General features: G+C 38.7%; 47 protein-coding genes and 6 pseudogenes (1 of these 53 running past the window's edge). 11 read left to right on the forward strand and 42 right to left on the reverse strand.

What is annotated here, in order from left to right; all coding sequences use genetic code 11:
- On the forward strand, positions 1-131 hold the final stretch of the coding sequence (locus tag O2S85_RS16140; RefSeq protein WP_269410323.1) for a plasmid pRiA4b ORF-3 family protein. It extends 1,051 nt beyond the left edge of the window; the window shows 131 of its 1,182 coding nt (coding positions 1,052-1,182); the start codon falls outside the window, past its left edge; its stop codon occupies positions 129-131.
- A 289-nt stretch (positions 132-420) separates the two neighbouring features.
- Here the strand turns inward: O2S85_RS16140 and O2S85_RS16145 are convergent, their stop codons facing one another.
- The 7 genes and pseudogenes from O2S85_RS16145 to O2S85_RS16170 form a co-directional block, all read right to left on the reverse strand.
- Positions 421-1,173, reverse strand: a complete 753-nt coding sequence (locus tag O2S85_RS16145) for an Abi family protein (RefSeq protein WP_369420111.1) — start codon at positions 1,171-1,173, stop codon at positions 421-423.
- A 15-nt stretch (positions 1,174-1,188) separates the two neighbouring features.
- Entirely contained in the window at positions 1,189-2,541 is a 1,353-nt protein-coding gene (locus tag O2S85_RS16150) for an IS1182 family transposase (protein ID WP_269410324.1), read from the reverse strand.
- A gap of 123 nt (positions 2,542-2,664) precedes the next feature.
- Positions 2,665-2,859, reverse strand: coding sequence for a hypothetical protein (locus O2S85_RS16155; RefSeq protein ID WP_269410325.1), 195 nt, complete (start codon positions 2,857-2,859; stop codon positions 2,665-2,667).
- A gap of 271 nt (positions 2,860-3,130) precedes the next feature.
- Positions 3,131-4,618, reverse strand: coding sequence for a serine hydrolase domain-containing protein (locus O2S85_RS16160; protein ID WP_269410326.1), 1,488 nt, complete (start codon positions 4,616-4,618; stop codon positions 3,131-3,133).
- A gap of 123 nt (positions 4,619-4,741) precedes the next feature.
- On the reverse strand, positions 4,742-5,026 hold the full coding sequence (locus tag O2S85_RS18940; protein ID WP_439649463.1) for an FIMAH domain-containing protein: 285 nt from the start codon (positions 5,024-5,026) through the stop codon (positions 4,742-4,744).
- Positions 5,003-6,271 (reverse strand): annotated as a pseudogene (locus O2S85_RS16165) (exo-beta-N-acetylmuramidase NamZ family protein); the annotation flags it as partial. The gene O2S85_RS18940 and the pseudogene O2S85_RS16165, both read right to left, overlap by 24 nt.
- Before the next feature lie 95 nt (positions 6,272-6,366).
- The gene (locus tag O2S85_RS16170; protein ID WP_269410327.1) at positions 6,367-8,424 is read right to left on the reverse strand and encodes a glycoside hydrolase family 3 protein; all 2,058 of its coding nucleotides are present in this window, start codon (positions 8,422-8,424) and stop codon (positions 6,367-6,369) included.
- A gap of 372 nt (positions 8,425-8,796) precedes the next feature.
- Here O2S85_RS16170 and O2S85_RS16175 point away from each other — a divergent pair, with 372 nt between their 5' ends.
- Positions 8,797-12,183: a 5'-nucleotidase, lipoprotein e(P4) family gene (locus tag O2S85_RS16175; protein WP_269410328.1), complete on the forward strand. Its 3,387-nt coding sequence runs from the start codon at positions 8,797-8,799 to the stop codon at positions 12,181-12,183.
- A gap of 470 nt (positions 12,184-12,653) precedes the next feature.
- On the opposite strand, the gene O2S85_RS16180 is transcribed toward O2S85_RS16175, so the two are convergent.
- The 3 genes from O2S85_RS16180 to O2S85_RS16190 all read right to left on the reverse strand — a co-directional run bounded on the left by O2S85_RS16180 (position 12,654) and on the right by O2S85_RS16190 (position 15,657).
- Complete coding sequence (locus O2S85_RS16180; protein ID WP_269410329.1) at positions 12,654-13,757, reverse strand: DnaD domain-containing protein; 1,104 nt, start codon at positions 13,755-13,757, stop codon at positions 12,654-12,656.
- Between the two features lie 250 nt (positions 13,758-14,007).
- Entirely contained in the window at positions 14,008-14,601 is a 594-nt protein-coding gene (locus O2S85_RS16185) for a sigma-70 family RNA polymerase sigma factor (protein ID WP_269410330.1), read from the reverse strand.
- 498 nt (positions 14,602-15,099) lie between these two features.
- Positions 15,100-15,657 (reverse strand): RNA polymerase sigma factor, encoded by a 558-nt coding sequence (locus tag O2S85_RS16190; protein WP_269410331.1) that lies wholly within the window; start codon positions 15,655-15,657, stop codon positions 15,100-15,102.
- A gap of 372 nt (positions 15,658-16,029) precedes the next feature.
- Between O2S85_RS16190 and O2S85_RS16195 the strand changes: the two genes are divergently transcribed.
- Positions 16,030-16,251, forward strand: a complete 222-nt coding sequence (locus O2S85_RS16195; RefSeq protein ID WP_269410332.1) for a PLP-dependent transferase — start codon at positions 16,030-16,032, stop codon at positions 16,249-16,251.
- 67 nt (positions 16,252-16,318) lie between these two features.
- Here the strand turns inward: O2S85_RS16195 and O2S85_RS16200 are convergent, their stop codons facing one another.
- The 22 genes and pseudogenes from O2S85_RS16200 to O2S85_RS16310 all read right to left on the reverse strand — a co-directional run bounded on the left by O2S85_RS16200 (position 16,319) and on the right by O2S85_RS16310 (position 38,687).
- On the reverse strand, positions 16,319-16,633 hold the full coding sequence (locus O2S85_RS16200) for an HAD family hydrolase (protein ID WP_269410333.1): 315 nt from the start codon (positions 16,631-16,633) through the stop codon (positions 16,319-16,321).
- Positions 16,623-17,030: an HAD family hydrolase gene (locus O2S85_RS16205; RefSeq protein ID WP_269410334.1), complete on the reverse strand. Its 408-nt coding sequence runs from the start codon at positions 17,028-17,030 to the stop codon at positions 16,623-16,625. The genes O2S85_RS16200 and O2S85_RS16205 overlap by 11 nt, the downstream gene beginning before the upstream one ends.
- Positions 17,031-17,392: 362 nt before the next feature.
- Positions 17,393-18,691 carry an MFS transporter gene (locus O2S85_RS16210; RefSeq protein ID WP_269410335.1) on the reverse strand — a complete coding sequence of 433 codons (1,299 nt, stop codon included), beginning with the start codon at positions 18,689-18,691 and terminating at the stop codon, positions 17,393-17,395.
- A gap of 12 nt (positions 18,692-18,703) precedes the next feature.
- Positions 18,704-19,501 carry a carbon-nitrogen family hydrolase gene (locus O2S85_RS16215; RefSeq protein WP_269410336.1) on the reverse strand — a complete coding sequence of 266 codons (798 nt, stop codon included), beginning with the start codon at positions 19,499-19,501 and terminating at the stop codon, positions 18,704-18,706.
- Positions 19,501-20,205 carry a DUF2848 family protein gene (locus tag O2S85_RS16220; protein WP_269410337.1) on the reverse strand — a complete coding sequence of 235 codons (705 nt, stop codon included), beginning with the start codon at positions 20,203-20,205 and terminating at the stop codon, positions 19,501-19,503. Before O2S85_RS16220 ends, O2S85_RS16215 begins: the two co-directional genes overlap by 1 nt.
- A gap of 47 nt (positions 20,206-20,252) precedes the next feature.
- Positions 20,253-20,921 (reverse strand): GntR family transcriptional regulator, encoded by a 669-nt coding sequence (locus tag O2S85_RS16225; protein WP_269410338.1) that lies wholly within the window; start codon positions 20,919-20,921, stop codon positions 20,253-20,255.
- A gap of 206 nt (positions 20,922-21,127) precedes the next feature.
- A pseudogene (locus tag O2S85_RS18665) lies at positions 21,128-21,792 on the reverse strand (HAD family hydrolase).
- Between the two features lie 101 nt (positions 21,793-21,893).
- A complete protein-coding gene (locus O2S85_RS16240) occupies positions 21,894-22,904 on the reverse strand; it encodes an SIS domain-containing protein (protein ID WP_269410341.1) in 1,011 nt (336 codons plus the stop codon).
- Between the two features lie 29 nt (positions 22,905-22,933).
- Positions 22,934-24,007 carry an SIS domain-containing protein gene (locus O2S85_RS16245; protein ID WP_269410342.1) on the reverse strand — a complete coding sequence of 358 codons (1,074 nt, stop codon included), beginning with the start codon at positions 24,005-24,007 and terminating at the stop codon, positions 22,934-22,936.
- Between the two features lie 77 nt (positions 24,008-24,084).
- A complete protein-coding gene (locus O2S85_RS16250; RefSeq protein WP_269410343.1) occupies positions 24,085-24,948 on the reverse strand; it encodes a PTS system mannose/fructose/sorbose family transporter subunit IID in 864 nt (287 codons plus the stop codon).
- Positions 24,929-25,705, reverse strand: coding sequence for a PTS mannose/fructose/sorbose/N-acetylgalactosamine transporter subunit IIC (locus O2S85_RS16255; RefSeq protein ID WP_269410344.1), 777 nt, complete (start codon positions 25,703-25,705; stop codon positions 24,929-24,931). The genes O2S85_RS16250 and O2S85_RS16255 overlap by 20 nt, the downstream gene beginning before the upstream one ends.
- 27 nt (positions 25,706-25,732) lie before the next feature.
- Positions 25,733-26,203 (reverse strand): PTS sugar transporter subunit IIB, encoded by a 471-nt coding sequence (locus tag O2S85_RS16260; RefSeq protein ID WP_269410345.1) that lies wholly within the window; start codon positions 26,201-26,203, stop codon positions 25,733-25,735.
- A 17-nt stretch (positions 26,204-26,220) separates the two neighbouring features.
- Positions 26,221-26,640, reverse strand: a complete 420-nt coding sequence (locus O2S85_RS16265) for a PTS sugar transporter subunit IIA (RefSeq protein ID WP_269410346.1) — start codon at positions 26,638-26,640, stop codon at positions 26,221-26,223.
- A gap of 93 nt (positions 26,641-26,733) precedes the next feature.
- On the reverse strand, positions 26,734-29,511 hold the full coding sequence (locus O2S85_RS16270) for a sigma-54-dependent transcriptional regulator (protein ID WP_269410347.1): 2,778 nt from the start codon (positions 29,509-29,511) through the stop codon (positions 26,734-26,736).
- A gap of 184 nt (positions 29,512-29,695) precedes the next feature.
- Positions 29,696-30,241, reverse strand: coding sequence for an HAD family hydrolase (locus O2S85_RS16275; protein WP_269410348.1), 546 nt, complete (start codon positions 30,239-30,241; stop codon positions 29,696-29,698).
- 855 nt (positions 30,242-31,096) lie between these two features.
- A pseudogene (locus O2S85_RS16280) lies at positions 31,097-32,017 on the reverse strand (MFS transporter).
- Positions 31,993-33,165 (reverse strand): NAD(P)/FAD-dependent oxidoreductase, encoded by a 1,173-nt coding sequence (locus O2S85_RS16285; RefSeq protein WP_269410349.1) that lies wholly within the window; start codon positions 33,163-33,165, stop codon positions 31,993-31,995. The pseudogene O2S85_RS16280 and the gene O2S85_RS16285 overlap by 25 nt, the downstream one beginning before the upstream one ends.
- A gap of 128 nt (positions 33,166-33,293) precedes the next feature.
- Positions 33,294-34,739, reverse strand: a complete 1,446-nt coding sequence (locus O2S85_RS16290) for a sodium:solute symporter family protein (protein WP_269410350.1) — start codon at positions 34,737-34,739, stop codon at positions 33,294-33,296.
- 481 nt (positions 34,740-35,220) lie between these two features.
- The gene (locus tag O2S85_RS16295) at positions 35,221-35,967 is read right to left on the reverse strand and encodes an amino acid ABC transporter ATP-binding protein (protein ID WP_269410351.1); all 747 of its coding nucleotides are present in this window, start codon (positions 35,965-35,967) and stop codon (positions 35,221-35,223) included.
- Positions 35,968-36,000: 33 nt separating this feature from the next.
- Positions 36,001-36,654, reverse strand: coding sequence for an amino acid ABC transporter permease (locus O2S85_RS16300; protein ID WP_269410352.1), 654 nt, complete (start codon positions 36,652-36,654; stop codon positions 36,001-36,003).
- Positions 36,655-36,706: 52 nt separating this feature from the next.
- Positions 36,707-37,858: a saccharopine dehydrogenase family protein gene (locus O2S85_RS16305; protein ID WP_269410353.1), complete on the reverse strand. Its 1,152-nt coding sequence runs from the start codon at positions 37,856-37,858 to the stop codon at positions 36,707-36,709.
- Between the two features lie 37 nt (positions 37,859-37,895).
- Positions 37,896-38,687, reverse strand: a complete 792-nt coding sequence (locus O2S85_RS16310; RefSeq protein WP_269410354.1) for an ABC transporter substrate-binding protein — start codon at positions 38,685-38,687, stop codon at positions 37,896-37,898.
- Positions 38,688-38,898: 211 nt separating this feature from the next.
- Between O2S85_RS16310 and O2S85_RS16315 the strand changes: the two genes are divergently transcribed.
- Positions 38,899-39,585, forward strand: a complete 687-nt coding sequence (locus tag O2S85_RS16315) for a GntR family transcriptional regulator (RefSeq protein WP_269410355.1) — start codon at positions 38,899-38,901, stop codon at positions 39,583-39,585.
- Between the two features lie 189 nt (positions 39,586-39,774).
- Here the strand turns inward: O2S85_RS16315 and O2S85_RS16320 are convergent, their stop codons facing one another.
- The 6 genes from O2S85_RS16320 to O2S85_RS16345 form a co-directional block, all read right to left on the reverse strand.
- Positions 39,775-40,860 (reverse strand): glycerophosphodiester phosphodiesterase, encoded by a 1,086-nt coding sequence (locus tag O2S85_RS16320; RefSeq protein ID WP_269410356.1) that lies wholly within the window; start codon positions 40,858-40,860, stop codon positions 39,775-39,777.
- A 234-nt stretch (positions 40,861-41,094) separates the two neighbouring features.
- On the reverse strand, positions 41,095-41,856 hold the full coding sequence (locus O2S85_RS16325; protein WP_269410357.1) for a DeoR/GlpR family DNA-binding transcription regulator: 762 nt from the start codon (positions 41,854-41,856) through the stop codon (positions 41,095-41,097).
- Between the two features lie 46 nt (positions 41,857-41,902).
- A complete protein-coding gene (locus O2S85_RS16330; RefSeq protein ID WP_269410358.1) occupies positions 41,903-43,018 on the reverse strand; it encodes an ABC transporter ATP-binding protein in 1,116 nt (371 codons plus the stop codon).
- A complete protein-coding gene (locus tag O2S85_RS16335) occupies positions 43,019-44,692 on the reverse strand; it encodes an ABC transporter permease (RefSeq protein ID WP_269410359.1) in 1,674 nt (557 codons plus the stop codon). It abuts the gene before it with no gap.
- 145 nt (positions 44,693-44,837) lie between these two features.
- Positions 44,838-45,887: an ABC transporter substrate-binding protein gene (locus tag O2S85_RS16340; protein WP_269410360.1), complete on the reverse strand. Its 1,050-nt coding sequence runs from the start codon at positions 45,885-45,887 to the stop codon at positions 44,838-44,840.
- A gap of 83 nt (positions 45,888-45,970) precedes the next feature.
- Positions 45,971-47,062 carry an alcohol dehydrogenase catalytic domain-containing protein gene (locus tag O2S85_RS16345; RefSeq protein ID WP_269410361.1) on the reverse strand — a complete coding sequence of 364 codons (1,092 nt, stop codon included), beginning with the start codon at positions 47,060-47,062 and terminating at the stop codon, positions 45,971-45,973.
- Positions 47,063-47,605: 543 nt separating this feature from the next.
- Here O2S85_RS16345 and O2S85_RS16350 point away from each other — a divergent pair.
- The 7 genes and pseudogenes from O2S85_RS16350 to O2S85_RS16380 form a co-directional block, all read left to right on the forward strand.
- Entirely contained in the window at positions 47,606-48,289 is a 684-nt protein-coding gene (locus tag O2S85_RS16350; protein WP_269410362.1) for a M15 family metallopeptidase, read from the forward strand.
- 77 nt (positions 48,290-48,366) lie between these two features.
- Entirely contained in the window at positions 48,367-49,329 is a 963-nt protein-coding gene (locus tag O2S85_RS16355) for a helix-turn-helix domain-containing protein (RefSeq protein WP_269410363.1), read from the forward strand.
- 99 nt (positions 49,330-49,428) lie between these two features.
- A pseudogene (locus O2S85_RS16360) lies at positions 49,429-50,295 on the forward strand (DUF819 family protein); the annotation flags it as partial.
- 83 nt (positions 50,296-50,378) lie between these two features.
- Positions 50,379-50,708 (forward strand): IS66 family insertion sequence element accessory protein TnpA, encoded by a 330-nt coding sequence (gene tnpA / locus O2S85_RS16365; RefSeq protein WP_269410364.1) that lies wholly within the window; start codon positions 50,379-50,381, stop codon positions 50,706-50,708.
- Positions 50,702-51,058 carry an IS66 family insertion sequence element accessory protein TnpB gene (gene tnpB, locus O2S85_RS16370; protein ID WP_269410365.1) on the forward strand — a complete coding sequence of 119 codons (357 nt, stop codon included), beginning with the start codon at positions 50,702-50,704 and terminating at the stop codon, positions 51,056-51,058. The genes tnpA and tnpB overlap by 7 nt, the downstream gene beginning before the upstream one ends.
- Before the next feature lie 67 nt (positions 51,059-51,125).
- Positions 51,126-52,697 (forward strand): IS66 family transposase, encoded by a 1,572-nt coding sequence (gene tnpC / locus O2S85_RS16375; RefSeq protein ID WP_439649413.1) that lies wholly within the window; start codon positions 51,126-51,128, stop codon positions 52,695-52,697.
- Between the two features lie 60 nt (positions 52,698-52,757).
- A pseudogene (locus tag O2S85_RS16380) lies at positions 52,758-53,147 on the forward strand (DUF819 family protein); the annotation flags it as partial.
- Between the two features lie 431 nt (positions 53,148-53,578).
- Here O2S85_RS16380 and O2S85_RS18845 read toward each other — a convergent pair.
- The 4 genes and pseudogenes from O2S85_RS18845 to O2S85_RS16405 all read right to left on the reverse strand — a co-directional run bounded on the left by O2S85_RS18845 (position 53,579) and on the right by O2S85_RS16405 (position 57,570).
- A pseudogene (locus tag O2S85_RS18845) lies at positions 53,579-54,876 on the reverse strand (IS91 family transposase).
- A gap of 529 nt (positions 54,877-55,405) precedes the next feature.
- Positions 55,406-56,155 carry a hypothetical protein gene (locus O2S85_RS16395; protein ID WP_269410368.1) on the reverse strand — a complete coding sequence of 250 codons (750 nt, stop codon included), beginning with the start codon at positions 56,153-56,155 and terminating at the stop codon, positions 55,406-55,408.
- 468 nt (positions 56,156-56,623) lie between these two features.
- Positions 56,624-56,986: a hypothetical protein gene (locus O2S85_RS16400; RefSeq protein WP_269410369.1), complete on the reverse strand. Its 363-nt coding sequence runs from the start codon at positions 56,984-56,986 to the stop codon at positions 56,624-56,626.
- A gap of 110 nt (positions 56,987-57,096) precedes the next feature.
- The gene (locus O2S85_RS16405; RefSeq protein WP_269410370.1) at positions 57,097-57,570 is read right to left on the reverse strand and encodes a hypothetical protein; all 474 of its coding nucleotides are present in this window, start codon (positions 57,568-57,570) and stop codon (positions 57,097-57,099) included.
- Positions 57,571-57,671 lie beyond the last annotated feature (101 nt).

Raw genomic sequence — 57,671 nt, forward strand, 5'->3', positions numbered from 1 at the left:
ATTATGGCGATGAATGGATATTTACCGTAACCCTTGAAAACATTGCACCATTAGAGGGGGAACCGACAGCTCCAGTAATTATTGCCGAAAAAGGAAGCGCTCCGGAGCAATATTGGGACGAGGAATATTGAATCATAAGGATAACGACAGCGAAGGACGCAAAACCCGATTTTAGTGGGCATCCCTTCATCAAGGAACCGATGTTGGTAAATCGTAGGTAGAAATCTGGAGTTTGAGCCGCCGGGCACTGGGCCATATAAAGTCTTTCCAGTTAAAGACTTTATATGGCTCTATATTTTAATTTCCAAAAACATTCGGTTTTAACGACTAAAATACTCCCAAAACCCAAAGCCAAACAGCTTATTCGGCAATATACGACATAATTGAGGAAGTGACAGAGGTCCCAAAAGGCATCCTAGACTATCTCAGAAGTAAAGATTCCCATTTCTCTGGAAACCCCAAATCTCCATAGGTAATATACGTTTCATATTGTTCAAGCAAGGCATTTAAAGACGTAATAAAGTTGGTCAATTCCTCAATATGTAGTAATCTGGATAGAATATAGATTGCCGCAAAGACAGTTTTATTGTTAAAGCTTCGTTCTGACCCTGGGAGCATTGGTGCAATAACCAGCCTTTTTCCATACAATCTACCATAATGAGCACACACATTTCTAATATAAGATAAGGTATGAAGCCAACTTTCTATATAATAACTCGAAATCTTATATGACTTAACTATCTCTTTTTTATCGTTTTTTAATAGATTTCGAAAGACTTTTGACAATTCCCCGAAAGATATTACTTCAATTGCCACCCAAAAAGGAAATTCGCCTTTATATTTGCGTTTGTGATGCATAACAAACAACTCAGATCTACTTCTGTCAATTTGTTGTTGTAATTGTTTCAAAAAAATTTCATGTTTCGATTCGGATAAAAAATTGGCACTTTCTTTATAACCAAGCGAGCCATATTTGTGCGAGTGGTAATACGCTATCCTAGAGCGGAATTCAATTTCAATGTACTCCAAATAATTCATCAGAAGACTACGCAGCTTCTGGTCAAATATATAAATCATTTTTATTCGACGGAAGGTTATTCCTTTTTGAAATGAGTCAATTTCATAATTGCTCTTTTTAAAAATACACAGACCTGCAGAATTTTTAAAACAAATTTTTTAAAAATTTAATTAAGCAGTTTGTTGCTGGTTTAACAGTACATTGATACGATCTGCAGCTAATTTTGAAGCATTATAAATAAGCGTTACAATGTCAAAGTGAACTTTTGCGCGTTTTCCAGTACGATAACGAACATTGTTAAGTTGAAAAAATTCTTTGAGATAGGCATTTACACGTTCAACAGCAGAGCGACGTTTGAATAGTGTTTTCCAAGCCTTTGATCCACGAGCGGGCGCAGTATATCTCCTAAGATCCGTTGTTATTTTTACCTTGTAAACCTTTTGACAGATGTCTTCGTTCGCCAAAGGACAGTCACTACACTCTTTTGGTCTTGTGTATTTCAATGTTTCATATTTGGCATCAAAACTATCATAACGGTAGGAATGCTCCCGAAAACAGGTCGGGGCGAAGTGTTTATCAAAACCGATTGGCTCGCTTTCATTTTTCTTATTATAAGCAATGACGGACTGATTCCCCATTCGGTGCACTTGTTCATAAATTGCATGATAATCATAACCAGCATCCATTGTCTGATGGTTCAATGATGGAAGGGGAAGTTCATTAACCCCTTTTAATAACGGGATTGCAGCCTTCCCGTCATTCAAACTGCCTGAAGAAAAAAGGGCCTGTAGAATATATTGACTGGATGTCCCAACAGCCAAATGTCCCTTATATCCGTACCAAAAGACATTCTTTCCTTCTGAGTTCTTTTTTACGCCCCACTTAGGGTCTTGAGGAACCTCGGCGCGTAATTCGGCTAAAGGTGCATCCAACTGTGCTTCTATTTTCTTTTCGAAAAGTGGTAAATTGGCTTCTTTCTCTGCCTGTTCAATAAGCCATTGTTCACGTTCTTCCTTGGATTTGCGCCCGCGTTTTTTGGGCTCAGCTTTTTGTTTTTCTTCCTTTGACGGCGCTTGATCACGTGCTTCAAAATGGGTTGCATCAATGGCGACAGTGTCATCCATAATAAAGCCTTCAGCAATTGCTTGAAGCACAACTTTTTCTTGAACTTTCTCCAAAACGTTAGATGCTTTTAGTTTTGTTAAAAGCCGAGAATAGGCGGCTTCAGACGGGGTGTGGTCAGACACAAGAAATCCACAATTCAGTTTAAAAACAAAGTCGTCCTTTAGGCGTTTAATTAGGTCCTTAACCGTTGGAATACGTTCAACATATCGAATAAAAACGGAAATAATCATCGCCGCATAATTCAAATCTACAGGTGCGCCAAGGTGGGATTTTTTGTTCACTTCATAATAAATCGCATCCAAATCTATCACTGAAATAATCGATTCATAACGATGGGTAGGTTCCATCTCGTATAATTCTTGGATGCTAAATAGACTTTCTTGTCGTATAATGGTCATAGGGAGTACTCCTCCAGTCTTTTTTTGGTTGTCGGTTCAACTACCATTATACAAGATTTGGGGAGGTACTTCCTTTTTTATGTCTCAAATTCGTTGGGGCACAAGGGCTAGGAATTATGAAATTCACTCAAATAAATCTTTATTATCTTTTTGTTTTAATGTGAGGCCATATGCAGAAAACCTGTAGTAGTTTACTTTTTTCAAGAACCCCAAAGCATCCTCAACATCGTCAATGATAAGATTTCGACTCCTTAAAATATCCAATTGTTCTTCATATGTTTTTGGTTCTTTGATATGTATATGATCTGAAGGAGCCATTTTGATTTCACCCTTGATAAAACAGCATAAGTAATATTAAACTAAAAGTTTTGTTGATTCGTTGAATGGATAAATTAGCACTAGGGGGGCTCTGGGTAAGCAGCATACTTTTTAAGTTTTCAGTTTCGTTAGCCTAAAAAAATGACCCACCCTGGTCCGCATTGTTAAGAGGCGTGGTGAGTTCAGTTATTATTATTGTAACCTTTTGCATTCCATTTGTAAAGAAAAAAATGATAAATCGGTATATTCGCATGGCAGAACCCGCACATGCTCAATCTCGCCATTTCCCCATCAAATACGCTACACCATCGACAAGCGAATCATAGGCATCATCCGAAATAAGCCCCTCATTTCGCTGGTGTTCCAGGAGATTTTGCAAGCCACCCAAATGCTTGAGAACTTTTTCCGTCTGCTCTGTCTCTTCAAAGCGCTTTACTGCAGCCAGGTGAACGTCCAAAGATCTTGCCGTATTTTCATTAGAAAAAGCTCCCTTGTCCTGCAAACTTTCCACTAATGCTTGCATGCTCTCTGCATTCCAAGCATAAATGGAACTACCCGTTTTTGCTGCCACCTCTTTCCGTATACCATTTGTTGAAACTGTATCACGGGTCGGGTGTACGCGATTTGTCAATAAAATCGCAATCGTATTCAGCTTGGGACTGACCACAATGGAGGTTCCCGTATAGCCCGTATGCCCCAGGGTGTCTTCCTCTGCTAGTATATCCATATACCAATCCTGGTTCAAATCCCAGCCAAGTCCATGATTCTGCCCCGGAAATGCTTCATTCCAATTGGTATTCATCAAATCAAAGGCCTCTTTCGAAACAATCGATTCACCCTGGTAACTTCCTTTATTTAATAGCATTTGTGAAAACGTTGCTAAATCCTCGGCGGAACTAAACACACCGGCATGTCCAGCTACACCGTCCAGTGCCCACGCCTTTTCATCGTGTACACTGCCCCATACCATCCCCCGATCTGTCCATGGCTGAAATTCGGTCGCAGCTATCCGTGGTTTTAAATTTTCCGGTGGGTTATACATGGTGTCTGACAATGCAAGGGGTTCCAGGATATGCGTTTGTACATAAGCATCCTCCCGCTCACCACTTAGACGTTCTACCAAGACGCCCAGTGTTATATAATTGATGTCACTATACATATATGCTTCACCAGGCTCATTCTCCAACGGTTCTTCCATGACATACTCCAACAGTTCTTCACGATCACCATCCATTTCATACAATTCCTTGGATGGGCCCGCTTTTTCCCCGGATGTATGTGTTAGCAATTGCTGAATGGTAATATCCCGTTTTTCCTTCGTATCGTATTCCGGAAGATAATCGGATACCGGATCATCCAATCCAAAGTAGTCCTGATCCCACAACTGCATGACCGATATCGCGGTAAATAGCTTGGAAATAGACGCCATATCAAAAATCGTATCTTCCTGCATCTTCACTGGATCGTCTACTTCGGTAAAATTATCATCCGCATACTGTAAAGCATACCCGTACGCATCCCATTTGACGATACTTCCATTACGGGCAACAAGTACGACAGCTCCGGGCATCACGTTGTCTTTGATTGCATCGTGAATGGCATCATCGATATCTTCAAGTGGCTGTGCTAGCATCGATTCCTGTTCCGGAGTTCCCGGTTGAAGTCCGGTTTGAGCGGCGTAACTGGTTTGTGGCAGCGTGGTCAACATCCCGCATACCATAACCAGCGCCACAAACATAGATATCATGCGTTTTTTCATCTTTATTGTCCTCCCCCAAATAGCATATCCTTTCTATTCAAACAGATGGCAGGCAATCAACAAGCCAAACAGCTTATTCATTCGATAAAACATGGGCATAGTTCAGGGAGTGACAGGCACCCCCTAAAACTGTGCCAATAATGCATCGGCTTTTTGCTGTAGCGTTTGCTGTGCTTTACTGGTGATAAGATTGTTTCCTTTCTGGTAATCAATCATTTTTTTAAAGCTTTTCATATGTTTGACTACCTTATCAAATGCTTCCTTTTTCTCGTACTGGCCAACAGCTGTTAAGTGTAATTCCAAATCATGTGCAGCATCATCCGTAATATCACCACTATCCCTCAGATCAGCGACAACATCTTGAATATCTTTCGCACTAGTGGTATAAAGCAGATACTCCCGCCGCAAATCTTTGAAATCGTCTAAATCCGCCTCCCATTCATTTACAATTTCCTCTACCGAAGCTCCTTCTTCAATTTTTTTCCGTACCCAGCCGTTACCAATTAATTGGTCAAAAAACGATACACCGGAATCATCTTCTTTACGGAATTCAAAGTCGTCAGGATACATGTCGTGAATTGTTTTTACAATCGTTAGACCTGTTTCCACGGATTCATAGGAATTACGATCCGTTACATAGATTTCAATCCCGCCAGACAATTCACCCTCATGTTTGGAAAATTGTGGTGTGAAGTAGGCTGCTCGAAAACGTACACCAGGAAGATCCGCTTTAGACAATTGTTCGGCTAAATCTTCCCCATTAATAAACGGAGCTCCAATCAATTCGAACGGTTTGGTTGTACCTCTTCCTTCAGAAATATTCGTTCCCTCGATTAATGCTGTACCTGGGTAAACAATTGCCGAATCAAGCGTTGGCATATTCGGTGATGGCATAACCCATGGAAGCGTCGTGTCATCATAATACATAGACCGTTCCCAACCATGCATCTTCATGACTTCCAGATTCGCATGAATATCGAATTCTTCATTAAATAGTTCCGCCAATTCTCCAACCGTCATCCCGTGCTGTTGTGGAATCGGATACATTCCAACAAATGAAGCATAATCCTTATCCAAAACCGGCCCTTGCACATTGCCACCAGAAATCGGATTAGGACGATCCAGTACGATCATTTTAATATCATTTTCAGCTGCTGCTTCCATCGCATAGGCCATAGTGTAAATATACGTATAGAAACGTGCCCCAACATCCTGGATATCAAATAACAAGACATCCACATCTTCCAACATTTCCGGTGTCGGTTTTTTCGTGTCACCATATAAACTGTATACAGGAAGGCCTGTCCGTTCATCCATGTAATAATCAACATCCTCCCCGGCCTGTGCTCCACCGCGAACCCCATGTTCAGGCCCATAGAGCGCAACCAGATTCACTTTGTCGTTCTGGTGCAAAAAATCCACGATACTATTTAAATCCTGGTCCACACCAGTCGGATTCGTGATTAAACCCACATTCTTTCCTTCCAGTTCATCTAAATGCTCGTTTACCAATACGTCTATCCCGAGTTCCAAGGTACCATCATTTGACATCGTATTTGCACGATCCTTTTTATTGTCACTGGCCACTGCATGAATGGACAATGTTAACAATAGAAAGGCAGCGGAAAACACAATGATATAGCGTTTTTTCATATAAATCCCCCACACACAACGTATTTATTGAAAATCTCATTCCAACTAGCGTCAATAAAGACTAACAAAAGTTCCACTACAAAGAACCCATTACACTACTGCTTACCTTCCCAGTCCAGGATCAATTTTTCTGTTTCGGTCTCCAAATAGCTATAGGCCTTATGTGAAATCGTGTCGTTTTCTTTTTGAGCGTCCAACATCGCTTTAAATCCCTGCATATGTTTCACAACTTTTTTCACTGCTTCTTTTTGTTCATAATGGCTAACAGCGGTTAAATGTAATGTCAGGTCATGCACAATCGCATCTGGTATATCGCCGGATGCTGCTAAATCAGACACGAGCGACTTCATCCCGTCAGCAGTCCGGGGTGTATCGATATAGTCGAGGCCATGACCTTTTTCATAATTATCGGGAATGGTCACTGGCAACGTTCCAAACGGATTGATATCTCCGGAGATTACATTTGCCAATGCCTGCACAGACACGTCCAGATAACTATACGTGTTGATATAGGCATCTACATCTGGGAAAGCTTGCAGATCATACGGATTACCAAGTGCGGCGACAATAACTGGTACATCGATCTTCTCCAGTTGTTTGACCAGTTGTTGTTGATCGTCATTGGTATTAGCTGTATATGTTGTTACAATCACTTTATCTGCTGACTTCGCTTGTTCAACAGCCCTTTCAATTTGGTTTTCCGTAGGGCTTGTTTCGGTTGCCAGGATGCTTACGTTCATGCCTTTTTCGGTTAAATAATCGGCTAGTTGCTCCGGCTGTGCCTGGTCAGGGCCCGTTATAAAAACGGATTCCGATGATTCAGTTTCCAAAGGTAATACGTCATCTTTGTTTTGTACCAATGTCACGCTTTTTTCAGCAATGTCATCTGCTATTTGTAAATGGGCATCCGTCCCGATATTCTCAATTTCCTCCGGGTCAGTATATGGGTCATGAAACAGCCCCTTTTCCATTTTCGCGGATAGAATCCGGTACACAGACTCATCCAATCTTGCTTCATTAATCTCACCCGATTGAACCGCATCCAACAAACCGTTATAGGCCTCTTCCACATCCGGCGGGTTTAACAAAACATCCACCCCGGCTTTTACGGCCTCAACCGGAACTTGATCGGGTGAATAATACTCATTCACCCCGGCCATACCAAGACTGTCGGTAATGATTAACCCGTCATACCCCATATCCTCCCGTAGTAAATCGGTAAGAATTGGCTTGGAGAGGGTTGCCGGTAAGCCTGAATCATCCAAAGCCGGAACGACAATATGTGCTGTCATAATGGAATCAATTCCTTCGTCAATCGCATCCTGAAACGGCTTCAAATCCACTTCCTGCAACGTCTTTAGATCATGGTCGATAACTGGCAGTCCGGTATGCGAATCGGTATCCGTATCACCGTGACCTGGAAAATGCTTAGCAGATGCGATGATATGTTGATCCCGAAAACCTTGAATCTGTGCGATACCAAGCTTGGATACCAATTCGGGATCCTCACTATAGGAACGCACGCCGATGACAGGATTTTCCGCATTCATATTGACATCAAGTGACGGCGCAAAGTCCGTGTTTATGCCCAGACTTTGTAATTCATTACCAAGAATGCTTGCTGATTTGCTAGCATATTCCTCGGAACCGGTCGCACCGAGTGCCATGTTACCCGGAAACACAGTGCCAGGGCTTGTTACCCGTTGCACAATTCCACCTTCCTGGTCGGTTGAAATGAACAATGGAATGGTATGATCCTGTTCCGCAGCAATCTTCTGCAACCCGTTCGATAGACGGTTTACTTGCCCCGCATCAAGCGGCGTACCAATGTTGTCGCTCCAGTTAAAATAGATCACCCCACCAATATGATAGTTTTCAATGATCTCTTTGAAGTTCTTGCCACCCCGATTATTTTCCAAATTGATATCTTTGTATTCTTCATCGGTAGGTGTTTTTCCATAGGCATGAATGATAAAGAGCTGCCCTACCTTTTCCTCGATTGTCATGTCATCCATGATTTCTTTTATTTCATCAGCTTGTTTCGCATCGGCATCAAGAGTTTTGGCGCTGTCTGCATTGGCAAAACTGTGTTGCGGAGACCATAATAATAAAAGCGTAATCGACAAAAGCACCGATAAATAACGACGTTTCAACCCAACCCCTCCTCAAAATTTAATGATTATGTTATGAAAACCTTCGTGCCATCACCCATTTAATCAATGATCAGCTATGGAGCATGCTTATACAATACAATCACTCCCTTCGACATCATTTTTCAACCTACTCCCATTCGAAATAAGTCGATTATGTTTCATCCAAGTATAATAGATGCGCTTTGCAAAAAACGTCGAAGTTAGTCGATTGTATTTGATTTTTCAAAAAATAATTATTAAGTACTAGCATGAAATAACTTTGCTAGGTAATAAGGCACTAGTGAATTTTCCCACCATTCGATAAAATTTTACATGTTGGGATACGGCTTGACTAAAACAGAGATTCTACATTAGATACGAGGAGGAGAATTCATGCATGCAAAACGACGCGTAAGTATTTTCACAGTCTTTATGTTATCTTTTTCATTATTAATTGGAAATAGTCATGTAATGGCGGAGAAAAACCAGGGTGAACCTGAAAAACAAACGCCTGAGGAGCAGTTAGCAGAGCAAAATGTGATGGCGACAGCATGGTTCCAGACGTCCGGTGAGGCAAAAGCATTATATCACCAAGCGTACAACATTGGAAAAGAGAAATTGGATGCTGCCCTTGAAGAAGGAACGGATCAAGATCCAGCTGTCGTGCTTGATTTAGATGAAACCGTTCTAGATGGCAGCCCCTTTGATGCTTTAACCATTAAAACAGGCGGGGAAGCTTCCTTAGATGAATGGCAGGAGAGCGCAGAGGCCGAAGCATTGCCAGGTGCCTTGGATTTTCTTCATCATGCCGATCAACAGGGCGTGGCAATTTATTATATAACCGGACGCTCTGATAAACTTCAGGAGGCTACCGTTAAAAATCTGAAAAAAATCGGTGCCCCTCAGGCAGATGATGATCATGTATTATTGAAACAAGAAGGTGAAACAGGGAAACAAGACCGCTTTGATGATGTTGATAAAAATCATGATATTCTCTTATTTTTTGGAGATAACCTCTCCGATTTTTCCGGTTTCCCCAAGAATCAGCCTTTAGATGCCCGCAACAAGCAAGTAAACGATGAGAAGGATACATTTGGCGACCAATTCATTGTTTTCCCCAACCCGATGTATGGCGATTGGGAAAGTGCCTTATATCCGGATGGCGATCTGACAGCGGAAGAGAAAATGCAAGCACGCAAAGATCATTTAACCTATTTTAGTCCAAATGACGATTCATCTGATGATGCAACACCAGATGATAAAAAACTCCAGGATCAGAATATGACGTCGATCGCCTGGTATCAAACGGCAGGTGAAGCAGAAGCATTATATCACCAAGCGTACAACATTGGAAAAGAGAAGTTGGACACTAACCTTGAAGAAGGAACGAATCAGAATCCCGCAATCGTACTTGATGTCGATGAAACTGTGTTGGATGGCGGCCCATACAATGCGACAATGACTAAAACGGGCGGACAAGCGTCACTTGATGAGTGGCAGGAAAGCGCAAAAGCAGAAGCTGTCCCCGGCGCATTAGAATTTCTTAACTATGCCGATGACCGAGGAGTGGAAATTTACTATGTAACCGGGCGTTCCGATAGACTGCAAGATGCTACCGTAGAAAACCTGGAAAAAATAGGTGCCCCTCAAGTAGATAACGATAATGTTTTGCTTACAAAAGAAGGTGAAACTGGAAAGCAGGATCGTTTCGATAAAATTGACGAGAATCATGATATTCTATTATTTTTCGGTGATAACTTATCAGATTTCACCGGTTTTCCAAAAGACCAGGAATTAGCAGCAAGAAATCAACAAGTGGACGAGGAACAGGATGCATTCGGTGATTCATTCATCGTTTTCCCTAACCCAATGTACGGCGATTGGGAGAGCGCCTTATATGATGGCGATCTAACAGCCGAAGAAAAAATGCAAGCACGCAAAGATCATTTAGATTACTTTCAAAACAAAAGCAAAAGTGCAGAGGTAATCAAAGACCTTGTTTCCCAACTCCATACGGAAGGCGAGATTGCCGATAAAGAAGCCCACGCTTTACAAGTGCATTTAACCGCAGTAAGTCATTATGAAAACAATAGCAACGCCGAAAAGGTTATCAAGCATCTGGAAGGATTCAAGAAGTTGCTAGACTATCAAAACGATAACGATTTAATTACAAAAAATGCTTATGACACGTTGCTATCAAACGCTGATGCGCTGATTCAGAAATGGAAACAGTCGCTCGAGGATTTCGAACTATCCATTCTTCACATGAACGACACGCATGCCCATGCCGAGTTGCTGCCACAGATGGTGACGGCGATCAAGGAAGAGCGGGAGGAAAAACCTGATTCGCTGTTGTTTCACGCGGGCGACGCTTTTTCGGGGACACTCTATTTCACGGAATTCGGCGGACAGGCAGACATGACCCTGTTCAACCTGATGGATATGACCGCGATGACATACGGGAATCATGAATTTGATCGCGGTGATAAAGAAGATGGCAATGAAACGCTCGCTAAATTTGTTGATGCTGCTGAATTTCCGTTTCTGGGAAGCAATATCGACTTTTCCGATGATCCGTTTATGAATAAGCTGGCGACGGATCAATCACTTGTGCGTAATGCAGACCCCGGCAAGAGCTACTACAGTATGATCGAGGAAGTCAATGGCGAGGAAATTGGCATCTTCAGTTTGGATACGGAGGAAACTACAGAAATTTCCAGACCGAATCAGGTGGTTTTCCATAACTATCTGGACACTGCCGAGGAAGCGGTCGCTGAATTCGAGGAAGAAGGGGTCGATAAGATTATTGCCCTTTCCCACCTCGGCTATGATAGCGATCCTGTCTTCGGTAACGATCAGCTCCTTGCCGAGATTGACGGTATCGACGTCATCGTAGGCGGTCATACGCATACCGCGCTGAAGGAGCCGGTAGTCGTGACAGAAGACGCGGACGGCCATGAAAAAGACCCGACCGTCATTGTTCAGGCAGGTGAGTACAGTCAATACCTTGGCACGCTCGATGTGGAGTTTGACGATGATGGGGTCGTTACCGGCCATTCCGGAGAGTTGCTCGATGTCGATGATTATGATGCAGATCCCGAGGCAACAGAGGTACTTAAGCCATACGCTGAAAAGATTAAGGAAACCGAGAATGAAGCGATTGGCGCAGAGGCACTTAAAGATATTAAAAACAGCGGGACCGGCGTTGAGGAAACACCGATCGGCAACCTCGTCACAGATGCGATGTTGGCCGGTGCCAAGAGCAAGTTTGACGATACAGTGATTGCTTTCCAGAATGGCGGCGGTATCCGGGCTACAATTGAAAAAGGACCAATCACAACAGGTGACGTGATCAATGTGCTGCCGTTTGGTAATAACCCTGTCGTCGGCAAACTTACCGGCGCAGAGCTTAAAGAGGTCCTTGAACATAGTGTGCATTTGGCACCAGAATATCATGGCGGGTTCCTGCACGTTTCCGGTATGACATTCAAATTTGACAGCAATCGGGAACCAGGCGACCGGGTCGTGGAGATGAAGGTCAATAAAAATGGAGAGTATGTTGACATCGATCCAGATGAAGCATACCTAGTGACCACGAATGAATTTACCGCACAGGGCGGCGATGGTTTTGAAACACTCGCTAAGGCAGACGAGGAAGGCCGATTTAAAGATATTGGCGAAAACGACTGGGAACAGCTCCGTGATTATATGGTCAATGATCTGAACGGAAAAGTCGATCCTGAAATCGAGGGACGGATCATTGATATCGCGAAAAATTGATTGTTTAAGAAAAGGACTGATCGAGCCTGCTTAAGCGGGGCGATCAGTCTTTTTTGTAGTGGACGTTAAATCTGGTAAAAGGTTTGATCGATGTAAAGTTCAAAACGAAAGTCAAACAAGAAGGCCCATCCCACGAGTGGGGGATCTGAAAATACACGCTATGAAGTATTCAAGCCATTTGAAGTTCTAAGGAGTTGTTCCACTTAGCTTAGCACAGGCTCTATGCCGTTTCCCGAAAGATTAAACTCTCTAAGTTATAAGGACTTTCACCAGAAGTTTTTATCACTAAGACTGGATTTAATTTTATTTACCTGTTCTTTTTCTGCTAATGTAAATAAAGGTTGATTTCGTATACAACATTCACGGAGACAACATCCATTGAAGGTCATCCATGCCTATCAACTGTGTGCTTAAGTGGTCAATAGCACCACACCCCTTTATACGACAAAATTCAGGAAGTGACAGGCACCCTAAACCCGCACTTCTCCCCTCCTATCCTTGCCAACAAACTCCGCCAGTAACTCCTCAAATTCTGCCTTTTCCTCCTCTGTCTCTACCCTTGTCGACGCTGCTGCCTTCTTCTCTGCCCTGATTTCCTGCTTTCGTTTATAATCATCAAACCACTCCGGCACAACTTCTGTGCGCTGTCCCCCTGCCCGAGCAGCCGTCGCACCGTGAACTTGCCCAAGTCGTTGCTTCCGAAAAGCTACTTCCTCCGCCTGCGCGTCTTCTAAACTCGAAATCCCTTTCTTACGCCAATCCAGCAAAATTCCTTTCACGTAGGCCCATGTGATTCTATCATGTTCCACCGCACGCTTCATGGCTTCCAGTACCAAAGGCTCGCCAATATCATTCACCCAATGTAATAGCTCATCTGTCATAAACGGACGAATCTGGCCGAAATTTTGCTGGTAAAAGACAAACACGTCCGTTGCAGCAGATGCTTGGTTTTGTTTTATTTGGTTTATGTCTTGTTTATGTTTAATTAATGTGCCCGTATTTTGGTTCGTACCCTGGTCCATATCCCGTTCCACATGCTGGTTCACCGGCTGGCCCGTCAAGTGGTCCACACCTCGTTCAGTCATTCGCTCTACATCCCCACACTGGTTCATTAGGTGGTCCGCTTCCGAATCCGTCAACCGGTGCGTGCTTGCATACGTCACGTCCTGACCATCCAAATACTCCGTACCGTCATTCATCGGCTGGTCTATCCAATCCTCGGTACCACGATCCCAATGGAAATTACCACGTTCCTCTAAAACCCAAGTATGCTCATCATTACCGTTTATTTCCATGGATAACGACACCATTCGATAAACCGGCGCTTGGTTCCTCGGGCGTGACACATAATCAATGTAACCCTTCTCCTTCAATTCCGCCCGTGCCCGCTTAAATGAACTTTCCTTCAACCCCGATTTAAACCGCAATACTGTGGCAGATGCGGTAAACGTCTCTGCCCACATAGCTTTATTGTTGATATGCATTAACGTATACCACAGATTAATTGCGGATGCTGATAATGGTTCCCGTTCCAGGCGATCGTAAAATGCATTGATTTCTTTTATGTAATTCATGCCTCTCTATCCCTTCTAATAAAATAGCTATTTATTACTTCTAAAATGAGTTTACATACATTTCTCGAGCGCTTCTCTCACTAGTTCGAGTGGTCACACGCCTTTCCAGAACGCTTTCTCACCTGTTCGAACGGCTATATGCTTTACTCAAACGCTTTACCCAAGCAACTCATCAATTTCCGCACAACTCAAAACGATTGCCTCCCATCCCCACATGGAAAATAATGGTGGGACAATGAACCTGTCCCACCTATTCCAGCAGTTCTCTAACCCCGACACTTTTCAGTTTCTTTCTGGCTGTCTTCCCCCAACTCTTCACTGCATCCACCGTGACTCCTTCTTGTTCGGCAATTTCCGCCAAAGGCAGGCCCTCAATCACATGATATTTCACCCATTTCGACTGATTGTCCGTCAGCATCCCCCGCATCTTCTTCCAGAACGCCTCATCTTGTACTTCTATCCCGGTTGTATCGGGAATAGGCAGATTCGTCTTGCAGTCACGGTTACCGTTATCGATTTTTAGCTTTTCATGTTGAACAAATGTCTCTTGGTGTTGATTCTCCCGCTTTTTCTTGCGGAGCATATCAATTAATCGATTGCGAATAGTGAAGTTGAAATAAGTGGACATCACTCCCTGGTCAGGCTTGTATTTCTTGTAGGCACACCACATCGCATACAGACCTTCTACAAAAAATTCATTGTGCGGATCCTGAATATGTAGCCTATGAATATGGTAATGAATCCGCCGTTCGTTCTGCTTGAAGATTTCCTCAAAACTTGTCTTCTTTTCGTTACTGTTTTCCCCATTGTTGCTTTCCTCAAGACTATTTTCCTTCTTATTCATTTTTCTCCTCCTCATTTTCTACATAATACGAAATACACTAAAGCAGATATCCCACATTATCATCCGAATCGTGTGAAAAAGGTTAATGGAATCTCACAAATGATAGCAACAAATCTATTCATGTCACAAAGTCTAATTTTAGGAAATGACAAGGACTAGCACGACCAATGCAAGGAACATGGGGATAATCCACGATAGTATGAATGTATCAGGACGCTTACCTTTCATATAACTTTTAACCTATATTTTATTTATAACCCCTCCTATTACTATTATCGTTTCTGAAGGCCTATTTGGGGGCATATTTTATTGAAAATTTTATTTTTATTTAAAAAGTGTCACAGTTTTTTGGTGCAAAAGTTCCAGAAAGCAAAGACATATGCTCATCTGTTATCAAAAATGAAATATCCCTGCATAAGTTCATTAAAAAACAACTGCTCATCAATAGATAAGCAGTTGTTCCTCCATCTCAACAAAACCATTCTCATTTATGTCACGTCATTTTATTTCGGGCCAATCCCTTTCTAAGCCCTTCCTTTTCAATTTTTGTTTCGCCATTTTCGCCCAGCTTTTCACCGCATCAATAGAAACATGCTCCTGCTCGGCAATTTCCCGATTCGACATATCCATAAAAATATAGTACTTCACCCATTTTCTTTGATTCGTGGTCAACAAGGGTTTCAGTTCTTCCCACAGATCCGTTTCATGGATTGTTACAGCCAGTTCCTCTTGAATAGGAATATCAGTGTCGCGGTAATGATTCCCACTCCCTAGTTTTTGCATTTCTGCTTTGCAATAAATAGAATCATGGCGTTGTCGACGTTTCTTTATACGCATCAAATCAACTAAACGGTTGCGAATCGTATTATGAAGATGCGTCGATAGTTGTGATTTCCCAGGTTGAAAAGTCTGAACCGCCTCCCACATGGCATATAGCCCTTCCTGGTAAAATTCCTGGTGAGAATCATCGATGTTTAATTTACGGATGAGATAATAAATCTGCCTCTCATGTATCTTAAAAACTTCCTCAAAAGGTTCTCGAACGTTTTGTTTCATTCCTGTCCTCTTTCTAAAAAGCCGGCTTTCCAATATAAAGTGATAGCGCTATCCTAACTCCTATTATCGCAGGTTTTGCCAATGATTTCCAAATCTTGCAAACAAGTCGTTAATTTGTCGAAACAACCCGAAACAACGGTCTAAGCATGTCGATTAAACTCGAATATTAGTGGTTTATGTCTAAAAATAATTAGAAAAGGGAAAATAGCAACGATGGGTATTTGTGTCTATTTTATGACATTTTAGGGTATAAAGTCACAATTAATATAAGCAATCCCATCATAAGATTTCTGTGAATAATTCGGGTTAAGGTTCTTTTACAGTGAAAATCACATAAGATAATTACAACTTTGATTTAGGGAGGAATTTTTTTTGAATCGAGATAGGTATGCATTTTCGACACGTGCTATCCAAGCTGGTGAACCAACAGATCCCGTCACAAGGGCGCTTAACACACCAATCTATCAAACTTCAACATTCGCTTTTGAGTCTGCTCAGGATAAAGAATCTGCCGTTGATGAAGGAATGAATTGGACACCAGATGTGTATTTTTACAGCCGAACAGCTAATCCAACAACCGCTGCTTCTATATAATTAAAATATCTTCAAAATACTCTTGTTTTCTTAGTGTCTCTCAAACAATATATAGAAATAGCCCCCATCATCCTTCATATCGAACTGGGTTGATGCTTGAACTAGCTAGACCTTTCACAAGAAGGGCTAACGTCTTCATATCACCAACTAAATAATCTTCTTTAACATTGGCAGGTCGGGTTTCACCATAACGGTTCACCCAGCAAGAAGTAATACCAAGCTCTGAGGCGGGCACAACATCGTACTTGAATCCAAACCCAGTGTGAAGTATATCTGATTTATCGAGGTTTAGCTTCTTCAACAATAGATGGAAGCCATCGTGATTCGCTTTATATGCACCAGCTTGCTCCGCAGTAACGATCTCATCAAAATCAACGTTCAATCCTTGATACTGTTTCCTCAATAATGCTATCGTCAGTATTCGTAAGCAAGGCGATTTTTGTGTATTTCTTAATCTCCAACAAGGCATCTATCGTATCGGGAAATGGCCGCCATTCCCCCATGGATTCCGCAAAGTATCGGCTATCCTCTTCCGTGAAAGGGTATCCAAAATAATTAAAGGCCATTGGTAAAGTGTTTCTCAGCACTTCTTTATACGGCATGTATTGATTTTGAATGTAATCAAATTGAATATTCTCCCAATGACGCTGCAACGCGACAACATCAACATTCTTTACACCGTTCCTCTCAAGTATCTCTTTAAATATCATCTGAATTTCGCCTTCCCAATCAATCAATGTCCCGTAACAATCAAATGTAATTGCTTTTGGCCAAGTCATATATAATTCCCCCAATTCGTAATGTTTAAAATCATTGTATCACATTTAATTAGAGAAGACTTTTCCTATACAAAGGACTTTTTAAGCGTTTTCTAAGAAAAATAAAAGAATCGCTTCTTTAGGAAATCAGTAAGGAGCAAGCAACCAAAGAAAAATGTGGAACAGTTATAAAGATATTGGGAATTTATTAAGAAAGAACATTATATTAATGATACCCCAGTAATACACATTTGGGGATGTATCACCGGGGCTTTATACATTAGGTGTTATGAGGTTTTATTTCAGTTTTTTCACTTATCCTGGTTATACTGGTAAGAAGACGGGTTTTGACATGTCCAATATTTCCATCCCATCCCCTGGATTTAGTTCTCTTTTTGATATTTTATATCGACATATTTTAGTGCAAATAATGCGATCACTGCTGTTACAATAATATACGCACTGATAGCGTAACCACTATTGAACTGGTTAAGAAGGTAAGTGGAGGTCAATGGAGCAAGTCCTCCGCCTATTACACTTCTCAACATAAATGTTATTGCCGATCCACTGAACCTAAGATGGGTTGGAAAACTCGAGGCAATTACTGGAGCTAATGGTGCCCACATCGTAGCATGAATAATAAAAGCTACAATAATCGCTACGAAAATCAATCCAACACTTTTGGTATTAAGCAAAGAGAAATATGGTATAGCCCACAAGATGAGTAATACATTACCAAATCCCAGTATTCTTTTAGGACTTATTTTATCACTTATATATCCAGTTAAGAATATGGCACACACTGAGATAATCGCACCTGTAAGTGTTGCGTTAACAAAAACGGAGTCATCTAAACCTAAATAATTTATCCCGTATGTCGTGGTATAGAAAGCAAACACACCAAAGGCAACATCGCTACTCACATTGGAGAGCACTCCTGCAATAACCTGTTTAGGATATTCCTTAAGCACTGAAACAAAAGGTAACTTCGGCATTTCTTTTTTATCCAACGTTTTCTGGAATGAAGGAGTCTCTAATAAATTGAATCGAACCACTAATCCTACAATCACTAAAACTATGCTAAGAATAAACGGAACTCTCCAGCCCCATGTATGAAAACCATCACCGGAAATCGATATAAAAAGGGATGTTACTGAAGTTCCAAGTATTAAACCAAGCGGGACGCCAATCTGTGGCAAGGTAGCCATGAACCCTTTATTTTTATTCGTACCCCACTCCATCGAAATGAGTACGGATCCTGGCCATTCCCCTCCTATAGCAATTCCTTGGATAAATCGAATGATTGTCAATATGAGTGGTGCTGCTAGTCCTATTTGTTCGTATCCTGGTAATAACCCGATAAGAACAGTCATTACCCCCATGATAACTAGTGTTGCAACTAGAGAAACTTTCCTACCAATCTTATCCCCTAAATGCCCAAATAAAATTCCTCCTATTGGTCTCGCGATATAACCAATGGCATATGTCGTGAAAGTTAATAAGGTAGCAACATATGGATCATTGTTTGTAAAAAATAAATGCGGAAATACAATAGCAGCCATGGTTCCATAAAGGAAAAAATCATACCACTCAATGGTTGAGCCTAGTACACTTGAAATACCAGCAATTCTTTGTTGTTTATTCCGATCGATTGAAACTTTCTCTTCCCCTTGTTTATTCATTTGCGCTTCCCCCTACAAACCAGTTTTATATAAATGTGGCACTCTGCTACTAAAAATAGGTACATCATTTCTAACTTGTTTAACTTTTTCTAAATCTAACTGGGTTGTTAATGTTTCTTCTCTATCGTCTGATCCCTGTTTTAAAACATCCCCCCATGGATCTATTGCCATCGAATTCCCGCAAAAGCGAGTCCCATTATATGACCCAACCCTATTGGAGGAGATAACATACATCTGATTTTCAATGGCCCTTGCTATTTGGAGATTAACCCAATGGTTGGTTCGAGCATCCGGCCATTCAGCCACAATATGCAGCACTTGAGCCCCCTCAAGTGCTAACGTTCTGACAACTTCAGGGAAACGTAAATCATAACAAATGATTAAACCCATTTTGACACCCTCAAGTTCAAATACTTCTGGAACATGTTGCCCACCTGTTAGGTATTTAGGTTCTTTGAGCATTGGAACAAGATGAACCTTGTCATATTCATAAACCAATTTTCCTGAACGATCAAAAACAAATGAAGAATTATAAAAGTCATCCTTAACCCTATTCGCAACAGAACCGCCAATGATGTTTATATTTAATTCTTTGGCCAAGTCTCTTAAAAAGCTTTTTGTGGGTTCCCCATCGGAATCTGCATACTTGTCCAAATCATCAAGTGTATAAGCAGTGGTCCACATTTCTGGTAAAACTACCGTGTCAGGATTATTTTTCTTCACCTCTTGTTCCATCCATTCCTTTACTTTTTGTCTATTTTTCTCCGGATCACCTGGATATATATCCATTTGATAGATTGCGTATTTCATTAAAATTCCTCCCCGGTAGCTATATTTATAATTTTATATTCGGTCGATATAGAATCATTGGTAATTGGATCAAACAAGATTGTTTTAAACTTCTCACCATATTTAAACCCATCAAGCAATGGAACCGTTCCAGAAAATACAATACTATTTGTTAAAGGTACATTCTTCTTTTGAAGGAAACCCTTTATTTCCTCCAATGAAATGATGGAGGATATCGGGTTTTCCTGATATTTTTCCCATTTTCCATCTACCATCATTTCCGACGATAATACTAATTGATCCCAATAGTCCTTTACCTTGTCAATTTTCCATGCCTTTTTGGCAAATGGTTTATCACACACTTGTTTTGACTTATTAATATCAACTGTTTCCAGCGAACGATCCGTATGATCACTTCCAACACTTAAATAGATTTCTTCCGGAGAATCTCCAAAGATCAGTACAATCTCCGCTTCCCCGCTTGTTTGGTCACCAACAACCTCTATCGATTCATACTGATTCAATGTACTAACTGCTACTGGATAAAGGGCTGGAACCTCCTCTGGTTCAGGCACACCAATTTCAGCAAGTTCCTTGATATGCTCCCATGTTTTCTCTTTATCCCTTCCTGAGTAGCCAATGCAAAATGCCTTATTAATTTTTAAATCTCTTGCCTTACCTTCAACTTCAATTTGATAAGTAGAATTATTTAATAGTTGTTTCATAAATAAGTTCCTCCTTGTTAGCGCTTTCTGGTATCCGAAAAATAATATTATTTCTCCTTAACAGCTTTAACATTTGCCTTTGTTATCTCTAAATGGTTTTTCATTAGCTCTACAGCTTTAGAAGCATCATTGTTTTCCAAAGCATTTAAAATCTGCCTATGCTCTTGAATTACTTCTACCATTCTACCTTCTTTCATTAGCGCATTATGGCCAACTAGTCGTGTGAGATTATACATTTCCTGAAGTATTTGCTCTAGCAGATTTTGATTCGCGAATGTTAGAATTTGACGATGGAATATTTGATCTAATTCAATAAACTTAATGCGATCATTATTCACCATCTCTTGTTCTTGTGCAGCAACAATTCCCCTTAGTGTGTGCAGTTGTTCTTTTGTAATAATAGGAGAAAGTTTTTTTAACCCTTCCGTTTCAATAGATAATCGTAAAAAGATAATTTGTTCCTTTTCATTCTCTGTAATTTTCCGTACATGAAACCCCTTCCTAGGAATTTGTACCAGTAATCCTTCTTTAATTAAATCAGCAACCGCCTCCCTTATTGGTGTTCTAGAAATTTCCATTGTTTCTGATAACATTGTTTCAGTTAGTATTTCTTGATTGTTGATAGAACCTGTCAAAATAGCCCTTTTTAAATCCTCATAAACAATTTCCTTCGTGGTTTTCTTTCTTGCAATTGGTTTCAAATCTATCTTTTTCATTTTGGTACCTCACATGCTTGTATTATGTATACATTGTACAGAACACAAATGTGGGTTGTCAATATTAACTTTTTGAAGAAAATTTATATTAGTAGTGTGACCCTTTTAAAAACATAAAAACTATCATCAAATAAAAAAGAAATCACCTCTTAAGGCAATTTCAAAATAATCGATCCAATATTTTATATGCTATTTTTTCAAAAGCTTCATTTTACATCCCTTTCAAGTACGTTGATTGCTTCTTTCAAATTTGAAACAATGCGATAGGCATCTCTTCGCATTTGTTCATTCGTTTCAATCAAGTCCGGCACAATAATACAAGGGATCCCCGCCTTGGTTGCTGCTCGTAATCCGTGAAGTGAATCCTCGAATACAATTGCAGATGATGGTATTTCATCTGCCCGTCTACATGCTTCCAGAAAAACATCTGGAGCCGGTTTTCCGTTGTCAACCTCTTCCCCGCTAACATAAAAATCGAATTGGTTTGTTAATCCCGCCATTGATAAGTAGTTTGCAATTGTATTTCTACTACTTGAAGAGGCAATACATTTTTTAAAATTTTTTCATCCAACCAATCCAACAGTTTAAGAGCCCCGGCTTTCACCGTGATTCCTTCTGTTTCCAATATATTTTTAAATTCTCGGTCATATCTTTTGAAAATTTGTTCGATTGGATTATTTGATCCCCAAACTTCTTTGATGATATTCTTGCTTGCTTGATCATTGATACCAATCATACGTTTATATATGTCTAAGGAAAAATCAAACCCATAGGCTTTCATGGATCGGTTCATTGCTTTGTAAGAGGGGCGTTCCGTATCAAATAATAATCCGTCCATGTCAAATATGACAAGCTTTAAATTCTTCTTCATTCATCTTTCTCCCATTCCCTATATTTGTAACATAAAAAATCCATGGCTAATTAGGCAGAGAAGAAGAACTCCCTGCCTTGGATTAAATAATATCTTTCTTCTTAATAATCAAATTGGCGATAGTAACGACGTATATCCAAATCGTGACCAGTATATTTTTCATAATAGACTGCGAGGCGATCGACCAATAACGTTGTAGAAATTGTCGGAGCCAAAATCCAGCGAAATTCCTCATCAATTCCTTCTAATTCATAGTCCTTAGTATCAAAGACTATTAATTTTTTCGTGTATTGCTTACAGAACTTTTCCACCCGTTCGTCAAGTGCACGACGTTTCCCTTCCCCTTTAACAAGGAAAACTGGTACATTTTCGTCAACCAATTCCAACGTTCCGTGGAAAAACTCGGATGATGATATTGCTTTTGTACGCACCCATTGCATTTCTTCTAGGACACACATTGCAAACAGGTAGACTTCACCCCACATTTCACCATCACCAACCCAGATGTTGTAAGGTTCCTTATAATAGTTTTTTGCAATTTCATCCGCAATCGGCTCAAATTTCTGCTTAGCTTTTACCAGATTTCCGGGTAGCTTTTTCAATTGATCAGCAAACTCTTGATACCTTGGAAATTCATTTCGATTGGCAAGAAGTTTAAATATAAGCATAAACATTTCCATGTATTCGAATTCCACACCATCTTTTGCTCTATTTGGGATAACCCAACGGCTCAACTTTTCTAATGGAGCATCTGGTGTGCCTACAAGGGAAACAACGCGGTATCCATTTTCTTTACACCATTCTGCAGCACGAACGGTTTCTTTCGTATCCCCAGATTTTGATGACATAATTACCAAAGAATCCTTGGATAATTGGCGGTGACCTGTAAGAATGACCTCGGCCGCTTGTTCAGCATATACCGGCACATCACTTAATTGCTTGAGCATTTCCACAACAGGTAGCATGATGGCAATCGAACCACCAACGGAGATAAAAAATATATTTTCATATCCTTCCCGCGAAATTTCATCTGCAACATGCTCTATTCTTTCGCGAGTTTCATAAGTTGTTTTTCCATCTTTCAGGTATAATTCTTCATCAAATTTCAACATATTGTTTTCCTCCCAAGATGTGTATTATATTATATTTTGCTTTTAAGAATGTCGTCAAAATCCCCAAAAATGTCTTCTTGAAGGTCAATACCTCTGCCAGTTGTGATGCGATAGGCAAGGATTTGAAAAGGAATCACAAGCAATAAAGGACTTTTAAACTCATCCAGCTCTATTCCGATGGACAATGTTTTATTTCCATCCGCATTGCCAGTAGCAATTGTAAAGCAATGGTCTGTGTATCCCGAAAAGTACGCACTTAATTTCTTCAATCTTGTTGCATGCGGACTTTTTGTTTGAATGAAATATAATCCATACGATTCATTTACCTCTAAATATGGTCCATGCATGAAAGCCTCTAATTCAAAACCTTGTGTAGGGACCCGAACGGTTTCTGTAAACTTTGTTTCACTTTCTTTTGCAGTCCCGACTGTTGGACCATATCCAACAGTTGCGAAGCGTGGAATTTGATTTAGTTCATCAGCAAATTGACGATAAAAGCTTTCTGTACGTTCTATGACGGAGGGTATGCTTTCAATTGCCACATCAAATTCAGCAATTTCTTTCAATACCTCTTCCTCACTCAGGTTTCCAAGCACATGTCCCGCAACCATACCCATTAGCATCAAGGTTAGTACCGTAGCAGAAAAACCTTTAGTTACATATCCTACTTTCTCCACACCACTACCAATATCAATTACTAGGTCTGTAGCATTCGCAATCGGACTATCCAAATTTGCGGTAAGAACAGCGGTAGGAATATTTCCGAGCGAATTTGCTTTTTTTACTGCTTCAATTGTTGAAGAACTATGCCCGCCTTGTGAAATAGCCAGGATAAAATCTGTAGATGATTTTACCTTTTCATAATGAACAAATGTAAATGGTTCGATTACCTCGATCGAGATTCCAGCCATTTTTTCCATATAATATTTTGCACTTAATGTCGCATTAAGGCTTGAACCGGTTGCAAGTATCAGCCAATGTTTTGGTTGTTTCTCGTCGATAAGTTGTTTAAACGACTGAAGATTGTCATTGTAATTGCTTATTATTTCCCTACATGTTTTTTCTTCTTCATGGATGTAATCCATCATCGTCTCTTTCAACATTATCAACTCCCTCCAATTTAAGAATATGATGTTGCTTTGATGGACAAATCTTTATAAAAAAGGTGCCTGATATAAAATCAGCTAAATATACCTGCCCACGCACCCAGGATACTGACAACAGCGATCCCGATTAAAATAGTTGTTGCCTTGACTTCTTTTCCAAGTAGCCAATAAATAACCCCAAAGGCAGCCAGAGGCAACAGTCCAGGCATGATACCATCCAAGATATCTTGCACAGCTGTGGCAGATTCGCCGCTTCCTATCTTTAATGGAACATCAAGGGAAATCATGTCTGCGCTCATTCCGCCAATAACCATCAGCCCTAATATTGCTGCTCCAAATGTCAAATTACCCATTGTTCCATTTTCCTGCAATTTTTTCAAAAAGCCTGTTCCCATTTTGTAACCGATCTTCGTCAAAATATAACGAAGAGCAATGTGAGGAACATTAAAAACGAGTAAAAATAGAATCGGTCCCAGAATATTTCCCTTTAACGCCAAGGATGTACCAATTCCGGTTGCGATGAGTCTAAGGGTCCCCCAGAAAAAGGAATCACCAATACCAGCTAGGGGGCCCATTAAGGATGCTTTTACCGTATTAATCGATGAAGAATCAAACTTGGAATCTGTTGCATTTTGTTTTTCCATGGCTGCCGAAATACCCAATATCATCGTGACAATATGTGGCGTCGTATTAAAAAATTCCAGGTGACGTTTCAAAGCGGCGGATAAATCGCCCTTTTTCTTATACAGCTTTTTCAATATTGGAATCATGGCGTAGGTGTAAGCCAGACTTGCCTGACGTTCATAGTTCCATGAAAATTCCATCTGAAATGAGCGCCAAAACAATCGATTTAAATCTTTTTTGCTGATTTCTGGCGATTTTTCCAGCGACTTTTCCTCCTGTTTGATCCCATTATCGTTAGAAATCTTCGTCGTCATCGTCCATCACTCCTCCTTTTTCTGTGGCCAATTTCTGCGTTTGCATCACATTTACCATAACAACTGCAACAATTGCACCTAGTAATGCGATACCGGTTACCGGTACCTTTAAATAGGCAACAATTAAAAATCCCAAGAAGAAGTATGGTGCTACCTGCTTATTAATTAACAACCTTGCCAACATGGCAAAACCTAATGCCGGAATAAGCCCTGTTGCCACTTCAAGGCCCGTTTGTACTGGACTAGGAATGGCATCCAAAACATTCTTAATTGCATCGCTTCCAGCAAAATATGAAATGAATACAATCGCACCTATCATGGTAGACATTCCCAAACCACCTAATACATGCATTATTGTAATACCCCGGATGTTGGCTTCTTCCGCATATTTATCCGCTTTGTGAAGAACGATTGGAAGCACGACACCCATATATAAATTTTCAAAGATCAGTGCTAACGTAGCAATCGGCAAGCCCAGCAATAAAGCTGTTTCCGCACCAGCTCCGGAAGATATGGCAAAAGCAGTCCCCAATACGCCCCCAACTACTACATTGGGTGGGATTGCTGCACCAACGGAAAAGGCTCCGATAAAAGCCAATTCTAAAGTAGCCCCCATAATAAGACCTGTTTTGACATCGCCCATTACCAACCCGGTAAGCATGCCCGTTACGATTGGACGGGATATCAAACTCGTACCAAGGGCATATTCACTTTGGGCCACAAAAGCAATCAAGCCTAATAATAATGCCGTAATCATAGTAAATTCCCCCAATCGCTGCTTGCTTTAAATGACAGTACTAGCAAGAACCTTTTTATCATTAGGAACCTGTCGAATTTCTACTTCTACACCTTTTTCAATCATTTTCTTCACTAGTTTCTCTTCCTCAGGCAATAGATTTATTGCTTTGGAAATATTTCTGCTTCCTTCCTTTGCCTTCACACCACCCAGATTTACTTGCTCAATGGCCGGATAGGCTTCGGATAGTTTCTGCGCATCTGCAACAGATTCAACGACAATGAAAAGTTTATATTTATCTGTCGCCCCGCTTTGTAAAGCTTTGATAGAATCCTCAATGTTTTTGATAACAAGCTTTACACCCTGAGGCTTGGCCAGTTTAATCGTCGTTTTACGCAAATCGTTAACTGGCACATCATCGTTAGCTATTAAAATACAATCCGCTCCCAAATTTTGTGTCCAGGAGAAGGCAACTTGTCCGTGCAACAAGCGATGGTCTACGCGAAGCAATTTAATCATATCTGCTCATCCTTTCATCAAAAGTCTTCATTCGTTGGTACGTCCTGGATAACTTGATTGCAATACAACATCGCATCTTTCGCATTTTTTATGGATGTATGGATCAATTCATCGGTAGTTATTTTGAAATTCATCTGTGTGACCAGTTCAATCACTAATGCTAAATTCAACCCAGCGATTAAGTGGATTCTTGTATCGTCCAGCAGTTTCATGCACTCGTTATTAACACTACCGCCAAATATATCCGTAACAATAATCAATTCATCATCATGATTGATTTGCACCATTACCGATTCCAATTGCCTATTCAAATCATCTTCCTCATGCTTATAAGCACTAATTGTAAAAACATTGTCATGCTTACCAGTGATCATTTCTGTCGAATCAAGAATTCCTTCAGCCAGTTTTCCATGGGAAGCCAATAATAGATATCTCATTCCTATCCCCCTTCACTAATCTTTCTATCATCTTAGTAAATGCAAAAAGCGTGCCAAGTTAGTGGCACGCTTTAAAAATTTTTGGTTATTCTTTTAGAAAACGGTTTCCTCTACGGGATCTGCCGCAATATAATCATAAATGTATCCGATTTCAGCAATGTTTATTTCGACACTGTATATGGATTCAATGACACTAAATGCTTCTTTTATTATTTTTATCGTATTTTTATGACACTTCATAAACTCATTAATATTAGGATACGTTTTTATCGGTTCCTGTCGAATTAGACGCTCTACTAAACAGCTTGTATGGACATATAAGCCTACCTTTTTATCGTTTGTAATCTTCTGGTTTATTAACATTTCCAATCGATTTAGGAATTCTTCAACATGAGTAATGATTTTCTCTGTATCCAGGATGGTAATGGAATCAATTACTCGTTCAAGTGAAAAATTTCGCAAAAGATTATTATTTATAACCTCAATTTGGTCATTACCAATTACAGATTTAAATATTTTTCTTAGCTTTCCCTCCCCCTGACCAGAAATTAAATCCTCAATAGAAATATAATCCACCTCATTTATTCTCGGGTCAGCGGTTCCTACTATTGCCAAAACATCATACAGTTGAAATATGGCATCCGTATAACCAGATTCCTCTAATCTGTTATAATCATGTGCAATGATTTTCAATTCCTGATCCTGAGGAATACTATTCTCTAATAGTTTCTGAATTTGTAAAGCTGTTCCCATTCCTGTAAAACAAGATGTGATAATCGCCTTTTCTTTTTTCTTTTCCGGGTAGATGATGCTATATTCGGTCTCAATGGCGGTTTTTAACTTTTCAATCATATCTTGTAAATAAGTTCTTTTTTTAAGCATTTCTCCAACTAATAAGGCCATTTGTGTAGAGACATTGTTAATGATCGCAATCGGCTCATTCATATATTTCATGAACTGTGAATAAATATCCTTCAATGAGCCCATATCTACCAAAATTACCAACCCATTAGAAACATCCGTACGTTCAACATACTGCAGAACACTTTTTACAATATCGTCTACTGATGTGTCCAGTGGCATATCAAAAGCCTCAAATATATTTTCATGAAGCAAACGGTTCGCAACGTTGGCAATACTACTTGCCGTAGCATAGCCGTGCGCCAAAATAATAGCCCTCATACGCTGGTTGCTGACCGGTTCAATCGATTGGCTTCTCAAGTAAAATGTTAGGATTGATTCATCGATTTTGCTAATGTGTACATCAAGTTTATTATTTAACAGTTCAACCAGCTGCTTTACTAATAAAAGTTCCGATTGGTAATTTTCTGAAACAAAAAGATCCATTTGATCAATGATTTTCCCCTGCTCAGCTGACCATTCTATAGCTGCGTTTCCCTTAAAATAAAGAAAGTGTGCCATGGCAAATACACTGTTTCCATTGAATTTTACGTTATTCGTGTTTTCTACATAACTAATAATTGCCTGTACATTTACTGTAATAACCTCCAGGAGGGCACCAGTACTTTTGTTCGTATTAAAAATGAATCTGTCGAATAAAGCAAGGATTTCATTAAAAATATGTTGTTCCAAGTACTTATTGTCCAAGTTTTGTTCATATTTATCTTGAAATAAACGCAAGATGGTATCATATGTCTTCTTAATATCATCTGTACGCGATAAATTTGATTCAAAAAGTTGATGCAATGTGGCAGTAGGCTCGATGATGACTTCACTGTTATGCTTCAATTTCCGATCAGTTGGTTGGATTGTTTCCCGCAAAATGGTATCAGGCAGATCATACAGCGAAATGGATATACGGTCTGATTGTGTATCTTTTGCAAAGGATGATGCTACCAAATATTTAATCGTATTTTTCAAATCACCCAGGTTACCTTGATAATGATGTTTTGTCAGTGCATCCAAGGCCCGATTTGAAACATGAATCGGCAAATTAACCTTTTTTGCTTCGTTGATCAAAAACATATATACAAATTGCTTTTTTTCCTTGGCCTCTCGCTGTTCAAGACTTGGAATCGTTATACGTATAGGAATCCGGCGTAAGAATGTTTTAAGAAAATTCCCCTCGAGATCTAAGGTTGTTGCAAAAATAATTCTTACATTCACATGATGCCAACCCTCTGTTTCTCCCATTCTGCGATAAACTCCTTGATCAAGGAATGTAAATAGCTTTTCCTGACCTTCTTCATCCAACCGGTGAACCTCATCTAAAAATAAAATACCGCCATCTGCAACCTCCAGCATTCCTTTTGTAGTTTGATCAGCTCCTGTAAATGCACCTTTCACATAACCAAATAGGTTACTAGAAAGTAATTCAGGGTTATTTGCATATTGTGCACAATTGAAACTAATAAAAGGAGCATTTTTTGGCAATACTCCTTTTTCGACACTATACTGGTAAATAAGGTTGGCAGTATAACTTTTTCCAGCACCCGTTGGTCCACATAAGATAAGTGGTAGACCGCCATCTGGATACAGTACGGATGATTTTATTTGTTCAATTGCTTTTTTTAGACTTCCATCTGATCCAACTAATTGATTAAAAATATCAATATTATTGGTTGCGCTATCAATTTGGGTTTTAACTGATTCCAAACTATCAAAAACACAGGTTTGAATAGGAGAAAAAATGTTTTCAAACACGCCACGATGTAAAAAATAAACTGGTCGTGTATTAATTTTAATCACTTTTTCTTCATCTACCATTTGATTAAGGTATTGACTTATTGTGTTGCGCTTAACATTAAAAAGTTCTGCCATTTTATTTGCCGTGAATTCATCTGAAGGGCTATCTATATGAAATAATGGCGTTTTCTCCTCAAGGAAATGAAGTAAATCTCCTTTCAACATCTGTGTCACCCCTTGTTGTTATTCTAGTACAATTGTGCCACTTCAATTATAAGACTTTTTCAAACAAGATGAAATGTTTATTGTTTCCAATATTCTATAGTATGCACTTGATTTCTGTTTCGTCAACTACTGTCTCAACTACTAAAGTCATAATCATAACCACCCGTTCAACGGGTGGTTATGATTATACACCACTATTAATTAGCTCTATTGCTGTTGGCACCGAATCAACGTCCCATATCGGTATAACCCACGGTGGATTATTCACTTTTGTTTCCCTATCCTTCCTAACAGACACCGATGGATTCTGTAACCAAATAGAATGCATCCCAACATAATTTGCCCCAATAATGTCCGTATCCCACGTGTTACCTACCATTATTCCATCGCTAGCTTTTATACCAAGATCATCCAACACCATATTATAAACAATTGCATCCGGTTTCTCCGGGATATTCGGATCTAACTCAGATTGCGTTGCGTATACATATTCAAACAGTTCAAGAACTCCAAGTCTCTTTAGTAGCTTTTTAACCGCGTTACTATCACTACGTGCAGTGTTACTTAGAATTGCATTTTTTAGGCCAAACTTATTAATTGTTTTAAGTACTTCGTCTACATTTTTTCTTAACTTTATGTCTGGATATTCATTAAGCGGTTTTAAATCCATTCCTCCAGGCGGGGGAGTGGTAATAGTTTCCCCTAGATCCCAAATAACATATGAAATCACATTTCAGCACCTCTATTTCCAATGCTATCCGACAAGTATTTGTCTTTTATTCAATTAATCATCAATTTAAATGGAATATTAATCCTCGCATTCCATCCAGTGTGCTCGATAAACATCTGATCAAACAGGAGAAATACAATAAGTCAATTCTTTAATCTACTATAATACGGATTATTGAAAAGTACAAATTGGCCAGTACAGCTTTAAGGATTAAATTTCTTTAGATCTTCCTTGTTTATACAAACCCCTCAAACTGTATTTCAAGAATTCAAGCATAAAATTGTATACAGGGGTTAGGATTAAGATTAACGGAATTGATTACTGAGTTCGAATGCTTGTTATTAATGCAGGGCCACGGATACCGGATTTTCTGCCAAAAGTAAAGAACATCCATTAATAATAGCCAACCGAATTGGCAAGGACTTGAAACTATTAATTATGCTGTTCTTAAATTTTCACCAAATTTGTATCCAGATCCCGCGAGATTGACTGCATAGATGGATGAATATCCAATAGATAATGACTCACTTGTTGAAGAGATTCCTGGTTTAAAAAATACAATATTTTTTAAGCGGATTCTTTGGTGGTAGATGGGAAAATTGGTGCAGACCTTATCATTGATGTTAAGACTTTTCAATATCAATCATATAGTCCAACTCGATTTTGGAACAGCACTTTATCAAACAGCCAATAAACCAATTCACCATTAAAATAAAGTAGCCTATCAAGATTAAAATTATCGGCTACTTTATTTATTCCCTTTACCAAAGATATTCTCTTTAATAAATTGCTCTGCTTTGTCTATGCTTTTATCCAAGCCCTCAATATTTAATCATTCTTGATAATATCATTTCCCTATACCTGCATCCCATTTAAGGTATCTTTACCTTCCTCAATCACATCATTTTCAACATCCTTACCAACAGATTCCCATTTAATTAATGAAGTTGCAATCAAACCGGCTATTGGGACTAAGGTTAAAATAAGCATCGTTTTAGCCAGCCCGACAGCAGCAAGAACCATCGGGAAAAAGAATAAACCAAACATACTACCTACCTTATTTGCTGCTTCCGATGCACCAGTTCCTAAGGCACGAAGAGAAGTTGGATAAGAAGCTGCTGCAATTGTTTTTCCTTGAGGGCCTGGTCCAGCAGAGTGTGCAAATATAAAAGTTGCAATTGGCAAAGCTGAAAGCAGAATATTCGAATGTCCATATATCAATCAGATATATATTAAGCTAGCTGCAACAACCGCAAATCCGTATATGGCTAATTTTCTGGTTCCCATACGAACAGTTAAGTAAGCACCAAAGAATCCCCCTAATATTCCGAACAAATTAAAAATTATAGTCCCATAAATACTATTTATCATCCCTTGACCAAAAATATATCCGGAAATAATCGGAATATAAAACCCTAATGAATAGTATTGCATTGTTTGAGTAATCGAAATAATCCAGGCAAGGAATGAACGTGCTCTGTATCTTTTATGAAAAAGCAGTTTAAACGACGATGGCTTGTTATCGCTTTTTTGATCCGTATCCAATGATTTATTGACAATCGTAATATTGTATGTCTTTTCTACAATTTTTATTGCTTCCTTTATAGGTAAATTATTTGCGGCCCATAATGGACTTTCTTTCATGTAAGCTATCCTAAGAAAAAATACTGCTAGCGCAAAAACTGCCCCTAAACCTACCGCCCATCGCCATAAATATTCTTCAGCATGCAATAAATACACCATTAGCCCTATTACTCCTGACGAAACTGTAGCCATATACTAGACCGGTTGCCATAAGTAGCAATAAAGGCGTTATCAAGATTAGGGATCTTACCAATTACCGGTAATCCATCTGGAGTCATAGGCCGCATTCCTGACCATTCTACTTCAGTCTTTCCTTGTAATTCAGCCTTTAAATATTTGGCTACCGAGTTTCTTATTCCTTGGATTCGGTTTTTATCCATTTTGGAATTAATACCGGATAATTCCATCGTCCCACCGATTCTCACAGCATCTTTAAAAGGACTAACGCCTGCCTTCGTATCCCCAAGGTACAAAGGGTGGGAAAAGTTTAAATTCGGATTAGTTATTGTAACACTGTAACCTTTTCCCGCTTGAACAGGCAAGTTAAAACTAAATTTTTCGGCAAGTTTTCCCGACCAAGCTCCAGCATTCAAAAGAAATGTATCTGCCTCCATCTTCATTTCTCCTGTACTGATGGCAACAACCCTATTCTCATCCAGTTCAACATCAGTGACCTCAGTATTTTCAAGTAAAGTAACATTGGAATCTTCCAATTTATTTATAAAAGCATTCGATAAAGATTCTGGATTTACATGACGTTGTTCTTTTAATAACAATCCACCAATTACGTCATCAGAAACATTAGGCTCTATCTTTCTAATTTCATCCTGCGAAAAGACAATCGGGTTTTCATGTCCATACAAATTTGATCTTTCACTAAACTTATTTATATGTTGTTGAAGTTCTTTTTCATTTAAAAATAGAAACAACATACCTTCGTAATACATCTCAAATTCAAGCCCTTCGGATGTCAATGAATCATAAAGCTCAAATGTTGTTTGGCTAAGATTATGCAAGGCATCTTCTCCCGACTTGAAATCCCTTTCATTACAATACTTCATAAATTGGCTCAGCCATCCGGATAAACTAGGAAGTGCTGATGGTTTAATATATAATGGACTATCTTTTTTCATAAGCCATTTAAGGGAATTTCCTACAAGCCCTGGCTCAGGAACAGGCGTATGCAGAGCTGGACAAACCCAGCCTTGGTTCCCCTTTGAACTAGCATTTGCAAAACAATCCTTCTCCAATATGGTTACATCGTATCCACTTTTACTAAGATAATAGGCAGAAGAAAGTCCTATAATCCCGCCACCAATCACTATTATTTTTTGACTCATAAACTTAATATCCCCTTTGCAAAATATCATTTATTTTTCTTTGGCATGTTTAATCCACCCGACTATAACGACTAAACAAGATAAATAACAAACTCCAACGGAAAAATAAACCAAGAAGTCCCAACCGCTCATTTTACAACCTCCTTTGAATGCCCTAATTCGCCTTTAAATTTGTTAATTGTTAACTTATGCACGATACTAAACACCAAAAGGTTTATAACGATGCCTACTACAATGGCTGGTATACCAAACGGCTCACCTAAAACATTTAACCATAGGATTGTAGTAACTAAACCGGACACAATGGCAGGTACTGCTGCGCGGGGTGAAACTTTCCGTTCTAAAGGATTTCCCCAAAGTAATGCAATAACCATTGGGGGCAATACGGACGGTGCCCATAATTGAAAACCAAAAAGCATTAAATCCATCACGCTAGGTATCATTAAGGAAACGATTACACCGGCAATTCCAACAAATAAAGTCCCATATTTGGCCCATTTCAACATGGCTTTATCCCCTGCATTTTTATTAATTAGTCCCCCATAAATATCTTTAGAAAATATAACTGCGGCGGTATTTAAGATTGAACTCCCTGTAGACATAACTGCAGCAAGTAACGCTCCAAAAACAAGCCCAATCACTCCAATTGGTAGATATTCCATAACAAAATTAACAAAAACCATGTCGCCATTCATGTTTGGAAAAACAATGAATCCTATCAGTCCAATTACCATAATTACAATGGTAAGAAAGATATACATTATTGCAAAAGACACAGTACTCCATGCAGTGATACGAGATGACTTGGAGGCAGCATATCGTTGTATATAGTGAGGAGCCAAAGCCTCACCCAGAAGAAAACTTAAGAAAGTGGATATAAATACTCCTACTGTCCATGGGCCACCAAAAAGCACCAAATGATCTGTATCAATGGAGGCGGCTTTATCTATTATCTCTGTCATTCCGCCCATTTTATTTAGCCCGATGACTGTCGCAGTAGCAATACCACCGACAAGTAGGATAAATTGGATTGCATCTGTATATACAACTGCTAACATTCCACCGGCCCAGGTGTAGGCGATGGTTATTAAGGCACCAAGAAGAGTAAGCACGACGAAGGGTAACCCTATAATTGGTTCTAGGATACGACCTAACGCTAAAGCCTGCACACCGAACATTCCAATCATAAATAAAAACGAAAATATGCTAGTTAAAAGTTTCCCAGAACGACCAAAATAAAATTCCATAATGTCCCCAATAGTATGTACATTATCCATTTCCCGAATGCGGGGTGCTAAAAAGAAACCGATTAATGTCTGACTAATTACTACCCCTAATAGAGCCAAAAATACAACAATCCCGGTTTCGTATACGAAAGACACCCTACCAACAGTCGCTCCTCCACCCGCCAGTGTGGCTCCAATAGTAGCAAAGATTAGCGCAAATGGCATGGTCCTTCCAGCAACTGAATAGTCATTAAAATCGGATACCTTTTTCATCGTATAATACCCAATCCATAAAACCACCACAAAATAAATTAGTAGTATAATGAGATCAAAAATACTTATGCCCAACTTACATACCTCCTTGTGTCTACTTACATTTAGAAAGCAGTATCTTTTTCTTACGTCTTTTCCTTATTTGCAAAATCATTTATAAAAAGAATACTTAATATTACATTTTTATAAATAAATTGTTTTTGTCTATACTATACAATGTTGTTTATCTTTTCAATTGATTGCATCAAATTTAAATAATAGGAATGTTGAATAATAATTATAATAAGATTTAATATTTTGTTTCCATTTCTACTCACGGACAGAGGCACGAATTTTTAAGCATTAAATTTGTAAAGTGTGCCTAATCCAATAATAGTGTCACCATAAAAAAATAGTACTAGTTTATTAGTAAAAGTGTGCTCCTACTTCTTTTTTAAGTTAATTTATGGCAAGGTTAAATTTCACAAGTAATTGTTCATGTTTAGGCCAAAAAAATATACTCAAACCTAATGTTTGAGCATAGCATTTTCATCCTTACTTAAGTTAAATACGCTCTCTACCCATCCTGCAAAAATCGCCTCGTACGCTCCTCATCCGGATCACCAAACATTTTATCCGAACTGCCTTCTTCCACAATTAATCCATCATCCATAAAAATAACCCGATCTGCAACATCTTTAGCAAATCCCTTTTCATGTGTTACAACTACCATTGTCATGCCTTCTTTAGCAAGATCTTTCATAACCAGAAGAACCTCCCGAACCAGTTCCGGGTCTAATGCTGAAGTAGGTTCATCATAAAGCATAACCATTGGCTCCATTGACAATGCTCTTGCAATGGCTACCCTTTGTTGTTGACCGCCCGAGAGTTGTGCCGGATAGTGATTCACTCGATCAGCTAATCCAACCTTCGTAAGTAATTCAATCGCTTGTTCCTTGGCCTGCTGATGATCCATCTTTTTTATGACCATCGGACCTTCCATTACATTTTCCAAAGCTGTCCGATGTGGGAACAAATTAAATTGTTGGAATACAAAACCGGTATTTTGACGTAACTCTCTTATAGCAGTTTTTCTTTGTTTATTATGTGGCAGTCCCGCTTCCAACTCAACTCCACCAAGTCTTATGACTCCATTATCGGGTTCCTCTAAAAAAGTGATACAACGCAGCAACGTAGATTTACCTGAACCGCTTGGACCCATGATAACTACAACTTCATTTTTACCGACCGTGAAATTAATACCGTTAAGGACAACATTATCACCGAATGACTTCTTGATATTTTCAAGCTTTATGACATCCACAATTTTCCCCCTCCTTTCAAAATGCAGAACACCTTAGGCAACATGCTTGGAGGTACGCTTCTCCAGACGATCTAATACTGCAGTAAAAAATGAAATGACAACCCAATAGAGTGCGGCAGCCAATAAATAAATGGTTAAAGGTTCAAAAGTTTTGGCAATGATTAATGTAGACATTTGCAGTAACTCTGTAACGGTGATAACGGACACCAGCGATGTATCTTTAATTAAAATAATGTATGTGTTAGATAACGTCGGAATAGCAATGCGAATGCTTTGTGGTAAAATAACACGCCTCATTGCCTGTCCATATGTCATCCCCATAGAAACAGCGGCCTCCATTTGCCCCTTATCAACGGCTAAAATAGCTGCCCGAAATGATTCAGACAGATAGGCGCCTGCGTTTAAACTTAAGGCGAGGATTCCTGATGTTATCGGGCTTAATTCAATATCTATTTGTGGTAGACCATAGTAAATGACAAAAATTTGTACTAAAAGAGGGGTACCACGGAAAATAGATATATAAAAGGATCCAACTGCTTTTAACACTTTTATTTTTGAGATTCTGGCTAATGCTGTAAAAAACCCCAATATTAATGCAAAAACTACCGATACTAATGCCAACAAAATAGTTATCAGTGTAGCTTTTAATAAAGGAGGTAACGATTCAATAATGATGGTAAAATCCATTTGTATCCCTCCATAATATATTGCCTGTAAGATTTACTTAAACGAATTTGTACTAATGCCCCTCTTGAAATTTGATATCAATTCCATATTCATTTAATTCACTTAAAAACGGATCAAACCGCTCACCAATCATAATTTTTTCAACCGGTACAATGCCCTTTTCCTTGATTCGATCGTTTGCTATCCAGTTAGCTACTAACATAGCGGGGATGGCAGTGGTTTTTGCCATGGAGGTGATATTACGATCGTGATCATAAAAATCAATCATTTCCCAAGTATATGTCTTGCTCACACCATCTTTCCTTCCTTTTGTTGTTACGCGTAACACCGTAATATCCTCATTAGATTGACCATGAAGTTTTGGCTCTAAAATCTTTTCTGTTAACTTTGCAGGACTTACTAGATCTCCATTAACCTCTATGGGCTCCTGGTCAAGGAAGCCAAGTTCCGCGAGCACAGCCATTTTACGCCAATGACCTGAATACCGAACTGTTTTCTCATATAGATGTTTGACCTTATCCTTTAATGTATAAGCAGCACTATGTGCATCCGTTACGACCGCTTCACACTCTCCGATAGGTTCTGGAAAACTCATTGTCTCCAACCCCGATAATGGAGGAAGATTTACAAGCTTTCCATTCTCTGCAGCAAGCGCCGGTCTCGTATAAAGCCCCATCACGCTCTCCAATCGAAAAATAACCTGGTACCATAAAGGTGGTAACGGGTGCCTAGGTACGCCACCGCAAACCATTACAGCATCATCTGCTTCATCAAGCATTTCGATTCCCCTTGCAGCTAGGAAGTTTGTTATCCCTGGAGCAACTCCACATCCTGGTACGATAATAACCCCGACTTCTTTTGCTTGATGATCCAATTTCATTTTTTCTTCAAATTGTGAGCCAACTAGGTCAACTAGATTACATTTAGCAGCTATTGCAGCATTTACTGCAGTTACACTTAAGGAATGTGGCAGGCATGCAACGGCAATATCAGCATCTTTTATAACATTATAAATATCTTCTTTCGTTTGCAAATTAGTTAATTTTCCGGTAACCTTTGGATTATCAGCAACCTGTAAACATTTGTCTATATTTTTTTGCGACCCATCAACAGCTGTTACCCTCTGTATGTTTGGAAATTTTGCAAGTTCGCGAACTACTGTGGTACCTATCATACCAGTACCTAAAACTACTGCATGTTTCATTATTCAGACTCCCCTCTCTGTAGCTAAACCTGATAAATCATTTGACCAATGGCTCCGAGTCAAACCACTTTTTATAAATGTCATCGTATGTTCCATCTTCCTTCATTTCAGACAGTTCCTGATTTAATTTCGTAACTAGGTCATCGTTACCCTTTTTCACTGCCATAGCTATCTCGTCTTTGTTCATAATGTCACTAACTATTTTTAATGGAAGCTTTTCTTCTTTTATGTTGTAACTCATCAGTAGTTGATCATTTATAATGACATCCAGCCTTCCGTTAATTAAGTCCTGAATATAATCATTTATTGACTTATACAAATTAACATCTGCACCATCAACACTTCTGGCAACCTCTTCAAATGTTGTCCCCCCACCAACACCAACCTTTTTACCCTTGATGTCTTCTAATTCGGAAATTCCGGTAGTATCTTCTTTCGTAATTAAAACTGAACCTGTAACAACATATGGATCTGTAAAATCCACACTCTTTTTTCTTTCCTCTGTAACCGTCATTTGGGCAATGATTACGTCAAACTTATCTGCTTTAAGCCCTCCGATAAGACTGTCCCACTTTGTAGCAACAAATTTAGTTTTAACCCCCATTCTTTTCGCCAATTCATTAGCGATATCAACATCAAATCCGGCATATTCGTTATTATCCTCCAGGTAATTAAATGGCTGATATGTTCCTTCAAATCCGATTCGTATTTCACCTGAATCCTCTACTCTATCTAATGCATTCTTGGTTTTAGCCCCACTTTCTCCGCTGCAAGCCGTAATCATTAATACTAAAAAAAGCAATACAATGGATTGGTAAAAACGCTTCATTTTGCTAACCCTCCCTTGGGTATTTTTTAATTGTTAGCGCTTTCCAAATTGTGATCCTCCCTTTTCCGTAATTAATCGCTGTAGTTCCAAATTGTAGTACAATATATGCTCTATAAATCAGGGTTATTCCCGTTAATTAAATATTCCATATAAATTGAATATAATCAGCCCAATGTACATATTTGATAATAATAACCTTTTGGGGGAGGTAATGAAAATACAACAAAAACAATCCATGAAGGTGTTTATTTATCATCATTTGAAAGAAGCTATTTTAGCAAGACAACTTCCACCCGGAAAACAATTGATAGAGAATGAGATTTCTAGAACGTTGAATATTAGCCGCACCCCAATTAGAAATGCAATCAATTTATTAGCTGATGAGGGATTGGTAGACATCGTACCGAATAAGGGTGCCTTTGTGACAAATCCAACAAAAGAAGAAATCCTTCAAGCGTATGATTTGCGTAAGCGTTTAGAGATTATGGCAGCTAATCAGGCCATTGAATTTTTAGTTGAAAATGATTTCAAAAAAATGGAAAGCTATATAGCAGAAGAGAAGGAGGCATTATTTGCAAAAAACATAACGAACTACTTAAAAGCTAACCAGGATTTCCACATGTCATATACTCAAAAATGCGGAAACAAATTTTTAATTGATTTTGTCAAAAAACTAATTAACCAAACATCCATCTATTTAATCCTTTTTGATATAGTTTTCGAAGAGGATCCGTCTGCAGAACCCTATGGATATAAGGAACACTTGGAGATTGTACAATTACTTAAACAAAAGAAACGCAAAGAATTAAAAGTTTGCCTTGAAAATCATTTTGATAATGCAATTGATAGTTTAAACATCCATCAAGAGTATAAGGATTTAAAGGAGATATTTAAATAGTCTAGCCAACCTATGACTTTCCTAAGGTTGGCTAGACCAAATCATATTCTAACATCCATCAAACCTAATATAAGTATGATCATCAAAGTAACCGCCAAATATCATTAACCGACAAGTTTACCTCGCTTAGCCGAAAAAATAACCTCTATGACAAATCAAGAATTTGCCATAGAGGACACAATTAGACTTTTACGTCCATTTATCAATTAGTTTATTTGCATTAACATTCAGGGTGTTATAAGTTGTTTCCGTAATCCATTTTTTGTGCTCCTGATGTTTTAACAATTCCTTAAAGCCATTCAAGTGTTTAACGACCTTATCATTATTTCCTGATTTTTCAAAATACTTTATTGCATTCAGATGTATCTTCAGAGCATGAGCAGCTTGATCGTCTCTTATTCCCTCTTCCTTACGTAACTGCTCCACAAGATCCAATAATCTATCTATTCCACCAGGTACAATCACATCTGTCTCAATTAATCGTGGTTCGATTTCCTTAGCTTTCGCGTATGTTTCCGCTGAGTTTACTTGATACACATGTATTTTTAGATTTTCCTCATCAATTTTTTCAGCAGCCGCTTTATCAATATTGTGAATAGATGTTGTATAAATCGCACTATCATATTTCTTTAATTCTTTGATATCTTCATCCAAGTTTTTTGATGCATTTCCAAGAAAAGTTACAGTTGCTTCGGGATACCAAGCGTTAAATTGGTCTCGAGTACCCTTATCGCTCAATACAAAAAAGGAATGATTTAATATATCATTTTGCTCAGCTATATTCATGACATCATCTACGAATTTCTTACTATCCCACTCCCCTTTTGAGCCGTCAAAATTGACTCCAACATTATATTTGTGAGCTTCCTTTAACGCTTCTTGAAGTGTTGGCACTTTATAATTGGTCTCATTTCCATCTGCGTCTACAACGTTATAGCTTTTAATTTCCTCTAAAGTTAAATCTTCTATTTTCCCTGAACCAGTTGTTGTTCGCTCAATGTTTTCGTCATGCATTAATACATACTGACCATCTTTGGTTTCTTGTATATCAATTTCGACAAAACCATATCCTAGTAATCCAGCCCATTCTATTGCCTCGGCAGTGTTTTCTGGAACGGCTACATGCGCACCGCGATGAGCACTTATTTCTGTTTTATCATTGCGCAGCCATTCATCGGTCTTGTCAGCTGATTCTGCATTGGCTGCATAACCAAATGTAAAAGAGAGTACAAAGATACCCAAAATGGAAAGCATTAAAAATTTAATTTTCATCATGATACTCCTCCCACTTCTAATCATTCCTATGTTTCATAACCTACTTGTGATCCCGAACATTTTACGTGACCTTCGTTGATTCGCGTCAAACAGTTTCATGATCAAATGTCTTCTCGCATGTAAACGCCATCCATCATTTTTTCTGTCCTAGAATATGGCATGTACCACCTCCAATCAAGGTTAAGATCCGAGGATATATTAGCCATAGCTGCTACGTCGAGGATGTGAAACCGATTATGCGAGGTGTATTTGTACATCTGTATCTTGCAATCTTTTTAGATCGGCTTCCTCAAGTTCTTGACCAATCACCAGATCATCAATTTTATTTATATCAGCAACGGAATGAATAGAAATTCGGCCAATTTTCGTATGATCAGCTGTGACAATAATTCGTTTAGATGCACGAATCATCCCCCGTTTTGCCGAGACAAGGTATTCGTCGAAATGAGTAAGACCCTTTTCATAATGAAAGGCTGGTGTCCCGATGAATGCTTTTTGGATATTTACTGTACTTAATGTTTCATCGGTAATCATTCCATTCAGCATGTAGCTTTCGGGAAAAAGTACACCGCCTGTTACGATCACTTTAATGGACTTGGAAAAGCGTAATGTTGCCGCAATGTTAATATCATTTGTAACAACTGTTAAATCTTTCTTATGCTTGATTGATTTTGCAATGTGTAATGTTGTTGTTCCCGAATCCAGAATAATGTTATCACCGTCTTCTATAAGTTCTGCTGCACGATTGCCGATTCTTTCTTTTTCCTCATATTGAACGGATTCTCTTTCCTGAAAAGAGGGTTCGGAATGGACTTCTTCCTCCAGCATCACACCGCCATAAGTTCGCTTCATTAATCCTTTTTTCTCCAGCATGGTGAGATCACGTCGAATGGTTGCCTCATGAACCTGAAAATGTGAAGCAAGCTCCGATACAGTTGATGCATGATTTTGTTTTAAGAATTCCAATAATCCTTTTTGTCTTTCTAGCGGAAGCATTAACATCATCTCTTTCTCAATCGTTTCTTGTAATGTTGTTGAAAGTTTACTTTTCCGTGTCGTACTCTAAAACTTTCATCAAATCAATTCTTAATTTTAACCGTATTTTCGATCCTATTTCTTTTCGTCCATTTTCATAATAATGATAATCGAAAAATTTAAATGACTGCTTTCCCAGCTGTGCTACGTATTCCACATGAGATCCTAAAAATGTAGCTTGAATAATTTCTACCAAAAAAATTCCTTGATCATTAATTGACCAGAACTCGGGTTTCGTGACACAGTTAACTACTTCATCTTTTTGAAATGTATGATCAAAACCATTTTTCACTTTAAAAATGGTTTCTTCGAGATTTAACTTTACGAATTCCTCAGTAATAGCAGTTACTGAAGCCTTTAAAATATCCGAATCCCCAATAAAATCTGCCACAAAGCTATTAACAGGATTTAAATAGATATCCAGCGGTGAACCGATTTGTTGAATTTTACCCTCATTCAAAATTACTACTTGATCGGAAATAGCCATAGCCTCTTCCTGATCATGGGTAACATATATACTGGTGATACCAAGTCTGCGCTGCAAATTTCGAATCTCTGTCCTCATATATTGACGAAGTTTCGTGTCTAAATTAGAGAGCGGCTCGTCAAACAATAGTATTTTTGGCTCGGTTATAATTGCCCTAGCGATCGCTACACGTTGTTGTTGCCCTCCCGAAAGTTGTGAAGGACTACGATCTTTCAACTCTTCTAGATTCATAAGTGATAATACGTTTTCTGTCTTATTTTTAAGTTCGGCTTTATTTACTTTTTTTATTTTCAGTCCATACGATACATTTTCAAAAACGGTTAAGTGAGGAAATAACGCATAGTTTTGAAACACCATACCAACATCACGTTTATTTGAAGGTTGAGTTGTAATATCCTCCCCATCAACAATCACTTTGCCGCTTGTCGGAAACTCAAAGCCTGCCAACATACGTAATGTTGTTGTTTTACCACATCCGGAAGGCCCCAATAACGTTGTTAATTCCCCGTACTTAAAATTTAAAGAAATATGATCAACAGCATTAAAATCTTTTTTCTTATTACGAGATGGAAATATCTTCACTAGGTTTTCGATCCTCATCTTTACAGAATTAGATTCCAAGTGTTTTGAACTCATTTACATCGACCTTTCATTTTGTTTTAACAATAAATTCAAGGCAGAAAAGGCAAGGAAAATAATGACGAACAAGATAACACAATAAGCCGCAGCAACCCCTAGCTTACCAAAGTCAACCGCTGACAAAATTGCCACTGTCATCAGATTCCAACTTGCAGAAACCAAAAATATGACAGCACTTATGGACGTCATTGCTCGGGTAAAGGCATATATGGCACTTGAGAATAGTGCAGATCGCATGAGCGGAAAGGTTATTTTCCTAAACGTCGTGAACCCGTTAGCATTCAGTGATTTGGATGCCTCTTCCAGCGATGGATCAATTTGTCTTAAGACGTTCGATCCCGCTTCAATGCCAAGGGACATATATCGAAACACAAGCACCAAAATGATAATGGCTGCAGTTCCTGTAATAGCTAATGGAGGGCTATTAAATGTTAGAAGATAGCCGATACCAACAACTGTACCAGGAACGGCAAAGAGCAATATCGAACCTATTTCTATTAATTTTTTTCCTGGAAAATTGACTCTTACAGTTAAAAACGAAATCACCATGCCTAGCAAAACCATTATCGGAGTGGCAATAATAGCAATAATTAATGTATCCTTAACAGTGCCTAAGCCCGTATCAAAAACGTATTTAAAATGATCCAGCGATAAGGAGTAATCTATACCCCATAGCCTGACAAAAGCACCCATAATAATTGTCCCATAAAATAAAACAATGGTTCCTGTTATTAACATACAGATGATAAATAATGGTACAACTACCTTTTTTTCTTTAATGATTGCTGATCCTTGGGAGGCTTTTCCTGTTACGGTAGTATATGACTTTTTATTGACCCAAAACCGTTGAACCAAATAGGCAGTTAAAACGGGAAGTAGCATGGAAACAGCTAATAATGAACCTGTCCTTAAATCGCTTCTGCCCGTAATTGTCATATATGCCTCTGTTGCTAAAGTTGAGAAGTCCCCACCAATAATCATAGGGTTCCCGAAATCCTCAAGCGATTTAATAAACGTTAAAAGTAACGAACTAAAAATCCCAGGTATCGCTAATGGTAAAGTGATCGTATAAAATACCTTCCACCTAGAAGCTCCTAGATTGAAAGCAGAATCCTCCAATGAAGCATCCATTGATTCAAGTACGCCTTTTAAATTAAGATACGCAATAGGAGAAAAGGACATAGCTTGAATAATTAACAAGCTTTTGAAACCATAAACATCGGTGCTTTGCATTCCAAATACTTCTCTAGAAATTAGTCCAGAGCTCCCAAAGAGTAAAATCATAGCCAATGCTAGTACAAAAGGGGGAGAAACAACAGGAAATACAGCAATAAAATTAAAAAATTTCCTGCCAAACATGCGGGTTCTTGCTACCGAATAAGCAAAAATAAACCCTATCAAAGTACTAATTACTGCCGATGCAACCCCAAGCTTTAGACTATTCCATATAGTTTGATAGATACGAGGCTTATCAAAAAGTTTTTGTACCGCTTTAAAATCCAATCCATTCTCACCGACAAAAATTGTTTTGAAAATACTATAGATAGGATAAACTGAAAATAAAAGAAGCGATAGTAACACCAACATGATTAACCCAAATAAATATGGATTCTTTGCTATTGCTTTCAACTTATTTTTTAACGTCTTCCCAACAACATTTGAATAAGCCAATGTAATAAATCCTCCATATCAGAAAGTTATTATTCGAGAATCATTCAATTATTTCAAGCGATTCTTTTTTGCAGGAATTCTTTTCGAATATAAAGGCTTCACCATATTAGGGCGGTTTAGATGAAGCCCAATTCGGGGAAATTAGTTATTTGTCACTAGCCTCATCTTCTGATTGAACCTCTCGTTCAAATTTATCAACAAGTTCATCACGATGTTCACTGGCCCAAACATTGTCTGTATCAGCTACATTGAATTTACTCAAATACGGAGCTCCTTCTGGTATTTTAGCGTCCGGTATGACGGGAAGATGATAATAACCAGTATCCGCATACACATTTTGTCCTTCCTCACTGTTTATCCAATGCATAAATTCTTTTGCATTTTCCTTTTCTTTTTCCGGTCCGCCCTTTATTTTAGCTGCTCCTTCAACAGCCACGGATACTCCATCCTCTGGGTAAGTGATTTTTATAGGATAGCCTTCTTCTTTAAGCGGCAACAAATCCTGAGCAAAAGCAAGCCCAGTGCCAACTTCACCTTGCCCAATAAATTGTGCGTTTGCTGATCCGCCTTTCGTCCATTGCTTCACATTTTTATTAAACGCTTTTAAATAATCAAACGCCTCATCTTCCCCCATCACTTGAACAAGCGTTGATATAAACTGGTATCCAGTTCCTGATGCCCCGGGGTGGGCTAGCATGATATTGTTTTTAAACTCAGGTTTCAATAGATCTTCCCAGCTCGTTGGGGCCTCGACATTATTTTCTTCCAGCCAATTTTCATTGGATGCAAAGGCTATGGGTCCCTGATAAATCGGGAGCCAACTAGCATCCTCCACCATTGCATTTTCATCAATTTTGTCGAGATTTTCCAGGTTCTCAGGGTCATATTTTTCCAACAACCCCTCCTCATCTGCTTCAATGAAACTATCAGATGGTCCAGCAAACCATATACTTGCATCACTACGGCCTTTTTCACTTTTAAGTTTGGCCAGAATTTCTCCTGTACTAAGACGGGTATAATTCACTTTAATCCCAGTATCTTCTTCAAATTTTTTTACATATGCTTCTGCATTTTCTTCAGGCATAGGAGTGTACATCGTTAATGTACCTTTATCTCCATTGGATGTATCATCGCTCCCGCAAGCGGTTAAAACTAACACACAAATGATGGGAATAAGCGCAAATACTTTTTTCAACTTCATTTCCTCCCTTGTTATTCGTAATGAATTTTTTAATTTCACAGCCTACCTTCAAAATTAAAAATGCCCTTTCATGTAAATCAATCCCACTCAAATGACAAGAAAATCTTTCCCCAGTCCTTGTTTTTCGTAGCTTTATTCATCGCCCTTTGTAAATCTTTCACATTTCTGATTCGTTCATTTTGATCCGGCAAAAGCTTCGCCAATGTACGCTGATACGCTTGACTTTGAAAAGCATTCATGAGAGTTTTAAATTCCTCATCTGTACTTCTGGAACTACCGCAAATCGTCAACCCTTTCTCCAAAACATCTCTTGTATTAAGCGGAACATGTTCTTCGGATACACCCATTAAGGTAATCTTTCCTTGTGGTTCGATTAAATCAATGGCTTGGTTAATAGCATTTTTGCTAAATGCGCCCCCCGTACATTCCATGACTGCTACAACATCCTCCTCCTCCCTAAAGTTAAAATCGTGCACAAGATGTGTTATCGCAAAATCAAAATGCGCCAACCTTTCCCTGATAGCGCCAAAGACTAATAGATTTTCTTTTGGTATATCAAAAACATGATGTAATGTTGCTGCCGTCAAATAACCGACTGGACCATCTCCAAAAACAGCTACCTTGCCACAACATAAGTAACCGCTTACATGGCTTGCGGCATGTAAGGATACGGATGTCAGTTCAGCCAAGACAGCAATTTCATCGGGAACATGATCAGGTATTGGTATCACATTTTCTGTTGGAAGTACCAAATACTGCTGTCCAATCCCATCATAACCACTCCCTAAAAAAACGCTGTCTGGCAAATAATTGTCCTTCACAACGCGTCTATTAGAGGAGGGATTATCATCTATTGTATTATCTTTCAAACGTCTTGCCGGGATATTCGGAACCATAACGACGCGTTGGCCTTTAGCCAAAGATCCATCCTTTGACTTTACCACATGACCAATTCCTTCATGAAACAGAGCCATAGGAAGTTTTCTTTGTAAAGCTTCTTTTCTACGTTGGCCGGTGTAATAGCGCATGTCTGCATGACATATACTTGCTAAACTTGGTTGTACCACAACTTGATCATTGTTAACTGCATGTTGAAGTATAACTTCTTCAAATTTTTCAGGCTCGATCAATTGATAAGCTCTTGAATTCACTATACCTTTATTTTCCATATCATCACTCCATTAGTGCTCATTTGTGTTTATTTATGTTCATTTTAGTTGCGATGATTATTTTTGTCAATACTTAAATTATTCAAATATAAATGTTAAGTACAAAAAATCAAAATGTCCTAATGATGTTTTTAATATTTCCATTCAAGTGATTCACTTTTGGCATAAATTAGACCCACCAATTGTTTATAAAATATATGGAACATCAAAAGCCTAACTTCTCTTTTGTTTAAAAAGATACTTTAACTCCATTGGACTTTCATCCTTGACGGTTGCTCCGTGACAACACTCAGAATGAATTCACCCATAAGGAACTGTCTATAATTAGGGGCCATTAACGGTCATTGACACTAATTAAGTATTCGTTGTAATATAAAATCGAGTTATCTGAAAACGGTTTCTTTAGAGGAATAAAAGACCTAAATCCCTTAAATTTAGATAAAAGTTTACGTTGTGCAATCCATTGGGATATTATCTTACCATGTTTTATTTATTTAAAAATAACAATAACTTTTTCGACATCATGAAAGGGGGGTACTAATTATGTTTAACTATAAGGAATCTATACCAATAAGAGAGAATGGCGATAAACTTGTCGCTCTATCGCAACTATCCGAGAAAATTGTAGTAAAACCACATTATTTTCATGCTAACATTCCGGGTTCTATCAATGAATGCTATTTAAGAAGCCGTGCTGCTGATCGATTGATACAAGCTTCAGAACGGTTGCCAAGTCATCATTTTTTTGTCGTCCTTGATGCATGGAGACCCTATGAAGTCCAATTAGAACTGTATCAAAGATTAAAGAAAAAGTTACAATTAAAAGGATATAAGGGAAACCGACTTGATAAAGAATTATCCCAATATGTGGACAAACCATCCAAGGATCCGTCAAAGCCATCCAATCATTTAACTGGCGGAGCTATCGATTTAGTAATTGCAACAAAGCAAAGAATTCTGGACTTTGGAACAAGCTTTGATGAATTCACAGAAAAAGCACATACTGACTTTTATGAGAAAAAAGCTGATTTAAGTGATCAAGAAACCATATTTAGAAATAATCGTAGACTTTTAAAAGGGATAATGGAAAATGCAGGATTTACCAACTTTAAGAATGAATGGTGGCATTATGATTACGGTAATCAGAACTGGGCTTTCTCAACTGGCAGTATCGCTTATTATAACAGAATTTTAGACTATAAAAAGCACTTAGAACCTTTCAATTAAAAGTCCTCATTTTAATTTGAATTTAAACTATTATTGCATACATTCCCGCATTTTATATTGGAGGTGTACGAAACGCTTTGCCAATTAAAGTACTTGCAGTAGGTCCAAATGATATAAAAGATCTGATTTACGATGTAGGGAAGGAATACCCAGAAATAATTATTAACTATGTTACTTATAACAGTGAAAATGAAGTAGTAAAAATCGTCAAGAAACATGAACAACATATTGATATACTCCCATTAGATGTCCCGGTATCAAGGATTATTCCAACACGATCTTCTGTTAGAGACGGTTTACAGCGAGTACTACTAGAAGGAAAAAGTTTACGGTATCTTGATTCACAAATCGCTATCGGGATCATCAATTTGAGTCATATGTATGAAGGTGAGCATCTTTCAGAATATCAATTACAACGCAGAATCCTAGCATTACAGAATATCTTGGTTGATTATGGTGAAAAGTCACAGTCAATTATTAAATGGCCTGATCGAAAAGAAGTTAGATTTATTACAACCCGCGGAGCACTACAATTCAAAAATGGTAATTCAAAAGAATTAAAGTTACTAAAAGAACTATTTAATAAAACACAAATCAAGGCAAGTCTAGGCATTGGAATTGGACGGACAGCAAATGAAGCAGAAATTCATGCCAAGGAAGCTCTAGGAAAAGCTTCAATAAATAAGCCAAGTTGTTTTTTAGTAGATAATGATGGAGCTGTACACGGACCCATTGGAAATGAAGTTCAGTTAAGCTATTCCATCCGTGTTGACAATCAAAAAGTATTGAATATTGCAAAGCGGGCAAATATGAGCGGTTCCGTGATTAATAGACTACTTTCCTTTTGTGAAATTCATGGAAAGATGACATTTACAGCCGCTGAATTGGCCGACGGTTTTGGGATTACTCCAAGAAGTGCCAGAAGAATTTTGATTAGACTCGAACAGGTAGGACTAGCTGCAGTAACAGGTGAAGAACAACCAATTAACAGGGGGCGACCTCGTCAAATTTATTCAATCCTATTAAACAAGAAAATATAGAAGATATGGCAGAAAAAAATGATATCTATTATTAATTCGAATTTAAGTCATACCAATGGGTGGATTTAAAGTTTTAAAGACATTTAAGGGGGACTTTATATGGTATATTCAATTATCCAACCTGATGACACCTGGGTACTTTGGGGCTTCCTGGCGGGTTGGGCAGCTGTTAGTATCTATCTCGAACAGAAATATACTTGGGCATCAAAAATTTCTGGAGCAATTATTGCACTAATAGGGGCAATGCTTTTAGCCAACTTTAATATTATTCCAACTGATTCACCAGTTTACGATTCAGTGTGGTCTTATGTTGTCCCATTATCCATTCCACTGTTATTATTCAGGTCAAATATTTTAAAAATATGGAATGAAAGTGGAAGATTATTAATTATGTTTCTGTTAGGTTCTATTGGCACCGTAGCAGGGACCATCACAGGCTTCTTTTTATTGAAAGATGTTATTCCCGACCTTGATAAAATTGGAGCAATGATGACTGGTTCATACATTGGAGGCGGTGTGAATTTCGCGGCAATGTCAGCTAAATTTGAGGCGCCGGGGGAAACTGTATCTGCTACAACAGTGGCTGATAACATGTTAATGGCCATCTATTTCCTAGTATTAATCTTAATACCAACTCTTAATTTTTTTAGAAAACGATACAAAACACCATATATTAATGAAGTTGAAAGCGGCGTAAAAAGTGACGAGAATTTGGCTTCTTCCTATTGGGGAAGAAAGGACATGTCATTAAAAGATATTGCTCTTGCAGTGGGTACTGCTTTTGTAATTGTGGCCATATCCTTTAAACTAGCGGGATGGTTAGATCGTATTATCCCTTCAGGTGAAAATGTAAATTTCCTGCTGAATGCTTTAAATGGATTATTAGGAGATAATTACTTAATGTTAACAACCATTACCATGCTTGTTGTCACCGTTTTTTCCCGCTTTTTCGAAAGTATTAACGGCGTAAGCGTCAAATAAAACACACGTAGGAAACAACGGTCATCCGTGCGATAATCTTCTTAGAAATCAATTCGGGAGGTTATGCGATGACCCAGAAAGACAAAAGAATAGAATGGAAAGCACGCTACGATACCTGGAAAGAAAGCGGACAAAGTATCGCTGAATGGTGTCGGAATCAAGAAGTTAGCGTTCACCAAATGTACTATTGGGTGCAGCGATTTGAGCGCGATGGCAATTTCATGGAAACTCCTGGCGATACACAGTGGCTCTCCGTTCAAGTGGATGAAGAAGCTTTACCTTCTACGGGACATAGCCCCATTTTATTACACTTTGGAGCTATCTCCGTTGAAGTACGGCCGGGAGCCAATATGAGTCTATTATCCGATGTTGTGCATATGCTCCAAAACCAATGCTGACCAATCATTCATTTGATCGTGTTTATTTGGCTCGTGGAAGCACTGATTTGCGCAAATCTATTGATGGCCTGGCGGTTATTGTGAAAGAGTGTTTTGATCTGGATCCCTTTTCCCCTTGCTTGTTCGTTTTCTGTAATCGAAAACGAGATAAGCTAAAGATTTTACAATGGGAGCACAATGGGTTTTGGTTGCATTATCGCAGGCTGGAAAGAGGGACCTTCCATTGGCCATCAGAAAAGGATTCCACACCAATGAATATTAGTCCGCGCCAATTGCGTTGGCTTTTGGATGGCTTGCCCATCGAACAAAGACAGGCACACCAGGAAGTGACAGCGCGCACCATTCTATAATAAAGTGAAATATACAAATACGGGAATTCGACTAGGCAAGTCGGGTTCTTTCTCGTATACTAGATTTATGGAAAATACAGCGCATACATCAAAAGACACAATCGAATATTACAAGGCACAAAACGAAAGGCTCGAAATGGAAAAGGAAGCGTTGGAGGCCAAATTGAAATGGTATGAAGAGCAATTTCGCCTAAGCCAACAGCGCAGATTTGAGTCTTCCAGTGAGAAGACTGATTCGGAACAACTTTCCCTTTTCAATGAGGCTGAAGATACAGCTAATCCGACTGTTGAAGAACCAACTGTCGAGACGATTACATATAAGCGCAAGAAACAAAAAGGTCAACGTGATCAAAAACTTGAAAACCTGCCTACAGAAACGATCGAATATCGTTTGTCTAATGAGGAACAAGTCTGTTCGTGTTGCGGTGGCGATCTGCATGAAATGAGCACCGAGATGCGTAAAGAATTAAAAGTCATTCCGGCGCAAGTAAAAGTTGTTGAACACGTACGTTATGTCTATAGTTGCCGTCATTGCGAACACAACGAAATAAAAACGCCTATTGTGACAGCAAAAATGCCGGAACCTGTATTTCCAGGAAGTTTGGCTTCTCCATCGGCAATGGCCTATACCATGGAACAAAAATATGTGGAAGGCATGCCCCTGTATCGCCAGGAAAAACATTTGGAACGATTCGGAGTATCCATCTCACGCCAAACACTGGCCAATTGGATCGTATACGGCGCCAATACCTGGCTTGAGCTGATCTATGATGAGATGCGTGCCCAGCTATTGGAACTAGATGCTTTACACGCGGACGAGACGACGCTTCAGGTTTTATCTGAGCCGGAACGTCCCGCAACATCCACTTCCTACATATGGCTATACCGCTCTGGGCAGGAGGATATCCCAATCGTTCTATATGATTATCAGCAGACCCGAGCTGCCAAACACCCTCGCCGGTTTTTGGAAGGTTTCCAGGGTTACTTGCATGTAGACGGTTATCCTGGCTATAACGGACTTCCTAATGTCGTACTTGTCGGATGTTGGGCACATGCGCGCCGCAATTTTACAGAAGCATTAAAAGCACTGCCTGAGTCTGCAGCCACCACTTCTGTAAAAGCAAAGGAAGGCTTGGCTTTCTGTAATAAGCTTTTTGATATTGAACGTGATTTAAAGGATGTAAGTCCACAAGAACGTTATGAAAAACGATTAGAACGCAGTCAGCCTGTGCTGGATGCTTTTTCAGCGTGGCTTCGTGAACAAACACCACGGGTGCTGCCAAAAAGTGCACTTGGCAAAGCTATTAAATATTGTCGTAACCAATGGGAGCGTTTGGAGGCATTTTTAAAGGATGGGCGTTTGGAAATAGACAACAATCGGGCAGAACGGTCCATCAAGCCCTTCGTTATTGGAAGGAAAAACTGGATTTTCAGTAACACCGCAAAGGGGGCTAAATCCAGTGCAATTATCTATAGTATTGTGGAAACTGCCAAGGAAAACGGGTTAAATCCATTTAACTACCTCAGCTATTTGTTTGAGGAACTCCCTAATATGGATACGACAGATAAAGAGAAATTAGCTCAATTTCTACCATGGTCAGTGTCACTCCCGCAGGAATGCCGCGTTCCTGAAATCTAAATAAAGTATACATCGAATCCCACCTGCATTAGTAGGTGGGATTTATTTGACGCTTACGTTGTCACCGTTTTTTCCCGCTTTTTCGAAAGTATTAACGGCGCACAAGAAATTGGAACATTCCTGATTTACATTTTCTTTGTCGTAATTGGTGTTCCAGCATCACTTCCATTAATTTTGCAACACGCACCACTAATACTTGTTTTTGTGGCAATTGCAGTCGCTATTAATATGTTACTTTCTTTTCTTTTCGGGAAATTATTCAACTTTTCATTGGAAGAGGTTATTCTTTCAAGTAATGCCAATATAGGCGGACCCACAACAGCTGCGGCGATGGCCATTTCTAAAGGATGGACAAAATTAGTTGGTCCAATTTTACTTGTTGGCACGATGGGATACATTATAGGAAACTATGCCGGATCAGCATTAGGGTATTGGTTTAGTACCTTTTAATTTGGATGATAACCCAGGAAAATAGATAAGTTTGTTAGACAATCTTTATTCACTTTTGAAAATAATATAGATTACACTTGTAAAGCCTTATAAAATGAGTTGATGAAATATTTGTTGAAGAAATTTATATGTTCATACTAAGAGTGAGGTGAGAGTATGGATAGATACAGAAAAAGCAGCCATGCGTTTTAAGTCTTCAACATCTGAATGAACCCATTAAGAAAAACCGGGCAAACCCCGCCCGGTCCTTTTGTATCCACCATAGTTAGAGAAAATCCGATAATTTATATTCCTGTCCATGTATGCCCTTATAATACTCCGGATACATGTCTCCCCCACATTGTTCACAACTAAATCTGGGTGGAGTTGTTGGATCTCCTCCATCCATCAAATCAAATTCCTGTACGACATCATAAGGAATCTTCTCCTCCTCATGACACACCAAACAATGATAATTGACAAACGTCTTCTTGGGGCGCAGATGGTCGGTTCCCTTTTTCCTCTTTTTGCTTTTCTTGCCCGTTGCCTTCGAGATGATGAATCACCCTTTCTAGATAGCTTTTTGCTTCTTTCGTTAATGCTATTTTTATTTCTAATCGTCCTCCCTCAAGACAGACTTCACCCATGTACTCATAATAGTTGTTGCAATGTGGGCAAATCATTGGATCTTTTTGTCCACTTGAAATAATACGCTCTCTCCATGTTTGGCGGCGTAATGTCTTTTTCACCTTCAGTATCCATCGTTTTGTTCCTTGTTGCCATGTAGCCAACAGCTTTTTACTTAACTTCTTGCTCCTTCTTGAGTACATGCCATAATGACGAATCGTTTTAAATTGTTCATCCGGAATATGACGTATTAAACGGATGATAAACTCTTCTACTGTAACTACTTCATGTTTTTCTTTCCCATCTGTCTTGTCCACATACTTAAAAGTTACAGTTTGACCATCATATGCCTCGATCCGATTGGTTCCAATCGCTGGTCGACGAATATAGCGGCCAATATAGCGAAGCTGCTCTTTTATCTTTCCTCTTTGTTTTGGGGCATACACATAGAAGCCTTCCCCATTTGCGGAAAAAGCCTTTTGTAATCTTGGCTGTATCCTTTTCTTTTCTTGCTTCGTCAAGTTTTTTCGGATGAGCTTCAACACTACCGTCTGCCATTGCTTTCGAAGCATCTTGAATGGTATAAAATCGTATCCTTTCCATTCCCCTTTTTTCGTGATTCCCCCATCGTTACCATCATATGTACATGGGGATTGAAATTCACTTTGGAACCAAACGTATGCAATCCAACTATAATCCCCGGTATCACCTTGGCTTTCTTCTGAAAATAGTCAGTAAGTAATTTGGCTGCTTCATCCATAAGTGGCTTTAAAAGCTCACGATGTAAAAGGAATATATCCCGTAGCCCTTCATCAATTGTGAGTATCACATGTCGGTGATTCACTTGTAATACGTCCTCAGACAATAGACGACTCCATTCTTCGCTTTCTCCAACAGAACAGGTTGTACAAAAACGTCCCTTACATCGGAAGGGAATACGCTTTACATCATGGCAGCCCTCGCAAACAAAAAGTTTGAATCCTTTTTTCATATCTCCACAGTCACGAAATTTCTCTACCTCCTTTGTGACAATAGGACGGATTCTCTTTCCGTATTTCCTTTTGAATGATTCCCAATGTTGATTTTCGTCAAAGAAGATTTTTTTTAATATGTTTTTCCCCATACATAAAAAATACCACAGTAACACTCACTGCGGTAGACCCAAATTTTATACTTTCCTATCTTTTAAATAAAGGTCATGTTTACAAATTAACGGGTGAAAAATTAAAGTTGATTAAGGTGTTATGCGAAAAGCATATTATACCTTTCGCGATACTGTACAATGAATCAGAGTTAGAACAATTTATCAATGAACTACTTTCTAAAAACTTTAACTTAGATAAGCACATGGAATCACTTGTTTATGATTATCATCAAACAAATTACAATCAATGGTCTGACTTTATAACTGAGTATGGACTTCCACCTCAGTAAGGAAAAACAAGGATATCCTTAGATGATGGTTATCCTGAATGTAGCAGGAATAATCGGATATTTCCTGATATTAATCATACAAATAGTAAACGGTGGTCTATACAGTACGTTTTTTATCAGCTTCAATGTACTATCAGATTAACTAGCCTTATACAAGTAAAAATTAGTCCCCCTAAGATTTCTAGTACAAACGGTCAAAAATATCCATCGATGCTAGATTAGTATCTTATTTGTACAGCCGAATCTTCTATCCTTTTAACAAATTTTGTATTCTCATCTCCATCACCTGTCACGACTTGGTTAACAATATCCGAATAACTATAATTGGTGTCAAAAATGCCACCACCCGGAAATCTTACCTTTTCCATGACTTCCTTTCCTCCATAATAAGAATTATAGACTTTAATTGCTAAATGAAACATTGCAGCGTTCTTAATTGTTTCTCTATATTTGGGAAAGTCATCAATTGAACGTTTCGTTGTTTCATTACACAATAATTCGATATATCTAAGGAAGTCATAGCAAACCTCTATTAATTTAATATCCTGTTCATCGCCCTTGCCTGAATCAATGTAATCCAAACGTTTATAAGAAAGTAGCGATTTTTGAAGCGACGGATAAGTATAGGATATTGATCTAAACATCTTCTGAAGATTAGCATTAATATCCTGATGGAGGAAAGCAACTCTATCTTCTTTAAATTCATGCTTTCCGGGCATTGTCTCTATATCAATGAAAGACACTATATCTGCATAATACGGAATAATTAGCTGATTAAAAATGCCCTCGATTTTCTCTTCTTGGTCTATTATTTCCTGTTTCTTCTTATCCTTCCATTGTACCCAATAGGTTATGGTTAGCGTTATTACAGCAGCAAAAACCGCTCCTACTACATTACCCCAAAAATTTTCGGTTAATCCCAAAAATGTTGATTCATTTTCGGAATTCAAAAAGATACCTATATTCATTTCCCCAGCTCCAGTTTATTTCTCTACCTTCAAAATTGATTGCTGCCATTAGAATTCACCATTCTAGCCACCTTTTTACCGTTTGCCAAAAAATTTACCACGGAATGAGAGCTCCTTTACCGGTCTTTATACAGAAAACTACATTTTCACGGAATAGAGTCAAAGCCACAGTGAAGCTGCTTGCCATTGACTGTAACGCCAATCCTTTGCATTTCTGGAATGGGTCGAGGTCCCCCGCCAACGAATGCTTAGAATCGATTTGTCCGTGTTATCATGACTGAATTCACACTACTTCGAGTTAAAGCAGAGTAGCTTTTTTACTGTATGGTAAAATTATTACCTAAGATACTGATATGTTAGGTCTTATCTTTCCTTCTTTAATAATAATCTTAGGGATCTTAAAGCAAAAATCATTGTTTTCAATGTCGAATCCAACTACTTCAAAAAACCTTCAGTATTACTATTTTCTTATATTTGAATACTAACTGTCAGATTCTCATACCTATCTGTTTCTGTTTTCACGTTTCCTTTGATGCACCCATGTACCATTAAAGCGTTAAATTGTCTTTTTACTACTACATGGTTCCCAACCCATTTTACATTAACTATTGCATAAAATGGATATCCTTCATTCACAATGTCAAACCAATAGGAATTTTGACTTGACCCATGATAAATTTTGATTTTAAAGAAGGGCCTATATTTTTTTATTCTTTCATCACTTTGTATTTCATATTGCCTTTTTGTAATAAAGGCTACTCTCCATGAAGCCATAGCTGCTACAGCGGCTGCTATTGCCGACCCTAATGATATCCATTGATCAATACTCATAAAAATTATCTCACCCTGTGTTGATGTTGAGGAACACCAATAATTCTTATTAGGGAATTACACCCTTTAACGGAAGACCGTAATTTAATTGGTTTCTTTATTTCCTTGGACTAAAGTTTTTCTTTTTTTATTGTCATTTCAATTGACAACCCTTCATCCAATAGTTCACTCAAATCTAAATACATAGTTAAGTCTGATATATCACCGATATTATGTTTAACAGGTCCCCTATTAAGCTCCGATGTAATCACTATCCTATATTCTTGTTGGAAAGATAACGTGTCATCTTTCCAAAATAGATAATCTAGACTCTTTTCCTTATTATGTGAATCCATCCTTTCCCTGTTATTGACTGAAAAGTCATCATACTTTACTAATTTAGCTTTATACGCCATATTATTCCTTGCTATATATTTTTCAAATCTATTTACAAATTCCTCTGGATTAGCTATCAATAATATTTCACCTTGGAAATTCTCTTTTAATTTTCTTTTCCTCTCTTCCGCAACCAATGAACGCGCCTTAATTCGAAGATTATAATCATCAATTTTTTCCTCTTTTTCAACAATAAATTCATTAGCCATCAAGGCAAACAGACAAAAAACAGGACGATGTTTATCTATTGTCTTGTGAATGGTTACTGAATCAGCATCAGCCTTTGCTATTAATTCATCGGTTTCATGCT

Source organism: Lentibacillus daqui (assembly GCF_027186265.1).
Classification (GTDB): domain Bacteria; phylum Bacillota; class Bacilli; order Bacillales; family Amphibacillaceae; genus Lentibacillus_C; species Lentibacillus_C daqui.

Bases quoted from the DNA above. Each gene is read 5' to 3' on its own strand.
- O2S85_RS16215 (WP_269410336.1), bottom strand. From the start codon at position 19,501: ATGAAATACGCAATCTATCAAATGGATATATATCCAGGTGATCCGGAG.
- O2S85_RS16315 (WP_269410355.1), top strand. From the start codon at position 38,899: ATGAAAATACAACAAAAACAATCCATGAAGGTGTTTATTTATCATCAT.
- O2S85_RS16255 (WP_269410344.1), bottom strand. From the start codon at position 25,705: ATGATTACGGCATTATTATTAGGCTTGATTGCTTTTGTGGCCCAAAGT.
- O2S85_RS16350 (WP_269410362.1), top strand. From the start codon at position 47,606: ATGTTTAACTATAAGGAATCTATACCAATAAGAGAGAATGGCGATAAA.
- O2S85_RS16260 (WP_269410345.1), bottom strand. From the start codon at position 26,203: ATGATTAAATTGCTTCGCGTAGACCATCGCTTGTTGCACGGACAAGTT.
- O2S85_RS16190 (WP_269410331.1), bottom strand. From the start codon at position 15,657: ATGAAACAAAACGTTCGAGAACCTTTTGAGGAAGTTTTTAAGATACAT.
- O2S85_RS16240 (WP_269410341.1), bottom strand. From the start codon at position 22,904: ATGTTGAAATTTGATGAAGAATTATACCTGAAAGATGGAAAAACAACT.
- O2S85_RS16305 (WP_269410353.1), bottom strand. From the start codon at position 37,858: ATGAAACATGCAGTAGTTTTAGGTACTGGTATGATAGGTACCACAGTA.
- O2S85_RS16180 (WP_269410329.1), bottom strand. From the start codon at position 13,757: ATGAATTACATAAAAGAAATCAATGCATTTTACGATCGCCTGGAACGG.
- O2S85_RS16155 (WP_269410325.1), bottom strand. From the start codon at position 2,859: ATGGCTCCTTCAGATCATATACATATCAAAGAACCAAAAACATATGAA.
- O2S85_RS16395 (WP_269410368.1), bottom strand. From the start codon at position 56,155: ATGAATATAGGTATCTTTTTGAATTCCGAAAATGAATCAACATTTTTG.
- O2S85_RS16245 (WP_269410342.1), bottom strand. From the start codon at position 24,007: ATGTTGAAAGAGACGATGATGGATTACATCCATGAAGAAGAAAAAACA.
- O2S85_RS16300 (WP_269410352.1), bottom strand. From the start codon at position 36,654: ATGGATTTTACCATCATTATTGAATCGTTACCTCCTTTATTAAAAGCT.
- O2S85_RS16345 (WP_269410361.1), bottom strand. From the start codon at position 47,062: ATGGAAAATAAAGGTATAGTGAATTCAAGAGCTTATCAATTGATCGAG.
- O2S85_RS16270 (WP_269410347.1), bottom strand. From the start codon at position 29,511: ATGTTGAAAGGAGATTTACTTCATTTCCTTGAGGAGAAAACGCCATTA.
- tnpB (WP_269410365.1), top strand. From the start codon at position 50,702: ATGCTGACCAATCATTCATTTGATCGTGTTTATTTGGCTCGTGGAAGC.
- O2S85_RS16330 (WP_269410358.1), bottom strand. From the start codon at position 43,018: ATGAGTTCAAAACACTTGGAATCTAATTCTGTAAAGATGAGGATCGAA.
- O2S85_RS16205 (WP_269410334.1), bottom strand. From the start codon at position 17,030: ATGACTTGGCCAAAAGCAATTACATTTGATTGTTACGGGACATTGATT.
- O2S85_RS16160 (WP_269410326.1), bottom strand. From the start codon at position 4,618: ATGAAAAAACGCATGATATCTATGTTTGTGGCGCTGGTTATGGTATGC.
- tnpA (WP_269410364.1), top strand. From the start codon at position 50,379: ATGACCCAGAAAGACAAAAGAATAGAATGGAAAGCACGCTACGATACC.
- O2S85_RS16210 (WP_269410335.1), bottom strand. From the start codon at position 18,691: ATGAATAAACAAGGGGAAGAGAAAGTTTCAATCGATCGGAATAAACAA.
- O2S85_RS16175 (WP_269410328.1), top strand. From the start codon at position 8,797: ATGCATGCAAAACGACGCGTAAGTATTTTCACAGTCTTTATGTTATCT.
- O2S85_RS16285 (WP_269410349.1), bottom strand. From the start codon at position 33,165: ATGAGTCAAAAAATAATAGTGATTGGTGGCGGGATTATAGGACTTTCT.
- O2S85_RS16265 (WP_269410346.1), bottom strand. From the start codon at position 26,640: ATGAGATATCTATTATTGGCTTCCCATGGAAAACTGGCTGAAGGAATT.
- O2S85_RS16310 (WP_269410354.1), bottom strand. From the start codon at position 38,687: ATGAAGCGTTTTTACCAATCCATTGTATTGCTTTTTTTAGTATTAATG.
- O2S85_RS16220 (WP_269410337.1), bottom strand. From the start codon at position 20,205: ATGAAACAACTATTAAATAATTCTACTTATCAAATTGAAGTTGAAGGT.
- O2S85_RS16400 (WP_269410369.1), bottom strand. From the start codon at position 56,986: ATGAGTATTGATCAATGGATATCATTAGGGTCGGCAATAGCAGCCGCT.
- O2S85_RS16250 (WP_269410343.1), bottom strand. From the start codon at position 24,948: ATGACGACGAAGATTTCTAACGATAATGGGATCAAACAGGAGGAAAAG.
- O2S85_RS16185 (WP_269410330.1), bottom strand. From the start codon at position 14,601: ATGAATAAGAAGGAAAATAGTCTTGAGGAAAGCAACAATGGGGAAAAC.
- O2S85_RS16150 (WP_269410324.1), bottom strand. From the start codon at position 2,541: ATGACCATTATACGACAAGAAAGTCTATTTAGCATCCAAGAATTATAC.
- tnpC (WP_439649413.1), top strand. From the start codon at position 51,126: ATGGAAAATACAGCGCATACATCAAAAGACACAATCGAATATTACAAG.
- O2S85_RS16405 (WP_269410370.1), bottom strand. From the start codon at position 57,570: ATGGCTAATGAATTTATTGTTGAAAAAGAGGAAAAAATTGATGATTAT.
- O2S85_RS16225 (WP_269410338.1), bottom strand. From the start codon at position 20,921: ATGAAAAAGATAGATTTGAAACCAATTGCAAGAAAGAAAACCACGAAG.
- O2S85_RS16320 (WP_269410356.1), bottom strand. From the start codon at position 40,860: ATGATGAAAATTAAATTTTTAATGCTTTCCATTTTGGGTATCTTTGTA.
- O2S85_RS16325 (WP_269410357.1), bottom strand. From the start codon at position 41,856: ATGCTTCCGCTAGAAAGACAAAAAGGATTATTGGAATTCTTAAAACAA.